The organism is Metabacillus dongyingensis, from assembly GCF_019933155.2.
In the GTDB taxonomy this organism is placed as follows: domain Bacteria; phylum Bacillota; class Bacilli; order Bacillales; family Bacillaceae; genus Bacillus_P; species Bacillus_P dongyingensis.
In genome coordinates this window covers 262,501-320,171 of sequence record NZ_CP082944.1, presented here as the reverse complement: position 1 = coordinate 320,171, position 57,671 = coordinate 262,501, and the positions used below count along the sequence as shown (strand labels likewise).

At 44.1% G+C, this 57,671-nt stretch carries 37 protein-coding genes, 9 rRNA genes, 1 pseudogene and 2 riboswitches (1 of these 49 running past the window's edge); of the genes and pseudogenes, 14 read left to right on the top strand and 33 right to left on the bottom strand.

Annotated elements, in window-relative coordinates; genetic code table 11:
* Positions 1-392: 392 nt before the first annotated feature.
* The 16 genes and pseudogenes from rrf (K8L98_RS01750) to K8L98_RS01675 all read right to left on the bottom strand — a co-directional run bounded on the left by rrf (K8L98_RS01750) (position 393) and on the right by K8L98_RS01675 (position 25,630).
* Positions 393-508 (bottom strand): 5S ribosomal RNA (rrf, locus tag K8L98_RS01750).
* A gap of 90 nt (positions 509-598) precedes the next feature.
* Positions 599-3,529 (bottom strand): 23S ribosomal RNA (locus K8L98_RS01745).
* Positions 3,530-3,763: 234 nt separating this feature from the next.
* Positions 3,764-5,301 (bottom strand): 16S ribosomal RNA (locus K8L98_RS01740).
* A 213-nt stretch (positions 5,302-5,514) separates the two neighbouring features.
* Positions 5,515-5,630, bottom strand: a 5S ribosomal RNA gene (rrf, locus tag K8L98_RS01735).
* Positions 5,631-5,722: 92 nt separating this feature from the next.
* Positions 5,723-8,653 (bottom strand): 23S ribosomal RNA (locus K8L98_RS01730).
* Between the two features lie 234 nt (positions 8,654-8,887).
* Positions 8,888-10,425: ribosomal RNA gene (locus K8L98_RS01725) — 16S ribosomal RNA — on the bottom strand.
* 214 nt (positions 10,426-10,639) lie between these two features.
* Positions 10,640-10,755 (bottom strand): 5S ribosomal RNA (gene rrf / locus K8L98_RS01720).
* Positions 10,756-10,847: 92 nt separating this feature from the next.
* A 23S ribosomal RNA gene (locus tag K8L98_RS01715) occupies positions 10,848-13,778 on the bottom strand.
* 234 nt (positions 13,779-14,012) lie between these two features.
* Positions 14,013-15,550 (bottom strand): 16S ribosomal RNA (locus K8L98_RS01710).
* Together the 16S, 23S and 5S rRNA genes form the textbook arrangement of a ribosomal RNA operon.
* 343 nt (positions 15,551-15,893) lie before the next feature.
* A complete protein-coding gene (locus tag K8L98_RS01705) occupies positions 15,894-17,219 on the bottom strand; it encodes an NCS2 family permease (protein ID WP_223439065.1) in 1,326 nt (441 codons plus the stop codon).
* 154 nt (positions 17,220-17,373) lie between these two features.
* Positions 17,374-17,475, bottom strand: a riboswitch (purine riboswitch).
* 80 nt (positions 17,476-17,555) lie between these two features.
* The gene (guaA, locus tag K8L98_RS01700; protein WP_420828850.1) at positions 17,556-19,088 is read right to left on the bottom strand and encodes a glutamine-hydrolyzing GMP synthase; all 1,533 of its coding nucleotides are present in this window, start codon (positions 19,086-19,088) and stop codon (positions 17,556-17,558) included.
* Positions 19,089-19,247: 159 nt separating this feature from the next.
* A riboswitch (purine riboswitch) is annotated at positions 19,248-19,349 on the bottom strand.
* A 30-nt stretch (positions 19,350-19,379) separates the two neighbouring features.
* On the bottom strand, positions 19,380-21,563 hold the full coding sequence (locus tag K8L98_RS01695) for a transglutaminase TgpA family protein (protein WP_223439063.1): 2,184 nt from the start codon (positions 21,561-21,563) through the stop codon (positions 19,380-19,382).
* Positions 21,560-22,780 carry a DUF58 domain-containing protein gene (locus K8L98_RS01690; protein ID WP_223439062.1) on the bottom strand — a complete coding sequence of 407 codons (1,221 nt, stop codon included), beginning with the start codon at positions 22,778-22,780 and terminating at the stop codon, positions 21,560-21,562. Before K8L98_RS01690 ends, K8L98_RS01695 begins: the two co-directional genes overlap by 4 nt.
* Complete coding sequence (locus K8L98_RS01685; protein WP_223439061.1) at positions 22,780-23,742, bottom strand: AAA family ATPase; 963 nt, start codon at positions 23,740-23,742, stop codon at positions 22,780-22,782. Before K8L98_RS01685 ends, K8L98_RS01690 begins: the two co-directional genes overlap by 1 nt.
* Positions 23,743-23,952: 210 nt before the next feature.
* Positions 23,953-24,201 (bottom strand): annotated as a pseudogene (locus tag K8L98_RS01680) (SA1320 family protein); the annotation flags it as partial.
* Between the two features lie 382 nt (positions 24,202-24,583).
* Positions 24,584-25,630 carry an NAD(P)/FAD-dependent oxidoreductase gene (locus K8L98_RS01675; RefSeq protein ID WP_420828814.1) on the bottom strand — a complete coding sequence of 349 codons (1,047 nt, stop codon included), beginning with the start codon at positions 25,628-25,630 and terminating at the stop codon, positions 24,584-24,586.
* Positions 25,631-25,853: 223 nt separating this feature from the next.
* On the opposite strand from K8L98_RS01675, the gene K8L98_RS01670 reads away from it, so the two are divergent.
* From K8L98_RS01670 to K8L98_RS01640, 7 genes are all read left to right on the top strand, one after another.
* Positions 25,854-26,699, top strand: coding sequence for an ABC transporter ATP-binding protein (locus tag K8L98_RS01670; RefSeq protein WP_223439058.1), 846 nt, complete (start codon positions 25,854-25,856; stop codon positions 26,697-26,699).
* On the top strand, positions 26,650-27,564 hold the full coding sequence (locus tag K8L98_RS01665) for an iron-hydroxamate ABC transporter substrate-binding protein (protein ID WP_223439057.1): 915 nt from the start codon (positions 26,650-26,652) through the stop codon (positions 27,562-27,564). The genes K8L98_RS01670 and K8L98_RS01665 overlap by 50 nt, the downstream gene beginning before the upstream one ends.
* A 67-nt stretch (positions 27,565-27,631) precedes the next feature.
* Positions 27,632-28,630, top strand: a complete 999-nt coding sequence (locus K8L98_RS01660; RefSeq protein ID WP_223439056.1) for a FecCD family ABC transporter permease — start codon at positions 27,632-27,634, stop codon at positions 28,628-28,630.
* Entirely contained in the window at positions 28,627-29,634 is a 1,008-nt protein-coding gene (locus tag K8L98_RS01655) for a FecCD family ABC transporter permease (protein ID WP_223439055.1), read from the top strand. Before K8L98_RS01660 ends, K8L98_RS01655 begins: the two co-directional genes overlap by 4 nt.
* A gap of 230 nt (positions 29,635-29,864) precedes the next feature.
* Positions 29,865-31,640, top strand: coding sequence for a cache domain-containing sensor histidine kinase (locus tag K8L98_RS01650; protein ID WP_223439054.1), 1,776 nt, complete (start codon positions 29,865-29,867; stop codon positions 31,638-31,640).
* Between the two features lie 25 nt (positions 31,641-31,665).
* Positions 31,666-32,808: a response regulator gene (locus K8L98_RS01645; protein ID WP_223439053.1), complete on the top strand. Its 1,143-nt coding sequence runs from the start codon at positions 31,666-31,668 to the stop codon at positions 32,806-32,808.
* Complete coding sequence (locus tag K8L98_RS01640) at positions 32,805-34,076, top strand: ABC transporter substrate-binding protein (RefSeq protein WP_223439052.1); 1,272 nt, start codon at positions 32,805-32,807, stop codon at positions 34,074-34,076. The genes K8L98_RS01645 and K8L98_RS01640 overlap by 4 nt, the downstream gene beginning before the upstream one ends.
* A gap of 1,095 nt (positions 34,077-35,171) precedes the next feature.
* On the opposite strand, the gene K8L98_RS01630 is transcribed toward K8L98_RS01640, so the two are convergent.
* Positions 35,172-35,405: a cyclase gene (locus K8L98_RS01630; RefSeq protein WP_223439051.1), complete on the bottom strand. Its 234-nt coding sequence runs from the start codon at positions 35,403-35,405 to the stop codon at positions 35,172-35,174.
* Positions 35,406-35,598: 193 nt separating this feature from the next.
* Here K8L98_RS01630 and K8L98_RS01625 point away from each other — a divergent pair, with 193 nt between their 5' ends.
* Entirely contained in the window at positions 35,599-37,062 is a 1,464-nt protein-coding gene (locus tag K8L98_RS01625; RefSeq protein WP_223439050.1) for a glycoside hydrolase family 68 protein, read from the top strand.
* Positions 37,063-37,135: 73 nt separating this feature from the next.
* Positions 37,136-38,707 (top strand): glycoside hydrolase family 32 protein, encoded by a 1,572-nt coding sequence (locus K8L98_RS01620; RefSeq protein WP_420828813.1) that lies wholly within the window; start codon positions 37,136-37,138, stop codon positions 38,705-38,707.
* A gap of 1,373 nt (positions 38,708-40,080) precedes the next feature.
* Here the strand turns inward: K8L98_RS01620 and K8L98_RS01615 are convergent.
* The 3 genes from K8L98_RS01615 to K8L98_RS01605 form a co-directional block, all read right to left on the bottom strand.
* Positions 40,081-40,788 carry a hypothetical protein gene (locus tag K8L98_RS01615; RefSeq protein WP_223439049.1) on the bottom strand — a complete coding sequence of 236 codons (708 nt, stop codon included), beginning with the start codon at positions 40,786-40,788 and terminating at the stop codon, positions 40,081-40,083.
* Between the two features lie 273 nt (positions 40,789-41,061).
* Positions 41,062-41,967, bottom strand: a complete 906-nt coding sequence (locus K8L98_RS01610) for an NAD(P)/FAD-dependent oxidoreductase (RefSeq protein ID WP_223439048.1) — start codon at positions 41,965-41,967, stop codon at positions 41,062-41,064.
* A 77-nt stretch (positions 41,968-42,044) separates the two neighbouring features.
* Positions 42,045-42,485 carry an RrF2 family transcriptional regulator gene (locus K8L98_RS01605; protein ID WP_223439047.1) on the bottom strand — a complete coding sequence of 147 codons (441 nt, stop codon included), beginning with the start codon at positions 42,483-42,485 and terminating at the stop codon, positions 42,045-42,047.
* 176 nt (positions 42,486-42,661) lie between these two features.
* On the opposite strand from K8L98_RS01605, the gene K8L98_RS01600 reads away from it, so the two are divergent.
* Positions 42,662-43,147 (top strand): hypothetical protein, encoded by a 486-nt coding sequence (locus K8L98_RS01600; protein ID WP_223439046.1) that lies wholly within the window; start codon positions 42,662-42,664, stop codon positions 43,145-43,147.
* A 168-nt stretch (positions 43,148-43,315) separates the two neighbouring features.
* Here K8L98_RS01600 and K8L98_RS01595 read toward each other — a convergent pair whose 3' ends face one another.
* From K8L98_RS01595 to K8L98_RS01585, 3 genes are all read right to left on the bottom strand, one after another.
* The gene (locus tag K8L98_RS01595; RefSeq protein ID WP_223439045.1) at positions 43,316-43,801 is read right to left on the bottom strand and encodes a hypothetical protein; all 486 of its coding nucleotides are present in this window, start codon (positions 43,799-43,801) and stop codon (positions 43,316-43,318) included.
* Between the two features lie 76 nt (positions 43,802-43,877).
* Entirely contained in the window at positions 43,878-44,210 is a 333-nt protein-coding gene (locus K8L98_RS01590; RefSeq protein ID WP_223439044.1) for a nuclear transport factor 2 family protein, read from the bottom strand.
* A 560-nt stretch (positions 44,211-44,770) separates the two neighbouring features.
* The gene (locus K8L98_RS01585) at positions 44,771-45,436 is read right to left on the bottom strand and encodes a YybS family protein (protein WP_223439043.1); all 666 of its coding nucleotides are present in this window, start codon (positions 45,434-45,436) and stop codon (positions 44,771-44,773) included.
* Between the two features lie 254 nt (positions 45,437-45,690).
* Between K8L98_RS01585 and K8L98_RS01580 the strand changes: the two genes are divergently transcribed.
* The gene (locus K8L98_RS01580; RefSeq protein ID WP_223439042.1) at positions 45,691-47,103 is read left to right on the top strand and encodes a PQQ-dependent sugar dehydrogenase; all 1,413 of its coding nucleotides are present in this window, start codon (positions 45,691-45,693) and stop codon (positions 47,101-47,103) included.
* 488 nt (positions 47,104-47,591) lie between these two features.
* Here the strand turns inward: K8L98_RS01580 and groL are convergent, their stop codons facing one another.
* Together groL and groES are read right to left on the bottom strand one after the other, a co-directional pair.
* Positions 47,592-49,220 carry a chaperonin GroEL gene (gene groL, locus K8L98_RS01575; RefSeq protein ID WP_223439041.1) on the bottom strand — a complete coding sequence of 543 codons (1,629 nt, stop codon included), beginning with the start codon at positions 49,218-49,220 and terminating at the stop codon, positions 47,592-47,594.
* Between the two features lie 52 nt (positions 49,221-49,272).
* Positions 49,273-49,557 carry a co-chaperone GroES gene (gene groES / locus K8L98_RS01570; protein WP_223439040.1) on the bottom strand — a complete coding sequence of 95 codons (285 nt, stop codon included), beginning with the start codon at positions 49,555-49,557 and terminating at the stop codon, positions 49,273-49,275.
* 295 nt (positions 49,558-49,852) lie between these two features.
* Here groES and K8L98_RS01565 point away from each other — a divergent pair, with 295 nt between their 5' ends.
* Positions 49,853-50,584, top strand: coding sequence for a CPBP family intramembrane glutamic endopeptidase (locus tag K8L98_RS01565; RefSeq protein WP_223439039.1), 732 nt, complete (start codon positions 49,853-49,855; stop codon positions 50,582-50,584).
* Positions 50,585-50,586: 2 nt separating this feature from the next.
* Positions 50,587-50,784: a YdiK family protein gene (locus tag K8L98_RS01560; protein ID WP_223439038.1), complete on the top strand. Its 198-nt coding sequence runs from the start codon at positions 50,587-50,589 to the stop codon at positions 50,782-50,784.
* Between the two features lie 26 nt (positions 50,785-50,810).
* On the opposite strand, the gene tatC is transcribed toward K8L98_RS01560, so the two are convergent.
* From tatC to moaC, 4 genes are read right to left on the bottom strand one after another with little or no spacing between them, the layout of a single operon-like run.
* Positions 50,811-51,560: a twin-arginine translocase subunit TatC gene (gene tatC, locus K8L98_RS01555; protein ID WP_223439037.1), complete on the bottom strand. Its 750-nt coding sequence runs from the start codon at positions 51,558-51,560 to the stop codon at positions 50,811-50,813.
* Between the two features lie 18 nt (positions 51,561-51,578).
* Positions 51,579-51,755 carry a twin-arginine translocase TatA/TatE family subunit gene (locus K8L98_RS01550; protein ID WP_223439036.1) on the bottom strand — a complete coding sequence of 59 codons (177 nt, stop codon included), beginning with the start codon at positions 51,753-51,755 and terminating at the stop codon, positions 51,579-51,581.
* Between the two features lie 17 nt (positions 51,756-51,772).
* Positions 51,773-52,414, bottom strand: a complete 642-nt coding sequence (locus K8L98_RS01545; RefSeq protein WP_223439035.1) for a redox-sensing transcriptional repressor Rex — start codon at positions 52,412-52,414, stop codon at positions 51,773-51,775.
* A complete protein-coding gene (gene moaC / locus K8L98_RS01540; protein ID WP_223439034.1) occupies positions 52,411-52,926 on the bottom strand; it encodes a cyclic pyranopterin monophosphate synthase MoaC in 516 nt (171 codons plus the stop codon). The genes K8L98_RS01545 and moaC overlap by 4 nt, the downstream gene beginning before the upstream one ends.
* Positions 52,927-53,079: 153 nt before the next feature.
* Between moaC and K8L98_RS01535 the strand changes: the two genes are divergently transcribed.
* A complete protein-coding gene (locus K8L98_RS01535) occupies positions 53,080-54,996 on the top strand; it encodes an ABC-F family ATP-binding cassette domain-containing protein (RefSeq protein ID WP_223439033.1) in 1,917 nt (638 codons plus the stop codon).
* A 234-nt stretch (positions 54,997-55,230) separates the two neighbouring features.
* On the opposite strand, the gene tsaD is transcribed toward K8L98_RS01535, so the two are convergent.
* The 4 genes in view from tsaD to tsaE are tightly spaced (at most 13 nt apart) and all read right to left on the bottom strand, a layout consistent with a single transcriptional unit that may run on beyond the window.
* Entirely contained in the window at positions 55,231-56,250 is a 1,020-nt protein-coding gene (tsaD, locus tag K8L98_RS01530) for a tRNA (adenosine(37)-N6)-threonylcarbamoyltransferase complex transferase subunit TsaD (RefSeq protein ID WP_223439032.1), read from the bottom strand.
* Positions 56,247-56,708, bottom strand: a complete 462-nt coding sequence (gene rimI / locus K8L98_RS01525) for a ribosomal protein S18-alanine N-acetyltransferase (RefSeq protein ID WP_223439031.1) — start codon at positions 56,706-56,708, stop codon at positions 56,247-56,249. Before rimI ends, tsaD begins: the two co-directional genes overlap by 4 nt.
* Positions 56,709-56,721: 13 nt before the next feature.
* Positions 56,722-57,411 (bottom strand): tRNA (adenosine(37)-N6)-threonylcarbamoyltransferase complex dimerization subunit type 1 TsaB, encoded by a 690-nt coding sequence (gene tsaB, locus K8L98_RS01520; RefSeq protein ID WP_223439030.1) that lies wholly within the window; start codon positions 57,409-57,411, stop codon positions 56,722-56,724.
* Positions 57,392-57,671 carry the 3' portion of a tRNA (adenosine(37)-N6)-threonylcarbamoyltransferase complex ATPase subunit type 1 TsaE gene (gene tsaE / locus K8L98_RS01515; RefSeq protein WP_223439029.1) on the bottom strand. 194 nt of this gene lie beyond the right edge of the window, so the window shows 280 of its 474 coding nt (coding positions 195-474); its start codon lies off the right edge, out of view; it ends in the stop codon at positions 57,392-57,394. Before tsaE ends, tsaB begins: the two co-directional genes overlap by 20 nt.

The window sequence follows — 57,671 nt, the reverse complement described above, 5'->3', positions numbered from 1 at the left end:
GAGAATGAGGGTTTTGGCTCGTTAAAGTGCTTCAGCGCATAATAAACTTATTTTACAAAGTAAGATTTCGTGAGCGATTGCCGTGTTGGAGTTGAGCGTTTTTCTGCTTCTCAATTGATTCATTTGCCAAAGGAAGCTAGAATTGGCCATTTCCAGGATTATTTTGATTTTATTGGTGGTCTTCCGCCTATATTTTGAACATTATTTTACCAATACACAGGGTTTAGAACCTGTTATAAGAGCAGCTTTTCTATTCATTCTCACTCATAATCGATGGCGATCTTTCTAAATAGCAAACCTGCTTCCAGCCGCCATCCTTCTAACTATCCTTTAACATTTTATTTTTTACATACAAAAAAGAACAGCATCTCTGCTGTTCTTTTTATTTGCGTGCCTGGCAACGTCCTACTCTCACAGGGGGAAACCCCCAACTACCATCGGCGCTAAAGAGCTTAACTTCCGTGTTCGGCATGGGAACGGGTGTGACCTCTTTGCCATCGTCACCAGACAATATGCAATTGAAGAAAGAATGTTATTCTTTCAAAACTAAATAACGTATGATAACAAGTTTCACTCAGGTTTTACACTTTATTAGACTGTGGTTAAGTCCTCGAACGATTAGTATCTGTCAGCTCCACACGTCACCGTGCTTCCACCTCAGACCTATCAACCTGATCATCTTTCAGGGTTCTTACTCACTTGCGTGATGGGAAATCTCATCTTGAGGGGGGCTTCATGCTTAGATGCTTTCAGCACTTATCCCTTCCGCACATAGCTACCCAGCGATGCCTTTGGCAAGACAACTGGTACACCAGCGGTGCGTCCATCCCGGTCCTCTCGTACTAAGGACAGCTCCTCTCAAATTTCCTGCGCCCACGACGGATAGGGACCGAACTGTCTCACGACGTTCTGAACCCAGCTCGCGTACCGCTTTAATGGGCGAACAGCCCAACCCTTGGGACCGACTACAGCCCCAGGATGCGATGAGCCGACATCGAGGTGCCAAACCTCCCCGTCGATGTGGACTCTTGGGGGAGATAAGCCTGTTATCCCCGGGGTAGCTTTTATCCGTTGAGCGATGGCCCTTCCATGCGGAACCACCGGATCACTAAGCCCGACTTTCGTCCCTGCTCGACTTGTAGGTCTCGCAGTCAAGCTCCCTTGTGCCTTTACACTCTGCGAATGATTTCCAACCATTCTGAGGGAACCTTTGGGCGCCTCCGTTACATTTTAGGAGGCGACCGCCCCAGTCAAACTGCCCACCTGACACTGTCTCCCAGCCCGATCAGGGCTGTGGGTTAGAATTTCAATACAGCAAGGGTAGTATCCCACCAATGCCTCCACCGAAGCTGGCGCTCCGGCTTCCAAGGCTCCTACCTATCCTGTACAAGCTGTACCAAAATTCAATATCAGGCTACAGTAAAGCTCCACGGGGTCTTTCCGTCCTGTCGCGGGTAACCTGCATCTTCACAGGTACTATAATTTCACCGAGTCTCTCGTTGAGACAGTGCCCAGATCGTTACGCCTTTCGTGCGGGTCGGAACTTACCCGACAAGGAATTTCGCTACCTTAGGACCGTTATAGTTACGGCCGCCGTTTACTGGGGCTTCAATTCAAAGCTTCGCTTGCGCTAACCTCTCCTCTTAACCTTCCAGCACCGGGCAGGCGTCAGCCCCTATACTTCGCCTTGCGGCTTCGCAGAGACCTGTGTTTTTGCTAAACAGTCGCCTGGGCCTATTCACTGCGGCTTTTCAGGGCTATGAACCCTAAAAAGCACCCCTTCTCCCGAAGTTACGGGGTCATTTTGCCGAGTTCCTTAACGAGAGTTCTCTCGCTCACCTTAGGATTCTCTCCTCGCCTACCTGTGTCGGTTTGCGGTACGGGCACCTCTCACCTCGCTAGAGGCTTTTCTTGGCAGTGTGGAATCAGGAACTTCGGTACTAAATTTCCCTCGCCATCACAGCTCAGCCTTATATGAGAAGCGGATTTGCCTACTTCTCAGCCTAACTGCTTGGACGCGCATATCCAACAGCGCGCTTGCCCTATCCTCCTGCGTCCCCCCATTGCTCAAATGGTGAGGAGGTGGTACAGGAATATCAACCTGTTGTCCATCGCCTACGCCTTTCGGCCTCGGCTTAGGTCCCGACTAACCCTGAGCGGACGAGCCTTCCTCAGGAAACCTTAGGCATTCGGTGGAGGGGATTCTCACCCCTCTTTCGCTACTCATACCGGCATTCTCACTTCTAAGCGCTCCACCAGTCCTTACGGTCTAGCTTCAACGCCCTTAGAACGCTCTCCTACCACTGTTCGTAAGAACAGTCCACAGCTTCGGTGATACGTTTAGCCCCGGTACATTTTCGGCGCAGAGTCACTCGACCAGTGAGCTATTACGCACTCTTTAAATGGTGGCTGCTTCTAAGCCAACATCCTGGTTGTCTAAGCAACTCCACATCCTTTTCCACTTAACGTATACTTTGGGACCTTAGCTGGTGGTCTGGGCTGTTTCCCTCTTGACTACGGATCTTATCACTCGCAGTCTGACTCCCAAGGAGCAAGTCTTTGGCATTCGGAGTTTGACTGAATTCGGTAACCCGATGAGGGCCCCTAGTCCAATCAGTGCTCTACCTCCAAGACTCTCATACTTGAGGCTAGCCCTAAAGCTATTTCGGAGAGAACCAGCTATCTCCAGGTTCGATTGGAATTTCTCCGCTACCCACACCTCATCCCCGCACTTTTCAACGTGCGTGGGTTCGGGCCTCCATTCAGTGTTACCTGAACTTCACCCTGGACATGGGTAGATCACCTGGTTTCGGGTCTACGACCACGTACTAAAACGCCCTATTCAGACTCGCTTTCGCTGCGGCTCCGTCTCATCAACTTAACCTTGCACGGGATCGTAACTCGCCGGTTCATTCTACAAAAGGCACGCCATCACCCATTAACGGGCTCTGACTACTTGTAAGCACACGGTTTCAGGATCTTTTCACTCCCCTTCCGGGGTGCTTTTCACCTTTCCCTCACGGTACTGGTTCACTATCGGTCACTAGGGAGTATTTAGCCTTGGGAGATGGTCCTCCCTGCTTCCGACGGGATTTCTCGTGTCCCGCCGTACTCAGGATCCACTCTGGAGGGAACGAAGTTTCGACTACAGGGTTATTACCTTCTCTGACGGACCTTTCCAGGTCGCTTCATCTACCCCGTTCCTTTGTAACTCCGTATAGAGTGTCCTACAACCCCAAGAGGCAAGCCTCTTGGTTTGGGCTAATTCCGTTTCGCTCGCCGCTACTTGGGAAATCGCGTTTGCTTTCTCTTCCTCCGGGTACTTAGATGTTTCAGTTCCCCGGGTCTGCCTTCATTATCCTATGTATTCAGATAAAGATACTGTTCCATTACGAACAGTGGGTTTCCCCATTCGGAAATCTCTGGATCAAAGCTTACTTACAGCTCCCCAAAGCATATCGGTGTTAGTCCCGTCCTTCATCGGCTCCTAGTGCCAAGGCATCCACCGTGCGCCCTTCATAACTTAACCTAAATGGTCAACCGCATCATAAGATGCGTTTCGCATTTCGTTGTTTGTTTAGACATAAATGTCTAGAAAATCACTAATTATGGTAAGCGTAAATCTCAGTGAATTACTTGTTATCAATTACGTTATCTAGTTTTCAAAGAACAACCGACAAACCGGATGATTTGTCTTCTATCATAGAGAGAATGATCTCTCAAAACTAAACAAAAACCAAAAGCGTCCTCATATCTTCCTTAGAAAGGAGGTGATCCAGCCGCACCTTCCGATACGGCTACCTTGTTACGACTTCACCCCAATCATCTACCCCACCTTAGGCGGCTGGCTCCTTGCGGTTACCCCACCGACTTCGGGTGTTGCAAACTCTCGTGGTGTGACGGGCGGTGTGTACAAGGCCCGGGAACGTATTCACCGCGGCATGCTGATCCGCGATTACTAGCGATTCCAGCTTCATGCAGGCGAGTTGCAGCCTGCAATCCGAACTGAGAATGGTTTTATGGGATTGGCTAAACCTCGCGGTCTCGCAGCCCTTTGTACCATCCATTGTAGCACGTGTGTAGCCCAGGTCATAAGGGGCATGATGATTTGACGTCATCCCCACCTTCCTCCGGTTTGTCACCGGCAGTCACCTTAGAGTGCCCAACTAAATGCTGGCAACTAAGATCAAGGGTTGCGCTCGTTGCGGGACTTAACCCAACATCTCACGACACGAGCTGACGACAACCATGCACCACCTGTCACTTTGTCCCCCGAAGGGGAACCTTCTATCTCTAGAAGTGGCAAAGGATGTCAAGACCTGGTAAGGTTCTTCGCGTTGCTTCGAATTAAACCACATGCTCCACCGCTTGTGCGGGCCCCCGTCAATTCCTTTGAGTTTCAGTCTTGCGACCGTACTCCCCAGGCGGAGTGCTTAATGCGTTAGCTGCAGCACTAAAGGGCGGAAACCCTCTAACACTTAGCACTCATCGTTTACGGCGTGGACTACCAGGGTATCTAATCCTGTTCGCTCCCCACGCTTTCGCGCCTCAGCGTCAGTTACAGACCAGAGAGTCGCCTTCGCCACTGGTGTTCCTCCACATCTCTACGCATTTCACCGCTACACGTGGAATTCCACTCTCCTCTTCTGCACTCAAGTTTCCCAGTTTCCAATGACCCTCCCCGGTTGAGCCGGGGGCTTTCACATCAGACTTAAGAAACCGCCTGCGCGCGCTTTACGCCCAATAATTCCGGACAACGCTTGCCACCTACGTATTACCGCGGCTGCTGGCACGTAGTTAGCCGTGGCTTTCTGGTTAGGTACCGTCAAGGTGCGAGCAGTTACTCTCGCACTTGTTCTTCCCTAACAACAGAGTTTTACGATCCGAAAACCTTCATCACTCACGCGGCGTTGCTCCGTCAGACTTTCGTCCATTGCGGAAGATTCCCTACTGCTGCCTCCCGTAGGAGTCTGGGCCGTGTCTCAGTCCCAGTGTGGCCGATCACCCTCTCAGGTCGGCTACGCATCGTTGCCTTGGTGAGCCATTACCTCACCAACTAGCTAATGCGCCGCGGGCCCATCTGTAAGTGACAGCCGAAACCGTCTTTCCAACTTGAACCATGCGGTTCAAGATACTATCCGGTATTAGCTCCGGTTTCCCGGAGTTATCCCAGTCTTACAGGCAGGTTGCCCACGTGTTACTCACCCGTCCGCCGCTAACCTCCGAAGAGGTCCGCTCGACTTGCATGTATTAGGCACGCCGCCAGCGTTCGTCCTGAGCCAGGATCAAACTCTCCGAAGAAAATTTGTGACTCAATTTGTTGCTGACTTCAAAAATTTAAAACGTTTGGTACGCTTTTGGTTTTGTTTAGTTTTCAAAGATCATTTGCTTCAAGTGCAACTTTTCAATCATAATATACTAGATTGATAAAGTCAACAACTTTTTTTAAAAAATAGCTTAGCGGATTGAACCGCAGATCACTTACAGCAGAGGCTGCTCACAATCATTGCTACAGCCTGGCAACGTCCTACTCTCACAGGGGGAAACCCCCAACTACCATCGGCGCTAAAGAGCTTAACTTCCGTGTTCGGCATGGGAACGGGTGTGACCTCTTTGCCATCATCACCAGACAATATGCAATTGATAAGAAAGAATGTTATTCTTTCAAAACTAAATAACGTATGATAACAAGTTTCACTCAGGTTTTACACTTTATTAGACTGTGGTTAAGTCCTCGAACGATTAGTATCTGTCAGCTCCACACGTCACCGCGCTTCCACCTCAGACCTATCAACCTGATCATCTTTCAGGGTTCTTACTCACTAATGTGATGGGAAATCTCATCTTGAGGGGGGCTTCATGCTTAGATGCTTTCAGCACTTATCCCTTCCGCACATAGCTACCCAGCGATGCCTTTGGCAAGACAACTGGTACACCAGCGGTGCGTCCATCCCGGTCCTCTCGTACTAAGGACAGCTCCTCTCAAATTTCCTGCGCCCACGACGGATAGGGACCGAACTGTCTCACGACGTTCTGAACCCAGCTCGCGTACCGCTTTAATGGGCGAACAGCCCAACCCTTGGGACCGACTACAGCCCCAGGATGCGATGAGCCGACATCGAGGTGCCAAACCTCCCCGTCGATGTGGACTCTTGGGGGAGATAAGCCTGTTATCCCCGGGGTAGCTTTTATCCGTTGAGCGATGGCCCTTCCATGCGGAACCACCGGATCACTAAGCCCGACTTTCGTCCCTGCTCGACTTGTAGGTCTCGCAGTCAAGCTCCCTTGTGCCTTTACACTCTGCGAATGATTTCCAACCATTCTGAGGGAACCTTTGGGCGCCTCCGTTACATTTTAGGAGGCGACCGCCCCAGTCAAACTGCCCACCTGACACTGTCTCCCAGCCCGATCAGGGCTGTGGGTTAGAATTTCAATACAGCAAGGGTAGTATCCCACCAATGCCTCCACCGAAGCTGGCGCTCCGGCTTCCAAGGCTCCTACCTATCCTGTACAAGCTGTACCAAAATTCAATATCAGGCTACAGTAAAGCTCCACGGGGTCTTTCCGTCCTGTCGCGGGTAACCTGCATCTTCACAGGTACTATAATTTCACCGAGTCTCTCGTTGAGACAGTGCCCAGATCGTTACGCCTTTCGTGCGGGTCGGAACTTACCCGACAAGGAATTTCGCTACCTTAGGACCGTTATAGTTACGGCCGCCGTTTACTGGGGCTTCAATTCAAAGCTTCGCTTGCGCTAACCTCTCCTCTTAACCTTCCAGCACCGGGCAGGCGTCAGCCCCTATACTTCGCCTTGCGGCTTCGCAGAGACCTGTGTTTTTGCTAAACAGTCGCCTGGGCCTATTCACTGCGGCTTTTCAGGGCTATGAACCCTAAAAAGCACCCCTTCTCCCGAAGTTACGGGGTCATTTTGCCGAGTTCCTTAACGAGAGTTCTCTCGCTCACCTTAGGATTCTCTCCTCGCCTACCTGTGTCGGTTTGCGGTACGGGCACCTCTCACCTCGCTAGAGGCTTTTCTTGGCAGTGTGGAATCAGGAACTTCGGTACTAAATTTCCCTCGCCATCACAGCTCAGCCTTATATGAGAAGCGGATTTGCCTACTTCTCAGCCTAACTGCTTGGACGCGCATATCCAACAGCGCGCTTGCCCTATCCTCCTGCGTCCCCCCATTGCTCAAATGGTGAGGAGGTGGTACAGGAATATCAACCTGTTGTCCATCGCCTACGCCTTTCGGCCTCGGCTTAGGTCCCGACTAACCCTGAGCGGACGAGCCTTCCTCAGGAAACCTTAGGCATTCGGTGGAGGGGATTCTCACCCCTCTTTCGCTACTCATACCGGCATTCTCACTTCTAAGCGCTCCACCAGTCCTTACGGTCTAGCTTCAACGCCCTTAGAACGCTCTCCTACCACTGTTCATAAGAACAGTCCACAGCTTCGGTGATACGTTTAGCCCCGGTACATTTTCGGCGCAGAGTCACTCGACCAGTGAGCTATTACGCACTCTTTAAATGGTGGCTGCTTCTAAGCCAACATCCTGGTTGTCTAAGCAACTCCACATCCTTTTCCACTTAACGTATACTTTGGGACCTTAGCTGGTGGTCTGGGCTGTTTCCCTCTTGACTACGGATCTTATCACTCGCAGTCTGACTCCCAAGGAGCAAGTCTTTGGCATTCGGAGTTTGACTGAATTCGGTAACCCGATGAGGGCCCCTAGTCCAATCAGTGCTCTACCTCCAAGACTCTCATACTTGAGGCTAGCCCTAAAGCTATTTCGGAGAGAACCAGCTATCTCCAGGTTCGATTGGAATTTCTCCGCTACCCACACCTCATCCCCGCACTTTTCAACGTGCGTGGGTTCGGGCCTCCATTCAGTGTTACCTGAACTTCACCCTGGACATGGGTAGATCACCTGGTTTCGGGTCTACGACCACGTACTAAAACGCCCTATTCAGACTCGCTTTCGCTGCGGCTCCGTCTCATCAACTTAACCTTGCACGGGATCGTAACTCGCCGGTTCATTCTACAAAAGGCACGCCATCACCCATTAACGGGCTCTGACTACTTGTAAGCACACGGTTTCAGGATCTTTTCACTCCCCTTCCGGGGTGCTTTTCACCTTTCCCTCACGGTACTGGTTCACTATCGGTCACTAGGGAGTATTTAGCCTTGGGAGATGGTCCTCCCTGCTTCCGACGGGATTTCTCGTGTCCCGCCGTACTCAGGATCCACTCTGGAGGGAACGAAGTTTCGACTACAGGGTTATTACCTTCTCTGACGGACCTTTCCAGGTCGCTTCATCTACCCCGTTCCTTTGTAACTCCGTATAGAGTGTCCTACAACCCCAAGAGGCAAGCCTCTTGGTTTGGGCTAATTCCGTTTCGCTCGCCGCTACTTGGGAAATCGCGTTTGCTTTCTCTTCCTCCGGGTACTTAGATGTTTCAGTTCCCCGGGTCTGCCTTCATTATCCTATGTATTCAGATAAAGATACTGTCCCATTACGAACAGTGGGTTTCCCCATTCGGAAATCTCTGGATCAAAGCTTACTTACAGCTCCCCAAAGCATATCGGTGTTAGTCCCGTCCTTCATCGGCTCCTAGTGCCAAGGCATCCACCGTGCGCCCTTCATAACTTAACCTAAATGGTCAACCGCATCATAAGATGCGTTTCGCATTTCGTTGTTTGTTTAGACATAAATGTCTAGAAAATCACTAATTATGGTAAGCGTAAATCTCAGTGAATTACTTGTTATCAATTACGTTATCTAGTTTTCAAAGAACAACCGACAAATCGGATGATTTGTCTTCTATCATAGAGAGAATGATCTCTCAAAACTAAACAAAAACCAAAAGCGTCCTCATATCTTCCTTAGAAAGGAGGTGATCCAGCCGCACCTTCCGATACGGCTACCTTGTTACGACTTCACCCCAATCATCTACCCCACCTTAGGCGGCTGGCTCCTTGCGGTTACCCCACCGACTTCGGGTGTTGCAAACTCTCGTGGTGTGACGGGCGGTGTGTACAAGGCCCGGGAACGTATTCACCGCGGCATGCTGATCCGCGATTACTAGCGATTCCAGCTTCATGCAGGCGAGTTGCAGCCTGCAATCCGAACTGAGAATGGTTTTATGGGATTGGCTAAACCTCGCGGTCTCGCAGCCCTTTGTACCATCCATTGTAGCACGTGTGTAGCCCAGGTCATAAGGGGCATGATGATTTGACGTCATCCCCACCTTCCTCCGGTTTGTCACCGGCAGTCACCTTAGAGTGCCCAACTAAATGCTGGCAACTAAGATCAAGGGTTGCGCTCGTTGCGGGACTTAACCCAACATCTCACGACACGAGCTGACGACAACCATGCACCACCTGTCACTTTGTCCCCCGAAGGGGAACCTTCTATCTCTAGAAGTGGCAAAGGATGTCAAGACCTGGTAAGGTTCTTCGCGTTGCTTCGAATTAAACCACATGCTCCACCGCTTGTGCGGGCCCCCGTCAATTCCTTTGAGTTTCAGTCTTGCGACCGTACTCCCCAGGCGGAGTGCTTAATGCGTTAGCTGCAGCACTAAAGGGCGGAAACCCTCTAACACTTAGCACTCATCGTTTACGGCGTGGACTACCAGGGTATCTAATCCTGTTCGCTCCCCACGCTTTCGCGCCTCAGCGTCAGTTACAGACCAGAGAGTCGCCTTCGCCACTGGTGTTCCTCCACATCTCTACGCATTTCACCGCTACACGTGGAATTCCACTCTCCTCTTCTGCACTCAAGTTTCCCAGTTTCCAATGACCCTCCCCGGTTGAGCCGGGGGCTTTCACATCAGACTTAAGAAACCGCCTGCGCGCGCTTTACGCCCAATAATTCCGGACAACGCTTGCCACCTACGTATTACCGCGGCTGCTGGCACGTAGTTAGCCGTGGCTTTCTGGTTAGGTACCGTCAAGGTGCGAGCAGTTACTCTCGCACTTGTTCTTCCCTAACAACAGAGTTTTACGATCCGAAAACCTTCATCACTCACGCGGCGTTGCTCCGTCAGACTTTCGTCCATTGCGGAAGATTCCCTACTGCTGCCTCCCGTAGGAGTCTGGGCCGTGTCTCAGTCCCAGTGTGGCCGATCACCCTCTCAGGTCGGCTACGCATCGTTGCCTTGGTGAGCCATTACCTCACCAACTAGCTAATGCGCCGCGGGCCCATCTGTAAGTGACAGCCGAAACCGTCTTTCCAACTTGAACCATGCGGTTCAAGATACTATCCGGTATTAGCTCCGGTTTCCCGGAGTTATCCCAGTCTTACAGGCAGGTTGCCCACGTGTTACTCACCCGTCCGCCGCTAACCTCCGAAGAGGTCCGCTCGACTTGCATGTATTAGGCACGCCGCCAGCGTTCGTCCTGAGCCAGGATCAAACTCTCCGAAGAAAATTTGTGACTCAATTTGTTGCTGACTTCAAAAATTTAAAACGTTTGGTACGCTTTTGGTTTTGTTTAGTTTTCAAAGATCATTTGCTTCAAGTGCAACTTTTCAATCATAATATACTAGATTGATAAAGTCAACAACTTTTTTTAAAAAAATAGCTTAGCGGATTGAACCGCAGATCACTTACAGCAGAGGCTGCTCACAATCATTGCTACAGCCTGGCAACGTCCTACTCTCACAGGGGGAAACCCCCAACTACCATCGGCGCTAAAGAGCTTAACTTCCGTGTTCGGCATGGGAACGGGTGTGACCTCTTTGCCATCATCACCAGACAATATGCAATTGATAAGAAAGAATGTTATTCTTTCAAAACTAAATAACGTTTGATAACAAGTTTCACTCAGGTTTTACACTTTATTAGACTGTGGTTAAGTCCTCGAACGATTAGTATCTGTCAGCTCCACACGTCACCGCGCTTCCACCTCAGACCTATCAACCTGATCATCTTTCAGGGTTCTTACTCACTAATGTGATGGGAAATCTCATCTTGAGGGGGGCTTCATGCTTAGATGCTTTCAGCACTTATCCCTTCCGCACATAGCTACCCAGCGATGCCTTTGGCAAGACAACTGGTACACCAGCGGTGCGTCCATCCCGGTCCTCTCGTACTAAGGACAGCTCCTCTCAAATTTCCTGCGCCCACGACGGATAGGGACCGAACTGTCTCACGACGTTCTGAACCCAGCTCGCGTACCGCTTTAATGGGCGAACAGCCCAACCCTTGGGACCGACTACAGCCCCAGGATGCGATGAGCCGACATCGAGGTGCCAAACCTCCCCGTCGATGTGGACTCTTGGGGGAGATAAGCCTGTTATCCCCGGGGTAGCTTTTATCCGTTGAGCGATGGCCCTTCCATGCGGAACCACCGGATCACTAAGCCCGACTTTCGTCCCTGCTCGACTTGTAGGTCTCGCAGTCAAGCTCCCTTGTGCCTTTACACTCTGCGAATGATTTCCAACCATTCTGAGGGAACCTTTGGGCGCCTCCGTTACATTTTAGGAGGCGACCGCCCCAGTCAAACTGCCCACCTGACACTGTCTCCCAGCCCGATCAGGGCTGTGGGTTAGAATTTCAATACAGCAAGGGTAGTATCCCACCAATGCCTCCACCGAAGCTGGCGCTCCGGTTTCCAAGGCTCCTACCTATCCTGTACAAGCTGTACCAAAATTCAATATCAGGCTACAGTAAAGCTCCACGGGGTCTTTCCGTCCTGTCGCGGGTAACCTGCATCTTCACAGGTACTATAATTTCACCGAGTCTCTCGTTGAGACAGTGCCCAGATCGTTACGCCTTTCGTGCGGGTCGGAACTTACCCGACAAGGAATTTCGCTACCTTAGGACCGTTATAGTTACGGCCGCCGTTTACTGGGGCTTCAATTCAAAGCTTCGCTTGCGCTAACCTCTCCTCTTAACCTTCCAGCACCGGGCAGGCGTCAGCCCCTATACTTCGCCTTGCGGCTTCGCAGAGACCTGTGTTTTTGCTAAACAGTCGCCTGGGCCTATTCACTGCGGCTTTTCAGGGCTATGAACCCTAAAAAGCACCCCTTCTCCCGAAGTTACGGGGTCATTTTGCCGAGTTCCTTAACGAGAGTTCTCTCGCTCACCTTAGGATTCTCTCCTCGCCTACCTGTGTCGGTTTGCGGTACGGGCACCTCTCACCTCGCTAGAGGCTTTTCTTGGCAGTGTGGAATCAGGAACTTCGGTACTAAATTTCCCTCGCCATCACAGCTCAGCCTTATATGAGAAGCGGATTTGCCTACTTCTCAGCCTAACTGCTTGGACGCGCATATCCAACAGCGCGCTTGCCCTATCCTCCTGCGTCCCCCCATTGCTCAAATGGTGAGGAGGTGGTACAGGAATATCAACCTGTTGTCCATCGCCTACGCCTTTCGGCCTCGGCTTAGGTCCCGACTAACCCTGAGCGGACGAGCCTTCCTCAGGAAACCTTAGGCATTCGGTGGAGGGGATTCTCACCCCTCTTTCGCTACTCATACCGGCATTCTCACTTCTAAGCGCTCCACCAGTCCTTACGGTCTAGCTTCAACGCCCTTAGAACGCTCTCCTACCACTGTTCGTAAGAACAGTCCACAGCTTCGGTGATACGTTTAGCCCCGGTACATTTTCGGCGCAGAGTCACTCGACCAGTGAGCTATTACGCACTCTTTAAATGGTGGCTGCTTCTAAGCCAACATCCTGGTTGTCTAAGCAACTCCACATCCTTTTCCACTTAACGTATACTTTGGGACCTTAGCTGGTGGTCTGGGCTGTTTCCCTCTTGACTACGGATCTTATCACTCGCAGTCTGACTCCCAAGGAGCAAGTCTTTGGCATTCGGAGTTTGACTGAATTCGGTAACCCGATGAGGGCCCCTAGTCCAATCAGTGCTCTACCTCCAAGACTCTCATACTTGAGGCTAGCCCTAAAGCTATTTCGGAGAGAACCAGCTATCTCCAGGTTCGATTGGAATTTCTCCGCTACCCACACCTCATCCCCGCACTTTTCAACGTGCGTGGGTTCGGGCCTCCATTCAGTGTTACCTGAACTTCACCCTGGACATGGGTAGATCACCTGGTTTCGGGTCTACGACCACGTACTAAAACGCCCTATTCAGACTCGCTTTCGCTGCGGCTCCGTCTCATCAACTTAACCTTGCACGGGATCGTAACTCGCCGGTTCATTCTACAAAAGGCACGCCATCACCCATTAACGGGCTCTGACTACTTGTAAGCACACGGTTTCAGGATCTTTTCACTCCCCTTCCGGGGTGCTTTTCACCTTTCCCTCACGGTACTGGTTCACTATCGGTCACTAGGGAGTATTTAGCCTTGGGAGATGGTCCTCCCTGCTTCCGACGGGATTTCTCGTGTCCCGCCGTACTCAGGATCCACTCTGGAGGGAACGAAGTTTCGACTACAGGGTTATTACCTTCTCTGACGGACCTTTCCAGGTCGCTTCATCTACCCCGTTCCTTTGTAACTCCGTATAGAGTGTCCTACAACCCCAAGAGGCAAGCCTCTTGGTTTGGGCTAATTCCGTTTCGCTCGCCGCTACTTGGGAAATCGCGTTTGCTTTCTCTTCCTCCGGGTACTTAGATGTTTCAGTTCCCCGGGTCTGCCTTCATTATCCTATGTATTCAGATAAAGATACTGTTCCATTACGAACAGTGGGTTTCCCCATTCGGAAATCTCTGGATCAAAGCTTACTTACAGCTCCCCAAAGCATATCGGTGTTAGTCCCGTCCTTCATCGGCTCCTAGTGCCAAGGCATCCACCGTGCGCCCTTCATAACTTAACCTAAATGGTCAACCGCATCATAAGATGCGTTTCGCATTTCGTTGTTTGTTTAGACATAAATGTCTAGAAAATCACTAATTATGGTAAGCGTAAATCTCAGTGAATTACTTGTTATCAATTACGTTATCTAGTTTTCAAAGAACAACCGACAAATCGGATGATTTGTCTTTTATCATAGAGAGAATGATCTCTCAAAACTAAACAAAAACCAAAAGCGTCCTCATATCTTCCTTAGAAAGGAGGTGATCCAGCCGCACCTTCCGATACGGCTACCTTGTTACGACTTCACCCCAATCATCTACCCCACCTTAGGCGGCTGGCTCCTTGCGGTTACCCCACCGACTTCGGGTGTTGCAAACTCTCGTGGTGTGACGGGCGGTGTGTACAAGGCCCGGGAACGTATTCACCGCGGCATGCTGATCCGCGATTACTAGCGATTCCAGCTTCATGCAGGCGAGTTGCAGCCTGCAATCCGAACTGAGAATGGTTTTATGGGATTGGCTAAACCTCGCGGTCTCGCAGCCCTTTGTACCATCCATTGTAGCACGTGTGTAGCCCAGGTCATAAGGGGCATGATGATTTGACGTCATCCCCACCTTCCTCCGGTTTGTCACCGGCAGTCACCTTAGAGTGCCCAACTGAATGCTGGCAACTAAGATCAAGGGTTGCGCTCGTTGCGGGACTTAACCCAACATCTCACGACACGAGCTGACGACAACCATGCACCACCTGTCACTTTGTCCCCCGAAGGGGAACCTTCTATCTCTAGAAGTGGCAAAGGATGTCAAGACCTGGTAAGGTTCTTCGCGTTGCTTCGAATTAAACCACATGCTCCACCGCTTGTGCGGGCCCCCGTCAATTCCTTTGAGTTTCAGTCTTGCGACCGTACTCCCCAGGCGGAGTGCTTAATGCGTTAGCTGCAGCACTAAAGGGCGGAAACCCTCTAACACTTAGCACTCATCGTTTACGGCGTGGACTACCAGGGTATCTAATCCTGTTCGCTCCCCACGCTTTCGCGCCTCAGCGTCAGTTACAGACCAGAGAGTCGCCTTCGCCACTGGTGTTCCTCCACATCTCTACGCATTTCACCGCTACACGTGGAATTCCACTCTCCTCTTCTGCACTCAAGTTTCCCAGTTTCCAATGACCCTCCCCGGTTGAGCCGGGGGCTTTCACATCAGACTTAAGAAACCGCCTGCGCGCGCTTTACGCCCAATAATTCCGGACAACGCTTGCCACCTACGTATTACCGCGGCTGCTGGCACGTAGTTAGCCGTGGCTTTCTGGTTAGGTACCGTCAAGGTGCGAGCAGTTACTCTCGCACTTGTTCTTCCCTAACAACAGAGTTTTACGATCCGAAAACCTTCATCACTCACGCGGCGTTGCTCCGTCAGACTTTCGTCCATTGCGGAAGATTCCCTACTGCTGCCTCCCGTAGGAGTCTGGGCCGTGTCTCAGTCCCAGTGTGGCCGATCACCCTCTCAGGTCGGCTACGCATCGTTGCCTTGGTGAGCCATTACCTCACCAACTAGCTAATGCGCCGCGGGCCCATCTGTAAGTGACAGCCGAAACCGTCTTTCCAACTTGAACCATGCGGTTCAAGATACTATCCGGTATTAGCTCCGGTTTCCCGGAGTTATCCCAGTCTTACAGGCAGGTTGCCCACGTGTTACTCACCCGTCCGCCGCTAACCTCCGAAGAGGTCCGCTCGACTTGCATGTATTAGGCACGCCGCCAGCGTTCGTCCTGAGCCAGGATCAAACTCTCCGAAGAAAATTTGTGACTCAATTTGTTGCTGACTTCAAAAATTTAAAACGTTTGGTACGCTTTTGGTTTTGTTTAGTTTTCAAAGATCATTTGCATCAAGTGTAACTTTCCAATCATAATATACTAGATTGATAAAGTCAACAACTTTTTTTCATTTCACATTGTCGTTTGTTTGCGACAACAGCTATTAATATACCACGATAACTTAAGAGAGTCAACGTTTTTTTAAAAGGCCATTTATTTATCTGCAAGGCGCTCTTAAAAGGCACAAGAGATAGAATACCAATCTATTAAGCTAAAGTCAACAAAAAAAAAGAGATGCCGGAGCACCTCTTTTTTTTATCTATTATTATCCTGCCAAAAAGACGAAGTAGAGAATGAAGATGACGAACAATCCATACATAATTGGATGAATCTCTTTTGCTTTTCCTTTTACAATCATTGTCACCGGATAGAAGATGAACCCGATAGCAATTCCAGTTGCGATGCTGTACGTTAACGGCATTGCGATTATTGTCAAGAAAGCCGGAACAGCCATTTCAAATCGGTTCCAGTCAATTTTCCCAAGGGAAGAAACCATGAGAATACCTACTATAATTAATGCAGGAGCTGTAACTGGCGCTGTGATGACACTCAGCAGCGGCGAGAAGAACAGAGCAAGCAAGAACAGAGCAGCTGTTACGACAGAAGCAAATCCTGTTCTCGCCCCTGCTGCTACACCCGCAGAAGATTCAATATAAGATGTAGTAGTAGATGTACCTAAGATAGATCCAATTACTGTTGCTGCTGAATCGGCAAATAATGCTTTGCTGGCTCTTGGCAGCTTGTTTTCTTTAATAAGACCAGCCTGATTGGCAACAGCTACAAGAGTTCCAGCGGTGTCAAAGAAATCCGCAAACAGGAATGTCAGAATGACCACAAGCATTTGAAGCGTTAGCAGCTGATCAAGATTTTGGAACGCTGCGCCAAACGTTGGCTCAAGACTTGGAACAGCTCCTACTACTTGAGTCGGCACATCAATTAATTGAAAGATCATGCCCATAATAGCTGTTAGGATCATTCCATAGAAGATTCCGCCATTAATGCGTTTAACCATAAAGATGACTGTGATGAAAACCCCGAAAATAGCAAGAAGTGCATTTCCGTCTTTTAGATTCCCAAGACCCACTAACACCGCATCATTATTTGTGATGATGCCTGCATTTTGAAAGCCGACAAAAGTGATGAATAATCCGATACCCGCTCCAACTGCGTGTTTCAATTCTTCCGGAATGGAGTTGATAATTTTTTCACGAAGACCTGAAGTTGTTAAAACAATGAAGATCAACCCGGAAACAAGCACCCCTGATAGGGCAGTCTGCCAAGGAATACCCATCGTAAGTACAACAGTGAAGGCAAAGAAAGCATTTAATCCCATACCCGGCGCGAGTGCAATCGGATATCTGGCTATCAGCCCCATCAGCAGAGACCCAATTGCAGCTGCAAGAGCTGTAGCTGTAAATACGGCACCTTGATCCATTCTAAGCTCATTAGGGAAATCAGGCACTGACGCAAGGGATAATGTCAGCGGATTGACAAATAAGATATATGCCATGGACAGGAAGGTTGTTAACCCGCCAATAATCTCGCGGCGGTAATTGGTGCCCAGCTCCTCAAATTGAAAATACTTCTTCATCTAAAATCCTCCTAATATCTTAAACGCCGTTTTAAGCATGGGGCATGCCCGCCAAAAATAGAATAAGTTCAAAAAAAGCGCTCCTGCTTGCTGCGGGAGCGCTTGACGACAACGATATTAGATAGGACTGGTTCCAGAACGCATCCCGGAATCCCAATCTTATATAACACCTCGTAGTCAAGCTCTTTACGGCAGCTTGGTAGAAACTTTTGGGCCATATCCCCAACTTTATACGACGTATTTAGACAAATTTTGTGTACCCTCATATTAACAGCGTAGGTATAAAGTCGTCAATAAAAAACGAACATTTAATTAAAAATGTTCGTTTTCGTTCGTCTATTCCCACTCAATGGTTGCTGGCGGCTTGCTCGTGATGTCATAAACAACGCGATTAATATGTTTTACTTCATTCACAATGCGGGTTGAGATGAGCTCAAGCACTTCCCACGGAATGCGCGCCCAGTCAGACGTCATCCCATCGATAGAAGTAACCGCACGGATTCCAATTGTATAATCATATGTTCTTGCATCACCCATAACACCTACACTGCGGATGTCAGGAAGAACAGTGAAGTATTGCCAGATATCTCTTTCAAGTCCTGCTTTAGCAATTTCCTCACGTAAAATTGCATCCGATTCACGAACGATTTCAAGCTTTTCTTCAGAAATCGCTCCTAATACACGGATTCCAAGTCCTGGTCCAGGGAAAGGCTGACGCCAAACGATTTCATCAGGAATTCCAAGCTCAGATCCCAATGCACGAACTTCATCCTTAAAGAGGGTATTCAAAGGCTCAATCAGTTTAAACTGCATGTCCTCTGGAAGTCCGCCTACATTGTGATGAGATTTAATCGTTTGAGCTGTTGCCGTGCCGCTCTCAATAATATCTGTATAAAGAGTTCCTTGAGCAAGGAACTCGATGCCTTTAAGTTTTGTAGCTTCGTCATCAAATACATAAATGAACTCATTGCCGATGATTTTGCGTTTTTGCTCAGGATCAGAGACCCCGCGCAGTTTATCCATGAAACGCTCTTTTGCATCAACTTTAATAACATTCATGTTGAAGCCTTCACTGAATGTTTTCATAACGCCTTCTGCTTCGTCTTTACGAAGAAGACCATGATCAACAAAGATACATGTCAGCTGATCTCCGATAGCTTTATGAATCAGGACTGCTACTACAGAAGAATCAACCCCTCCGCTTAATGCGCAAAGAACTTGCTTTTCGCCGACCTGCTCACGGATTTTCTGAAGTTCCATTTCAATGAAGTTTTCCATTGACCATTCTTCTGAACAGCCGCAAACTCCAAATACAAAGTTTTTCAGCATATCATTCCCGAACTCAGAATGGCGTACTTCCGGATGGAACTGTACCCCATAAAGACGGCGCTCTTCATTGCTGATCGCTGCAAAAGGACATGCAGGGCTTGTCGCGTCGACAATAAAGCCGCTAGGAATGTCAGCCACTAAATCACCGTGACTCATCCACACGATCTGCTGTTTTGGCAGATCCGCAAACAATGCTGTTTCTGTTTGAACGTTCAAAGTCGCTTTTCCATATTCACGATGGTTGGCAGCTTCTACTTTTCCTCCCAAGTAATGAGTCATCAATTGCATTCCGTAACAGATGCCAAGGACAGGGATTCCAAGGTCGAAGATTTTTTCATCACAGCGGAAAGCCTGTTCGCCGTACACACTGTTTGGTCCTCCAGATAGAATGATTCCTTTAGGATTCATCTTCTTGATTTCTTCAGCCGTAAGTGTATGCGGATGAAGCTCACTGTATACACCAAGCTCACGAATCCTGCGGGTGATTAATTGATTATATTGACTTCCAAAATCCAACACTACAACCATTTCATCTTGCATGTTTATCACGGGTGGTCACCTCATTCGAAAGATATCCCCTTTAAGAATAAAGAGGGGTCATGCGTCAGACACTGATGCATCTTTTACTAAAATTAAGAAAAAAAGCTAGAACTATGCCTTCAATCCAAAAAGAAAAGAAGGCAGAATTCTAGCTTTTACACTCGTCTATTCTGCCTTCATAGTCAGATTATTTGCGGCAATCCGGTAGAGACTCTCGAACCATATTTTCGAGGATATATGAAGGATAAGTACTATTAATTTTCCCTATTCTAACAATGTCCTGTCATTCGGTCAAGATGATATCTTTTTAATTAAATTTTCCCACAATTCCTTTGATTTTATCCATTCTTCTTTCGAATTGTCCCCTCGGTAGAGAGACTTTTCATAACTGGCTGTCAGTTTGGTCATATCGCGCACGTCAAAAAAGGAATCAACATACCTTGCATAGTCCCGCAGTGTTTGTCCCTCATGTCGCTTTAATCCATAACGCTCAAGCTGCTTTAACAGTGCGACATATGCATCGCCGTACACTTTTTCGTCTTTGCGGTGCTTATAAGTGTACAAGATTAAATATGGCATCCATCTTAACCTGGTTTTATATAAAGTAAAGGCAATCATCACAGCCGCTATCAGGATAAGATAGAAGGCTGTACTTCCAATTTGTATGGAAAATGGCCATGAACTGCTGTTTGAGCTGCTCGATTGCGGAGTATTGTTTTCCTCAGTGACAGGCTCTTTCTCAGGCTGAGATTGTTCCGGTGTTTCCGTTTCTGCACGTTCCTGAGAATCCAAATTAAAGGTAAAATCATATGGATTTGTAAAGCTTTTGGTCGGTTCAAACGGCACCCAGCCTATCCCGCTGAAGTAAACCTCTACCCATGAATGAGCATTATTGTTCGTAATCTTGTACTCTTTCTGATTCCCGCCAAGGTTTTGGATAAACGCTCCGTCTGAATACCCTTTTACCCATCGTGCCGGAATATCTGCAGCACGAAGCAAAACAATCATCGAGGTCGAAAAGTTATCACAATACCCCTTGAAGGTTTCAAAAAGAAATTGATCCACGTAATCCTCTTCACCTCTTGGTACAGCAACGTCTGTCGTTTCATACGTAAACTGCGACCCTCCGAGGTAGGTTTCAATAGATTTCGCCTTATCATAATAATTATCGTTACCAGACGTTAATTCCAAAGCCAAATCCCGCACCCGCTGCGGAAGCTCCTCAGGCAGCTGGGTAAAACGCGCACGGATATCCTCCGGTACACCATTATTTGATGAAACCTTGCGGAGCTCATCAATTTTAAAGTCCGGAAACTCATAGGCTGCCACGTAGGATCCAGGTGAAAAGTTCCCTCTGTTCTCTGCCAGACGCGGTGTCATCAGTTCCGTTAGTGGATTCACGTCTAATGCTGAATCCCGCGGAAGCGTGACAGACTTAATTCCGGCAGGATATATGACATGGTCATACCGGTATTGATCATCAATCTCTACACTTGCTGTAAGCGGAACAGTGTCTACCCCCTCTTCCGTCGATGAAATAGTGATGTTTTCAGGATCCATTTGAACAGATTCGGCTTCAGAATCTGAAACATCCCATCCTTTACCCGTGTATAAATCCTTTGTTTCCACTCTCCAGTAATGTCGGTCTTCGGCAACCGCAGTAAAAACAGGGGTATCATCAGCGACAAAAGCTCCGCCCAGCTGTTCATCATTTGGACCGTAGCCAATCTTATTAACAGTGCCGTTTGGCCCTTCCTCCGAGCCCCCATATGCCGTCAAATACGGAACAGGATCAGGCCATTGCGGTTCGGCTTTTGGAGAAAGAATACCGACTAGCACGGCGCAGCCTATTAAAGCGGAAAGCGGCAGCACCCACTTTATCGTCATATAGCGCTCTCTTTTAATTCTTTCAAGGATTTTGATCCTTTCCAGATAAAGCAGACCGATTAAAACAAAACCAATGACGACAATTCTTACAATGGCAAAGCTTGCATCATATTCTGTAAACGTATCAAGCACAGTCACATAGACAATCGTGATGATAAAAAAGAACATGATGCGTTTTTGAAAGATGATCCAGTAATTAATCAGATAAACAAGCAGCCATAAAAGAACAAAGAACAGCAGTGTACGAAAAGGAGAGGAAATCTCCATCCAATTTGCTTCCATCATTAAGGCTGCATTATTACTAATATCTCCTATAAATAATCCAATCCATGCAGGACTGAAAAAAGATCCTTCAAAAAACAAAAGATGCTGGACAAATAAAATGTAAAAGATTTTAACTAGAGCTCCTATATACCAGCGAGCCTTAACCGAAATAAACAAGAAGCTGAGTCCAATAAAAAGGACAAACACCACGGTATTCCCTGTTTCCGTGAAGTCCTGCAGCGGCCTTAGCCATTCCCACAGCAGCAGGAATGCAAATCCGTAGTAGATGTAGGCGGATGTCAGTTTATCAAAGTTTTCGCTCACAGCGTACTCACCTCTTTGAATGCATCTTCAAATCTGCCTGCACTAACTGCTTTTATCATAATCCTTCGTTTCATCAGCCGTTCTATCATCACTTTTTCTTCGCTTGTAATCCTTTCTCCTTCTCTCTTAATGAGGAACACGAACGTAGAGTGATTCCGGCTTCCAATAAGTTCAAGTTTTCTGACTAAATCGAGTGACAGGCTTGCAGTTACGAGCAATGGCGTCACATTTTTTGATTGCCAAACCGGCAGTTCGCTTTCAGTTACATCCGCAAAAGAACGCCCGCTGTCACAATCCACTTTTGCCAGGTGATAGTAAATCTGCTGCAGGTGCTGTTCTGTTTCCTTCAGGGAGAACACTGTTTTTTCCCTTCCAAATGAAACAAACCCCATTTTGGCCCCGCTTTTTATAATCGCCCTAGCAAGCGAGGCAGAAAACGTGACGATTTCTTCAAAAGCATCAGACTTTACCCTGTCCATCATGAGCACGACATCATGACTTTGCATTTGTTCGAACTCTTTCGTCATAATGCGGTCTCTTCTTGCTGTTGCCTTCCAGTCAATCCACGAAAAACGGTCTCCAGGCTGATATTCCCTTATCCCGATTGCCATTGTGGTATCCTGCCAGAATTTCGCTTTAGAATTTGTTGCTCCCTGTTCAAACTGCTTCTCATGTTGACGATAGGTCAAGTCTACAGAATGGGGATAAACGAGGAAGTAATTTTCCGACTTAAATATCATCTCTTTATCGATGAGGCCAAACAGATCTCCCGTTCGGACCCGGACTTCTGTAAAGCGGTGCTCGCCCCTCGGCATACGCTTCAATTCATATTGCATGGTGATTGTCTTCTTAAACCATGGGAACAAAAGCTTTTTCGGTTCACTCATTAATTTCTGCGCGGACAGTTTCTCTGGCAGAATGTCTTCTACTATTAAATAGAACAATGGAAAAGGAACGTTCCTTTTGATTGTGATTGTCCCAATTAACTTTTCCCCTACTAAAAATTGCTCCTGATTGATGGATCGTGTGACTTGAAAGGTTCTGATTGGATATATGGCAATCAAAAGCGAATAAATGGAGATCGGCAGAAAGCTGTAAAACAAAAACCAGCTCACAAATCCTCCCTGAAACATGGCATATGCAAATGTGACAGCCGTAAAAAACAAAAGACTCACAAGCTTCCAGACATAGCGGATTTTAAGAAAAAAGGATTTCATTAATTGCTCATCGACCTTTGTACCGGCACAGAAGTTCTTGAAATAATTTCAGAAAGCAGCTGTTCAGACGATTTCCCTTCATATTTCGCTTCTGATTTTAAGATCATCCGGTGAGGAAGCGTATAAGGGGCCAGATATTGGATATCATCCGGAATGACATAGTCACGGCCATACAGAAAAGCAAAGGCTTGTGCGGATTTCATAAGTGCGATGGATCCGCGGGGACTTGCACCTAAGTAGACGGAAGGATGTTTGCGCGTCTTTGTGACAACCTCGACTATATATCGTTTCACTGTCTCATCTACATAGATTGACTGTATTTCTTTTTGAAGCTCTACTAGTTCTTCTTTTGTGATGACAGCCTGTATATGGTGAATCGGTCTTTCTTTTTCAGCAAGGTTCAGAATTTCAAGTTCTTCCCCTGGAGTTGGATAGCCCATTCTGATTTTGAAAAGAAAACGGTCAAGCTGGGCCTCAGGGAGCGGATAAGTGCCTTCGTATTCAATCGGGTTCTGTGTTGCCATGACAAAGAATGGACGCCCAAGGGATTTCGTTACACCATCAACCGTAACATTCGCTTCTTCCATTCCTTCTAATAACGCGGATTGTGTTTTAGGCGACGTGCGGTTAATTTCATCGGCAAGGACGATATTTCCCATAATAGGACCCGGGCGGTATTCAAATTCCAGCGTTTTCGGATTATAAATAGAAACTCCTGTTACATCAGACGGCAATAAATCAGGAGTGAATTGAATTCGTTTAAAATCTGCTCCTACCGATTTGGCAAGAGATCTGACCATCATGGTTTTCCCGACACCAGGGACATCTTCAAGCAAAACGTGGCCTTCAGCCAATATGGCAACCAGGCTGAGCACTGCTACATCGCGTTTTCCGACCATGACACGTTCTATATTTTCAATCACTTTACCTAGTTTAGGATGCATCGTTTCATTTTGAGCCATACTATTCCTCCTAGAACCATTTATCGATAAGTTGCTTAACTTTAATATAGTTCGGAACGAAGCGACAAATTCCTGTTTCTTTTTACATATTTAATCTTTTCTTAACAATAACACGAAACCTTTTGCATAATACAAATCTAAGAACTTTTTGAGCTGATTCAGGGAAAAAAGCCGCTTAACTTGCTATAAGCGGCTTTCATATCTTTGCTTTTAATTCATTGTCCCGCGGTCGACCTGCTCACCCAATTGACCCATATTGGAAGTCACCTTTTGAGAAACGTCGCAAAGAGCCTCGATGGCGTTTGCTTTGTTTTGTCCAAGCTGTGTAACTACATCAGTAAACGTCATTTCCTTTTCTCTGAGAATAGCGAACGCCGCAAGATTATATAATTGGACATTCGCATAACTTGTTGCATTGAAAATGGCTTGATCAAGGTATGGGCGGAAATCGCTCATCAGTTGGAGATCTGTCAGGAGATCCTGTTTTTGACTCGGGTTCGTGCCGACGTAGACGACGGTATATCCTCCAGTTTCATAGTTTTGAACTGTTAAAGCGTCCAAACCGCTTTATTGATTATATTTAGTGTTAACAACTGTATAGTTTCTTCCGTGATCGTCTCATCCACATCAAAGCTTCTATAGTTGGACTGAATAGAGGAAATAAGTCTATGCTCACAGCCGTAAGTGAGAGCAGCCAATACTTTCTAACAAGTAAAGCTTAAGATATCCGCACTATTCAATTGTATAAATACCCCATATTTGGAATTTTCAAGCATGTCAGTTGAGCTTTTGCTTAAAGAAAAAGGACTTCCCCAAACGGAAAGCCCTTTCTACTATTCCTCTATTTCATCATTTCTTTTACAAGTTCCCTGTTCCGCTCTTTAAACACTTCATTGTGGGAGGACACCATTGCTGATTTGTGTGCATCCGGCTGTATGTACTGCTTTGCTTTGTTTACGGCATTTGCCGCATCCTGAAAAGCTCCTGCGATTAAATGCAGCTTCCCGCTGTGCATGAGGATGTCGCCAGCAGCATAAAGACCTTCAACAGATGATTCGCTCGACTCATTGCCGGCAATATAGAACTCTTCTGCAAGCGCAATGTTCAGCTGGCTGTTTTGAAGCAGCGCCGCATCACGTTCATACCCATGATTAATGATGACTTCATCAATAGATAAATAAGAACTTTCTCCAGTTTCATGATTCGTCAGTTTCACACGCTCAATTCTTTCATGATCTTCAGAGGCCATCAGCTTTGTAATGGATGTGTGAAATAAACACAAAGCTGTACTGTTCATCAGCTGCGTCACCTGTGCTTCATGTCCTTTTAATGCATCCTTCCGGTAGACGACATATACTTTTTTGGCAACTGGCTCTAATTCAAGCGCCCAATCAATGGCTGAATTCCCCCCGCCTGATATGATGACGGTTTTATCCTTAAAACGCTTTAATGATTTTATAGTATAGTTCAAGTTTGAGACTTCAAATCTCTCTGCCCCTTCAATTTCGAGCTTCTGAGGATTCAAGATCCCCCCGCCCACTGCTGCAATAACGGTTTTAGAATAATGTGCGCGTCCGGATGCAGCCTTCAGCACGAAAATGCCTTCTTCATTTTTTGAGATGGATTCTACTTTTTCATTCAGCACTACTTCAGGATGAAACGTTAACCCCTGTTTAACGAGCTGCTCAATTAATTGTGCTCCGGAAATGGGAGTAAGGCCTCCTATATCCCAGATCATTTTCTCAGGATACACATGAACTTTTCCGCCGAGCTGCGGCTGATATTCAATTATCTTTGTTTTCATTTCTCTCAGTCCGCTGTAAAAAGCCGAATAAAGCCCCGCAGGACCGCCCCCTATAACTGTCACATCAAATATTTCATTCCCCACCACACTCAACACTCCCTTAGCGTAAGACTCTATATAATAGGATGCCACTTCCACCCAATCATCATTGATTATCATTCTCAATTAAATATATCGTGTTTTCTTGGTTTTGACAAGACAAACAGCTATTGACAATAGTTAAAAAGAATTATAGACTTTTCTTGTTCGATATTGATAATCATTATCAGTAATTATTTCCAATTTTTCAGCAAATGGAGGGGGAAAAATGGTTCGCCTACTTACCGAGTCAGTAAACATTGGCTATGGTGAACGTCTAATAGTAAAAGATCTTAGCGTCTGTATTCCTGATAAAAAGATCACAACCATCATCGGTCCAAATGGCTGCGGAAAATCCACCTTGTTGAAAGCGATTACCCGCATTATTTCTCTTCAGTCTGGAGAAGTCGTGCTCGACGGTAAATCCATTTCTAAAGAACAAACAAAAAAACTTGCAAAAAAAATGGCGATTCTGCCCCAAACACCTGAAAGCGCCGCCGGCCTTACAGTTGGCGAGCTTGTCTCATATGGCCGATTCCCCCACCAAAAGGGCTTCGGCAGATTAACTAAGAAGGATTATGAGATCATTCAATGGGCTCTTGAGGTGACGGGTACAGCCGACTATAAATTCCGTCCTGTCGATTCGCTGTCAGGCGGTCAGCGCCAGCGCGTATGGATTGCTATGGCCCTCGCACAGGAAACGGAAATTATCTTTCTTGACGAGCCTACTACATATCTTGATATGGCTCACCAGCTTGAAGTGCTTGAGCTTCTGCAAACATTAAATGCTGAGCAGGAACGAACCATTGTCATGGTTCTTCACGATCTAAATCAGGCGGCCCGCTTTGCAGACTATATCATTGCTCTAAAAGACGGGGAAATTGTCAAAGCCGGAACATGTGAAGAAGTCATTTCCCGCGATGTGCTAAAAGAAGTTTTTCATATTGATGCGGTGATTGGAAATGATCCGCGCACAAATAAACCAATGTGCATGACCTATAACTTAATAAAGGGAGAAAAAGAAAATGAAGAAATTAATGATTCCATTTCTGCTGTTGCTCTTAGTCCTGCTTAGTGCATGCGGCAATGAAGCAGCAGAAGAAAAAGGTGCGGATAAAAAAGAAGAAAAAAGCACCATCACTTATGAATCAGAATCTGGTCCAGTTGAAGTGCCGGCAGATCCCAAGCGCGTTATTGTCCTTTCCTCTTTCGCAGGAAATGTCATGGCGTTAGATACAAAGCTTGTCGGAGTTGATTCATGGTCAAAAATGAATCCCCGCTATGAAGGTTTAGAAGGTGTTGAAGAAGTGACAGATGATAATCTGGAGAAAATCATTGAACTTAATCCGGATTTGATTATCGGCCTTTCAAACATCAAAAATATTGATAAGTTAAAAGAAATCGCTCCAACTGTTACGTATACTTACGGAAAAGTTGATTACTTAACACAGCACCTTGAAATCGGAAAACTTTTAAACAAAGAAAAAGAAGCTCAAGCCTGGATTGATGACTTCAAAAACCGCGCACAAACTGCAGGTGAAGACATTAAAGCAAAAATCGGCGAAGATGCAACGGTATCAGTTATTGAAAACTTTGATAAACAGCTCTACGTATTCGGCGACAACTGGGCTCGCGGCACAGAAATTCTTTATCAGGAAATGAAATTGAAAATGCCTGAAAAAGTGACCGAAATGGCATTGAAAGACGGATTTTATGCCATCTCTGCAGAGGTTCTCCCTGAATATGCAGGAGATTATATGATTTTCAGCAAAAACTCAGACGGGGATACTTCCTTCCAGGAGACAGAAACATACAAAAACATTCCTGCAGTCAAAAACAATCAAGTATTCGAAGCAAACGCAAAGGAATTCTATTTCAACGATCCAATTTCATTGGACTACCAGCTTGAATTCTTTAAGAAAAGCTTCCTTGAAAACTAATATTCAGAAGAGGGATTCTTACTTTAAGAATTCCTTTTCCTTTATTCCAAAAAGAAGAGAATGATGGATGATGAAAACGTACATGTTTATATTGAAAATGGCTGCAGGAATTCTCGTGTTTCTTGGTGCTTTCGCTGCAGCGATGATCTTCGGAGCAGCAGATACAACGTTAAATGATGTATGGCTCGCCATGACGGGAGCAGAACTTAGCGATAAAGCCACCATGATCCGTGAAATCCGCCTTCCGCGGGAGGTTGCAGCTATTGCTGTCGGGGCAGCTCTTGCCGTATCTGGCGCCATCATGCAGGGGCTGACGAGAAACCCTCTGGCTGATCCTGGATTAATCGGGCTCACAGCCGGCGGTACAGCTGCGCTTGCCATTACCCTTGCTTTCATTCCAGGCGTGAACTACTTCGGCATTATGATTGCCTGTTTTATTGGCTGTGCCGTTGGAGCGGCGATGGTTTTAGGCATAGGCTCTATGAAAAAGGGCGGTTTCTCTCCTATGCGGATTGTTCTGGCCGGAGCAGCCGTGTCTGCTTTTCTCTTTGCGGTTTCTGAGGGAGTCGGGATTACCTTTAAGCTTTCAAAGGATGTGTCCATGTGGACTTCCGGCGGTATGGCTGGAACATCCTGGAGCCAGCTGCAGTTCATTATTCCGTTTATTGCAGGCGGCATCCTCATTTCCCTGATGCTTTCCAGACAGCTGACCATTCTTAGTTTAAGTGAAGAGGTAGCCGTCGGACTAGGGCAAAAAACGGTTGCCATTAAGGGGATTTTGTTTGTTGTTATCGTCTTGCTTGCAGGTGCAGGCGTTGCCCTTGCCGGCAATTTAGCCTTTGTCGGACTGATGGTTCCTCATATCGTGCGGGCAATCGTCGGGACGGACTACCGGTACATCATCCCGATGTCCGTCATCATGGGCGCTTCATTCATGCTGCTTGCAGATACTGTCGGCCGTACCGTCAATGCCCCGTATGAAACACCAGTCGCTGCGGTGGTTGCCGTTCTTGGTCTGCCTTTCTTTCTCTTCATTGTCCGTAAAGGAGGCCGTCATTTCACATGATTCATACTGCACTAATTAAAAAACAGCGCATTATTATATTCATCCTGCTTGTCCTGCTTTTAACAACAATCGCTGCGGGAATGGGGCTCGGCTATGCCTCTCTCTCTTATGACAGGCTGCTTCCGGTGCTATTCGGGCAAGGGACATTTAAAGAAGACTTTATTCTCTATTCCATTCGCCTGCCGCGGATCATCATCACGATTCTTGCAGGAATGGCACTTGCTCTCTCAGGTGCCATTTTACAGGGTATCACAAGAAATGACCTCGCAGATCCAGGCATTATCGGCATAAATTCTGGAGCAGGAGCTGCGATTGCAGTCTTCTTCTTATATTTTCCGATTGATGCTGGGTCATTTGTCTATATGCTTCCTTTAGTTGCATTTGCAGGAGCTTTACTGACTGCCGTGCTTATCTATGCTTTTTCGTATAGCCGTTCTGAGGGCATGCAGCCTGTTAAGCTTGTTCTGACCGGTGTGGGATTTTCTATGGCACTCTCAGGATTAATGATCGTCCTTATTTCATCTGCGGAACGTCAAAAAGTTGATTTTATTGCCAAGTGGCTTGCGGGAAATATATGGGGCGCAGACTGGCCATTTATTTGGGCCACTTTGCCGTGGGCAGCCATCCTCATTCCCTTTGCCCTGTACAAAGCAAACAGGCTGAACCTTCTCGGCATGAGTGAAGCTGTGCCAATCGGCCTCGGTGTATCCATTGAAAAAGAAAGAATCATCCTGATGCTGACAGCAATTGCATTGGCAGCATCAGCCGTCTCGGTTACAGGCGGCATCGCTTTCGTCGGGCTCATGGCTCCGCATATTGCAAGGGCTCTTGTCGGACCTCGAAATCAGCTCTTTCTGCCTGTGGCCATTCTGATTGGTGCCTTTCTCCTGCTATTAGCGGATACGATTGGACGGAACATTATCGAACCCGAGGGTATACCTGCGGGGATTATGATTGCGCTTATCGGCGCACCCTATTTTATGTATTTGCTTATGAAAAAGTAGGATAAATAGCATAACAACATGTAAAAGCTGAAGATCTCTTCAGCTTTTTTGTTTGCGTCTCATACAGGGATAGGAACATAATATTGGCCCTCTCTGCGAAAAATAAAAGGATAATTATCCTTTTACAAATCCTACTTGTGCAGGATTGACTTGGTTTTTTGGTTTGATATAGTTTTAGGATGCTAAAGAGAGAAAGCAGAATTTGAGTATCTGCCAAAGGAGTGACTCCTGTGAAAAGCATACAAAGCCGCCTGTTGATTATGCTTCTGATTTTCATCATTCTGCCGTATTTCCTATCTGTTTTTTTCATCTATACCTACACAAAAAATAGTGTAGAGCAGCATGAACTTGAAAACAGCCGGGATCAGCTTCAGAAGAATGCGGAGGAGCTGGAGCAGTATTTTGACGGCATGATTGATTTCCCTTATATCCTTTACCGGGATCCTGATCTGTTCCGGATTTTTAACAACGGCTTTGAAGACTCCATTTATTTCAGCCCCAAGACAATGGAAAAGAGTCTCGAAACCTTTTATCTGATGAGAAACGAAATCCGGCAAATCCGGTTCTATATTGATAAAAACAAAGAATCGTTCACGCTGTACAATGCGATGATCAGCACACGCAGACACCAGCCGGATTTTCTTGATCAGAGTACGATCAAAGAGCTGTATACTTCTGACTTGAACTATTTGATTGAACCGCCCCGCCCTCTTATCAATTACAACAACGCAGCGATTGTTCCAAAGTCAGATAAAACGATGGTGATGACGTTTCATCATAAAATTACAGACGTTCTCTCTAAGAGATTCCTCGGTATTATCACCATCGACATTGATTTAGGGGGCTATGCCCGCATTTGCAATAACCTTGTCCAAGGTGATGCATCTTCTGTTTTGCTGATAGATTCACAAGATCGAGTCCTATATGCAAATAAACGTTCCTTGATTGGAAAGCCCCTTCCTGAAGGTGAAAAGCAGCGCCTGGACGGAAACAGGAGCAGGCAGGATGACGATATTCTGCTTTCTAAGGAGCTATCAGGCTCATTAAACGGCTGGAAGCTGATTAAAATTACGTCAAGTCAGTCCTTATATGAAGATGTCCGGAAAACCGCATACACCAATATTCTTGTCGGCATTGGCGTTGGATTGCTTGGTCTTCTGATGATAGGTATTATCTCAAACCGAATTACCCGCCCGATCGCAAAGCTGAGCAGCAAAGTCCGCTCCATTGAAGGCGGAAATATGAATGTTCCGTTTGACGATGCCAGAGAAGATGAAATCGGTCATCTGGAGTCGCACATGAAAGATATGATGAACCGGATCAATTCCCACATTGACCGTGAATATAAGCTTGAAATTGAAAACAGGAAAAACCAGTTCAGAGCGTTAAAATCACAAATTAATCCGCATTTCTTATTCAATGCTCTGCAATCGATCGGTGCAGTTGCCTTAAGGTCGAATGCTCCAAAGGTGTACCAATTGCTGACCTCCCTGTCCAAAATGATGCGCTACTCTCTGCAGGCGGATCAATGGGTGCGGATCAGGGATGAAGCAGATTACACAAAAGCGTATCTCTCCCTTCAAACCGAACGTTTTGGCAAAGACGTCAGCTATTCGGTCGAGATGGATGAATCTATTCTGGATATGACTATACCAAGCATGATTCTGCAGCCGCTCGCTGAGAATTTCTTTAAACACACGTATGAGGAAGGCTACAGCAGCGCTCATTTGTCCATTACCGGGAAGAAACATGAAGAATATCTTTACTTTACTGTTGAGAACGATGGCCCTGGTCTCACAGCAGAGGAGCTGCAAACTCTGCGGAACCATATTTATACACCGCCTTACGAAGGAACCTATTCACACGAGCATATCGGCCTTAAGAATATCCGCGACAGACTGCTCCTGCGGTATGGGCAAAGTGCCGAAATGATGGTTGATTCAATAAACGGAAAAGGTTTTTCCGTCAGCATGAAAATTCCGATAGAGGTCTCCCCAATATCATGAAGACTTAGGCAAGGAGTTGAACACGGTGAAAGCACTGATTGTCGACGATGAATTCAATGTGCGGGACGTCCTCCGCCATTTAGGCCAGTGGGAACAATACGGAATCACCAAGCTGCTCGAGGCAAGCAACGGCAAGGAAGCGAAAAAATGGATTGAAAAAGAGCAGCCTGAACTGATCTTTACAGATATAAAAATGCCCGGTATGACCGGTATGGAACTGATTGAGTGGCTTGATTCGATTTCCTATCCGGGAAAAGTGATTTTTATCACTGGATATAATGATTATTCCTATATGCGCAAGGCCATCCAGCACAGCAGCTTCGATTATTTGCTGAAACCGATTGAGTATGAAGCGTTCAATCACACGCTGAAAAAATCCGTACAAGCATGGAAAGACGACTTCGAGCATGCAGAAGTGCTGGAAGATGCAAAAAAACTGCGGAGAAATCAGCTGGCGACTGCAATCTGCCTTGGTGACCGTTCAGATGCCGACAGCCTGGCCGAGTTTCTTCCTGAATCAGCAGGCTATGAGCTGTCACTGCTTTCTTTTTACCAGATGCACAATCCGGATTCTTATATAGAAAACCTTTCAGATGAGCTGATGGACCGCAGAGTGGGAAATGCCTTTTCCCTTCAGACAGATCTTAACCTCTGCCTTGTGATCACGATCTGCGACCAGTGGCTGTCTGTTGAAGAATATATCAGCCGGGAGTTCGACCTACCTGTAAGGCTTGTAACAGGAGAACCGATTGAGTCTTTATCACAAATCAGGGCGGCTTTTCAGACCTTGGAGAAAAAGCTTGAGGAACAAAATTTCAGATCAATCCACCGTTTGGATGAAATCGATGCTGCCCGGCGCATGGAGGACATCGTTTCTTATGTTAAAACCTATTATATGGAGGATTTGAGTCTGGAAAAACTGTCGAATGTCTTCTTTTTAAGCCGCGAGCATATCTCACGGAAGTTTAAGCAGGAAACTGGAATGACCCTTTCCAAATACATTACAGAGCTTAGAATCTGCCAGGCAAAATCTTGGCTGCAGGAAACGGACAAAAGCATCTACTCGATCTCAACCATGCTCGGCTATCAGGATGAAATCTACTTTTCAAAACTGTTTAAAAAGGTTGTCGGCATGACGCCGTTTGAGTTCAGGAAGGAAACGACATGATTAAAAACACGTTCTTATCCCTCTTTTTAATGGTCAGTCTGCTTCTTTCGGCATGCCAAAATGAAGCCCAGCCAGAAAAAATAGAAAAGAAAGACCCGGAAATCATACTTGATCTTAGGAATCCCAAAATAGAGGTCTCCACTCAATTTGAGGAAATGACGCGTGCTTATGAGCGGGAGAATCCCAATGTCAATATCCGAGTGCATACCGTTGGGGGCGCGATGGATGACCTGGCCGATTTGAAGGCGGAAATGGCGACTGGCACCGGGCCGGATATTTTCACAAACACCGGCTTTGAAAATACCATCCTGTGGCAGAACTTTCTAGAGGATCTCTCCGGTGAGCCCTGGGTGGATCAGGCCTACCAGGAAGCACTGACCCCGGTGACATTGAACGGTAAGGTTTTCGGAATGCCGATTAACCTTGAAGGCTATGGGTTTATTTATAATAAGGATCTGTTTAAAAAAGCCGGCATTGCAGAACCGCCTGACACTCTAACTAAGCTGACAGCAGCTGCAGAAAAACTGCAGAAGGCTGGCATCACTCCGTTTGCAACAGGCTACTATGAAGACTGGAAGCTTGGTGATCACCTGATGAATGTCGCATTCGCCCAGCAGGAAAATACAGAGGAGTTTATCCAAAACCTGAATAAAGGAACGGAAAAAATTACGACCAATCAAAATTTTAACGATTTGCTTAACTTGCTCGACCTCACCTTAAAGTTCGGAAATGATAACCCGCTGACTACAGACTACACGATGGAAGTAAATCTTTTCACTTCCGGTAAAGCAGCGATCATTCAGCAGGGCAACTGGATTCAGCCGATGATCGATCAGGCTGCGCCGGACATGAACATCGGCTTTATGCCGATCCCAATTAATGACCGGCCTGTAAAGGAAGCACTTGTCGTCAGCGTTCCAAACTATTGGGCCGTGAACAAGCAGGCCAGCCCTGAAAAGAAAAAAGAAGCCAAAAAATTTTTAAACTGGATGGTGTCTTCCGAGCAGGGCAAACGGTACATGACGGAAGAATTCAAATTCATTCCCGCCTTCCATCACATCAACTCGGATGATCTTGGTCCACTTGCAGAAGAAACGATTCAAAACTACAAAAAAGGCAACACCGTCCCTTCTAACTGGTTCGACTTTCCCGTCGGAATCCGGGAAGAATTCGGCGCTGCCACACAGCTCTACGTCGGAAAACAGCTGAACCGCACGCAGCTGCTCAATGAATATCAGAAGTCCTGGGAGAGATTTTCGAAGGAATAGGCATACCATGTTGCGGGTGGTATGCTTTTTCCTGGGGAAGATAAAGTTGTTTCACAAATGCTGAAAAAGGTGCTGCAAAATCAGGTTTGGCGCACTTTTCTTTGGTATTTCCGGTGAAGATAGTGTTTCAAAAGCGCATTTGGCGCACTTTCTTCTGCAGCTCAGGTGAAAATAGTGTTTCAATACGCAGTTTAGCGCACTTTCTTCTGCATTTCCGATGAAGATAGTGTTTCATAACCGCGTTTGGCGCACTTTCTTCCACATTTCCGATGAAGATAGTGTTTCTAAACCGCGTTTGGCGCACTTTCTTCTGCATTTCCGATGAAGATAGTGTTTCAAATCCGCGTTTGGCGCACTTTCTTCCACATCTCCGATGAAGATAGTGTTTCAAAACCGCGTTTGACGCACTTTCTTCCACATTTCCGGTGAAGATAGTGTTTCAAATCCGCTTTTGGCTCACTTTCTTCCACATTTCCGATGAAGATAGTGTTTCAAAACCGCGTTTAGCGCACTTTCTTCTGCAGCTCAGGTGAAGATATTGTTTCATAACCGCGTTTGGCGCACTTTCTTCTGCAGCTCAGGTGAAAATAGTGTTTCAATACCCAGTTTGGCGCACTTTCTTCTGCAGCTCAGGTGAAAATAGTGTTTCAAATCCGCTTTTGGCGCACTTTCTTCTGCGTCTCAGGTGAAAAAGTGTTTCAAAACCCTGTTTGGCGCACTTTCTTCCACATTTCCGATGAAGATAGTGTTTCAAAACCGCGTTTGGCGCACTTTCTTCCACATCTCCGATAAAGATAGTGTTTCAAAACCGCGTTTAGCGCACTTTCTTCCACATCTCCGATAAAGATAGTGTTTCATAACCGCGTTTGGCGCACTTTCTTCCGCGCATTCGCTGTAAAACCAATACGGCGATCAACGTACTTTTTCTGATCAGCCGCTGATAAAAGCGCTACACTATCACATCCCCAAAAAAATCTGCCTTTCCACTTTGCACACCCTTAGAGAAAACGATTTGTACCATTCCGCTTTTCCTCGATCCTGGGCTGCCATATGGGCTCCGCCATTTTTTCCCTTTTCATCACCGATCGAGAATATTTACTGAACGGCATTATCTTCAACAGAATTTCGTTTGTGTTTTTCCGTAATGATTTTTTTGTTAAAAATCCTCACTTCGCCAACCATAAGCAGCCTCATATCTTCTACGATATATTTGGCCAGATTCTCATCAGAGATGTCATCTCCTTCAATATCTAGCCGGAATTCCTGCCCCTGAAGTCCTCCCCCGTTAGAAAACTCGATTTCAAAGTCGAATTGAACTTTTTTATCCATTTGATGCCTCCTTAAACGTTTGGTTAAAACTCACTGTCATTGTACATTCAACAAAAAGATCATTAGCCCTTCTCCTGAGCCAATATCAATATACGACTAAATTCCAATCAATATGTGCCATACCTCTCCTCTCAGGACTCCCCTATAATTCTATTTGTACAAGCAATCAAACATAAAACGAGGAGGAAGACTTATGAACTTTAGCAAGCTTGCCAAACAGGCAACAGTAGTAACACTCAGTACTGGCATTCTATTAAGCGGTACTGTTACCCAATCATTTGCGGCTCCAAAGGATCCGGCAGATTACAAAGAAACGTACGGTACTTCACAAATCACTCGTTCCGCTATGAAAGACATGATCAAACAGCACGGTGATGCAAGGTATACCATCCCTAAGTTTGACGAAACCACGATTAAAAATATCCCTTCTGCAAAAAAAGTAACCGAATCAGGCGAAACGATTGATATGGATGTGTGGGATACATGGCCATTGCAAAACGCTGATGGAACTGTTGCAGAATATAAAGGCTATCATATCGTTTTTGGATTAGCCGGTGATCCTAAAAATCCAGGTGACACGTTCATCTACTTGTTCTATAAAAAAGTCGGCGACAACTCTATTGATGCTTGGAAAAATGCCGGACGCGTATTCGATAACAACGACAAAAACGTTCCGAACGATCCGTACTTAAAGCATCAAGCAGAAGAATGGTCCGGTTCTGCAACATTCACTGAAGATGGTGAAGTCCGCTTATTCTACACAAACCGCGAACCATTTACACCTGAATCAGGACATTACGGAAAACAAACGTTAACGACTGCACAAGTAAACCTATCGCAGCCTGACACAAAAACGCTGAAAGTTGACGGCGTTGAGGATTACAAATCCATTTATGAAGGCAAAGACAGCAAGTACTATCAAACGGTGGACAAGTTTGTAGAGGACGGAGCTCCTTCTGATAATCATACATTCAGAGACCCTCACTACATTGAAGAAGATGGCCGCAAGTATCTTGTATTTGAAGCCAATACAGGCACTGAGTATGGCTACCAAGGGGAAGATTCTCTTTACAACCAAGCCTACTACGGCAGCAGCAATAAATTCTTCCAGGATGAAAAAAGCAAGCTTCTGAACAGCGATAAAAAAGGACTGGCTGAAGTTGCAAACGGTGCAATGGGAATTATTGAAATAAATGATGATTATACTCTTAAAAAAGAAATGAAGCCGCTGCTTGTATCAAACACGGTAACAGATGAAATTGAGCGTCCGAACATCTTCAAAAAGGACGGAAAATGGTACCTGTTCACAAGCTCACGCGGTTCAAAAATGACAATTGACGGCATTGATAATCAAGACATCTACTTGTTAGGTTATGTGTCCAACTCACTGACTGGCCCATATAAGCCGTTAAATAAAACTGGTATGGTGCTGCATCAGGACCTTGATCCATACGATATCACATGGAACTATGCTCACTATGCCATTCCTCAAGAAGGCAGTGACAATACAGTTGTTACAAGCTATATGACGAACAGAGGGTACTTTGAAGACCACAAATCAACGTTTGCTCCAAGCTTCAAGCTGAACATCAAAGGAGACAAAACATCGGTCGTTAAAAACAGCATTCTTGAACAAGGTCAAATTACGGAAAAGTAAGAACCAAAAAAAAAAGAAAAAGAAAATGTCAATTGGCATTTTCTTTTTCTTTTTTAAAAAGTGGTGAATTTAAATGAAGAAAAAAAGAATTTTCAAGAAAGGATACAAGATTGCCGGAATTATTATGATTGGATTGTGGATGGTGATCAGCACTGGCTTTTTAATTCAAACATTCTTTAAAACAAAAGAAGTGCCGCCAGAGGAAAAAGAAGAGCACTCCTACCAGGCAGCCTATCATTTTACGGCACCTGATCATTGGAAAAACGATCCGCAGAAGCCTGTATACTATAAAGGAACTTATCATTATTACTACCTGTATAACGGGGACTATCCGGATGGCAACGGAACAGAGTGGCGCCACGCCACCTCAAATGACCTTATGCACTGGAAAGACGAAGGCGTCGCCATCCCAAAATACACGAATGAAAACGGAGATCCATGGTCTGGATCTGTTGTCATAGATAAAGAAAACACAGCCGGGTTTGGAAAAGACGCTTTTATCGCCGTCGTAACCCAGCCATCAAAAAACGGCCAGAAGCAGGAACAGTTCCTCTGGTACAGTACAGATAAAGGCAAGTCGTTTAAGCCATACAGCGAAGAACCAGTCATGAAGAACCCAGGCCCAAAGGATTTCAGAGATCCAAAAATCATCTGGGATGACACCCGCCGTAAATGGGTCATGACCATGGCAGAAGGCAGCAAAATCGGCTTTTATGAGTCTGATAACTTGAAAGATTGGCGTTACACAAGCAGCTTTTCCACCGAAAACCTCGGTGTGCTCGAATGCCCGGATCTCTACCGGATGCGCGCCGATGACGGCACTGAAAAGTGGGTACTGGGCTTCAGCGCAAACGGAAAAGCAGCAGGCAAGCCAAACACGTATGCCTACTGGGTCGGAACCTTTAACGGAAAAGAGTTTATCCCGGATCAGCAAGAACCGGAATGGTTAGACTATGGCTTCGATTGGTATGGAGGAGTAACATTCGAAGATGGTCAGGAAAGAGATAAATTAGACAAACGCTATGGTCTTGCCTGGATGAATAACTGGGCTTATGCAGACAATGCACCGACAATGGAAGAAGGCTTCAATGGCTTGGATTCCATCGTCCGTGAAATCGAACTGAAGCACGAAGGAGAAAATCAGTATTATCTTTCTTCCCAGCCCATAGAAGCATTAGATGAATTGTCAAAAGTATCGAATGCTTATGACCAAATCAAAGTGAATGGCTCAAAAACACTTGAATTGAAGGCAGATGCCTATCAATTGGACGCAGACATTTCATGGTCCGATCTTCAGCATGCAGGCTTTAGGCTGAGAGAATCAGCAGACAAGAAACGGCACATTGACGTAGGGATATCATCAGAAGGAAATTACTCGTTTGTTAATCGGTCATTTACAGAGCATCCTGATAAATCAAATCAGTACGTTGAAAGTATTGCACCATTTGATGCTTATAAGAAGAAGGTTCATTTAAAAATTCTCGTTGATAAAACTAGCATTGAACTTTTTGTGGATGATGGAAAGGTTGCTCATTCAAATTTGGTATTCCCTCAACCTGATGATAAAGGGATTACTCTCTTTTCTGAAGGCGGGAAAGCAGTTTTTGAGAATGTGAGGGTTAAGCATTTTGATTCGATCAATTGAACACCTCATCTGCAAAGAAATAATTCATATTGCATTTTTAAAAAAATACAGAAAATAAAAAAGCGCCAAACCCTTACAAATCAGGGTTTGGCGCTTTTTCAGGAGATAAAATTACATCCTAAAGCTTCTTTCCTTTAATGAGATATTTCTTAAGAAACAATGAATAGTTTATCAGCAAAACAAATGGCAATTTGAAGCTTCTAATTCTGTCGATATCTACTCAGAATTTGTAGATATTTCCCGGGAATTAGTGAAATATGAAAAATAGTGAATCTGGAATATTCAGACCAAAGGATTTTTCTGCTTATATTTAGTTACCTTAGGTTTAAAAAGATCTCTATTTATTGATTGGGATAAAATTTTGACATGTATCATGTATCGCTCTTTGTTTCATTGATTGCTTCTAATCTTTCTGTTTATACACACGGTTTCTAGCTTTACCGTCTAGAGGCTTGTCCATATCGCGTAACGCTATAAGCGCTTCGATGGCGGACTGGAAATGATATGTCATTCGCCATTAAAAACTCATAAAGGATCTGGGGGTTTATTTGGAGGTTGTATCGCCCAGCGATACGAAACATAAAAAAGAACTCATCAATCCCTTTATTGAGGAACACTATTAAGGACATGATGATCTTACTGAAGTCGGGAAACCTTTGTTTTAAAGCTGTGGCATATCGTTTATCAGTTGAACGTTCATTTCACGCCAGCGCGAGTTCATGCGTTAAAACATTAAGATCTCTTTTAATTGATTGGGATTAAATTATCATATGTATCATGTATCGCAATCTCTGTTTCCTTGATTCCTTATAATCTTTCATTTTGATGATACACAATGTCTTCACCTTTATCGTCTAGGGGCTTGTCCATATCGCATAACGCTATAAGTGTTTCGATGTCAGATTGGACAGATACGCCAATCACAACTCATATCCCCTTCGCTCTAAGTTTTGACCATACTTTAGAAAAAGGGTGTCACATTCCAACTTCTTACACTTGATGCATATCGAACGCATCTCTATTAAATATTAAGGTTTTGAATGTATTTAAAAGTTATATCGCCAAGCGATACGAAACCAAAAAAAGAGCCGATCAGCCTCTTTCTGGAGTAAATCTATTAAGGAAGACTCTTGTTTTTGAATGAGGTTTTCAACCGCCTCAACTCCTATTTTAACGAGCATGATTTTTCACTTGCTTCAAGGTGTGTATTTTGTTTGGATGCATATCGCTTAAACAAATCTCCAATGAATTTTAATTGTGCCTTCGTTCCAAATCCTGTTAAGTGTAAAATGATGATTTATCAAATGTTGCAACATCAAAAATTTACTTCCTCAAATCTTTACACAGTTAATCAAAAAAACTTAACAGGCATCTTATTTTCGGAATATGGAGAAAAGCCACTCCCATTTTTCTTGAGGTTTTTGTATCGCTTCTTCTAAACGTTTATTAAAGTCATTTTGTGAACTCCATTCTTTTTTCTGTTCGTCCCTCATATTTTGTATTTCTTTTTGTAAGAGTTCACTTTTTTGTTTTTCTTGCTGCAGCAATGTTTCATAATAGGTATTTTGTTGTTCAGTTAATCTTTCAATTTTAACATTCGTTTTATGCGCTGAATTTCCAATAGTAGAACTAATAACATGATGATCTTGCTGAAGTTGGGAAACCTTTGTTTTAAGCTGTGACATATCGTTTGTCAGTTGGACATTCATTTCCCGTGTAGCAGCGAGTTCATTAGCTAAAAACATTAAGACCTCTTTTAATTGATTGGGGTCATGGGGTAAATTTTCATATGTATCGGGTATCGCAATCTCTGTTTCATTGGATCCTTCTAGTCTTTCTTTTTGTTGATACACAAGGTCTTTAGCTGTATCGTCCAGGGGCTTGTCCGTATCGCGTAACGCTATAAGCGCTCCGATGTCAGATTGAACAAAGATACGCCGTTCGCCATCTTTCAAAAACTCATATCCATTCCGCTCTAAGATTTGCCCATACTTACGGACAGTGGGAGTTGCAATCCCTACTTCTTCTGCAGCTTCCTTGGAAGAGAAAGCTCGTTCATTCGGTTGTATATCACGTCGCATATCGGACCTCCTTTTCTATTAAATATGAAGGTTTTTAAACTTATTTGCAAGTTATATCGCCAAGCGATACGAAACAAAAAAGAGGCGATTAGCCGCTTCTTGAGGAAATTTTTTTGAAAACGCTGGTTTTTGATCAAGGTTCTCCACTGACTAAACTCCCACCCTCGTTATGGCAGAGCAAGTGGGGATTTTGTTGGAGAGAAACCTGTAAACGAAATTAAAAATGCGCCAAACCTTTATACATCAAGGTTTGGCGCATTTTTCGGCTGAAGTTTATTTAAATTCTTCCATTGTCAAATCGCTATTTACCCCCATTGCGGCACGGGTCCCTTCACTCGCAGCAATGATTAACTGTGAAGGACCCGCTACAGATACATCTCCTGCTGCATATACACCTTCTACATTCGTTCTGCCTAAAGCGTCAGCAATGATTCCGCCCTGTTTATTCATTTCACACCCAAGTGAATGAGCAAGATCGTTGGGCTGCTCAAGTTCAGTCGTAACAAATCCGCCTGCCCGGTCCAATTCTGTACCGTCAGCAAACACTACCTTTTCTAAGTTCCCATCTGAACCCCTTAAATTTACTATGGGCTCTTCCTTAATACGAATTCCTTTTCTCTTAAATAACTGCTCCTCTGTTTCTGTCATGATTTTGTTGCCGTTCGTACAGACAACTAAGTCTTTACTCCATTGATAAATCATCTTTGCCATATGAATAGCATTTTTGCTTTCAGAAATGAGCGCCAGAGGCTGTTCTCTTAATTCCCAGCCATCGCAATAAGGACAACTGAATATACTTTTCCCATAATAATTCCTAATCCCTTTCACATTCGGCAAGCTTTCTTTAAGGCCGGTTGCGACGATGATTTTCCTGCTTAAATAGGACATGCCTTCTTGAGTTATGAGTTTAAATATAGAACTGCTTTCCCTCTGTATTTCTGCAATTTCAACTTTTTTTGTTTGCACTGATGGATATTTCCTAATATCCTGATGTGCCAAATCTCTGAACTCTCTTGGCGAAACTCCGTCTCTAGTAATAAATCCATGTGACTCATGTGTAACGGCATTTCTCGGCTGATCATTGTCAAAGAGGATAACGCTTCTTCTGGCTCTTCCTAATACAAGTGCAGCATTTAAGCCTGCTGGGCCGCCGCCTATGATTGCGCAATCTAATATCATTTTCCCACCTCTTATATTTATTAATTTTCTTTTAAAGATATTAAAGATACTTATAATCTATAATTAAACGAAAAAAATTATTTTGCTGCAGAAGTTATATAATGAATGATATTTTTATCAACCTTTTGCAAGACATGTTCAATCGTTTGAGATCTCAGATACTCTTCCTTTTTTTGTTCAGCTTCATTCATTACTTTTCCAATGTAGCAATTTTGCCGATCGTGTACATGATTATCCAAACTGCAAGTAAACGATGACGTTGTCCCCTCAATGGCATTTATGATATCTGAGAACGTTATACTTCTTACATCCTTAATTAGTTTATATCCGCCATTAACTCCTGTACTTGATTCGATAAAACCAGCTTTAACTAAATTCGTTAATACTTTAGAAAGATACGTAGTCGACACTTTCTGAACCTCGGCCAAAGGCTTTACCCCAATTGTTTTTTCAGTCGGTAAAAGTGCCAGATAAACAATCGTGTGAAGCGCATAATTCGTTGCCTTGGAGTATTTCATTTTCTCACCTTCTAATTATAGACTTAATATATCTATAATATCTTTTGAGGAGAGAATCAGTCAAGTTTTATGTTTATGGGCATTCGCACAGTCGTATAGGTATTAACCTACATATAGTACATAGGTGTATCAGCTCCTATTTTGTAAGTGTTCTTATGTTCAATGGAGGTATAGGTATGACAAATTTTTATTCTTTTCAAGGGATCGTTACGATGATCAGTGATTTTAATACAGGACAAAATGGTGAAGGCTGTAATAAATTAATTTCTGTAGAAAACGGATCAGGCGCTTCAGTAAATTTTGCTATCTCACCTTCCACATACTTTGTGGACCATGCAATGATAGCAAAAGGAGACCTGGTAACTGGATATTACGATGGAAATGCACCTGTACCCCTAATATACCCTCCTCAATACCAAGCACTGGTTATGGTAAAAGAAAGCCCCAATCAGAATGTAAAAGTAGATTATTTTAATAGCCAGCTGGTGAGCAGCGATGGACGATTGCAACTAAAATTATCTCCATACACTCAATTATTATTAACGAATGGGCAATCATTTACACGAAATCCTGCGAACCGGGATCTTATTGTTATTTATGGACCTGCCACCAAAAGTATTCCAGCTCAAACTGCACCTTATAGAATAATCGTTTTGTGTTAGAGACTAGTTTAGGAAATAACAAATCAGTTTGCACTATCATTGGTATCTTAAAACGCAAAAAACTCGTCCCTTTTGGCGAGTTTTTCATTTCATTATGTGATTCCAGCTCTCAGTAAACTGATGAAATACTCAAACTTTTATAATCCTAGAAATCAATAAAAACTTTGTTCAATTAGGATTAAGATAAGAAGTTGCTGCCGCCATTTGATCAATCCATCTCTGCCGCAGTTGTTGATCCACGGGACTGTTATTATTTTTTAAATAGCGAATCATAAAAAAACCGTCAGGTGCCAATATGCTTAGTACTAGCTCATGCTGCAAACGAGAATTACTAATAAATTTCGTTTCGATAATAGAATAATTCCCTTCTATTTCTATGACATCGCTATATTCCAAGCTATTCTCCCGTATGTATATTTCCGTATGCTCTTCCACGGAAGCCGCATCCATCTCTATAAAATAATCAATCGTAAATTTTTCTGTTGTTTTATATGAAAAACGTTCTAGTTCGGGATAATACCCTATAAATTCACTATCATTATAAAGAAGATACGTCGCCGGTTTGAAACCATCTAGCTGAAACGACTCAATAAACCGTTTCATATTCTCAAAAAATTGTGCACTGGATGGTACTACTGCCTTCTCATGCGGCAAGATTTCTCCTTCGTTGTCCAAAAATAATTCGCTGTATTTTGAGAATCTTGTAATCCAGATTGAGTTAGTCTCTCTATTAGTTTGGATATAATAACTTGTGGCTTGGATTTTCTCCATTTTCTTCGTTTTGATTTACGCACGTGTATATGTGTTTTCTAGTGTAGGTAAATGTCGCTTCGTCATCTGATAGATTTAATATTTCAATCTTCATAATTTCAGATTGAATGTTGTAAATTTGAAAATTCATCATCAAAGTAAAATGGTTTAAAAAGGAGATATCGCGATAATCTGGATGGAACAATTTCTTCAATTTCTCTATATCCTTTTCTGTGTAGGCAGCTTCTAACCGCTGAATGAGTTCTCTCACTTTTTGCTCCGAAATTTGCGTTTTCTTTTTGAAAAAAAACATAGAATGCCTCCTAACAACTTAAGCATGGAACAAATGCACTATCCCGCTATAACTATAAAGCTAGTTTAATTGTACACATTCGAGGAGTGTATTTCCATCTTTTCACATTTGGGAAAACTTATAGGATTTCAATATTGGATTTAAAATAAAACGTCCACATCAAAAAAACCACTTCTCAAATTTATAGAGAAGTGGTTTTTGTTATAGGTATAAATTAGTTATATTACTACTTCCCAGAAGGAAGTGAACATTGGGTGAGAAATAGGCTAATTATTTCTCAAGAATGTTTTTCTTAATCTGAGGTGTAACATCTTTAACGAGAATTTTCCGTTTTTCATGGGATTGCGTTAGCAAAATGTTAGCATGCATACGACAAACTATTAGCTGGTATAGTTAAACAAGAATACAGATTGCTGTCCCCATTCTCTATGAAAAGAAGCTGAATCAACTGGTGCTCCAGGAGTATATATGATCGAACAACTCCTATTTCGATTCTTTATAACCAACCATTTAACTTATAGTATCAAAGGAAATAGAGCCCAAGCAGATCCGCTTCGGCTCTATTTCTTCGCTTCGACATTTTCTTTCTTAGCTGAACCATCCTTAAGATGGTTCAATTCCTGCTGGTCAGATGTCGACTTGATTACTCTATCCGGCAGGGTGTGAGCCAATCGTTTCAGAGTAAACGAACAAGCTTCTGCTGCTATCCATGCATATGGAATACTGAATATCGCTACGAGCAATAAAGAATGAAAATGAAAAGACGCACCAACACCTGGTCCTAACACAGGAAAACGGAAAATAAAAAGAATCGTAATGATTCCCATAAATAAGGCAGCTCCCGCCAAGAAAACAACCAAAAATCTTGTTTTCGACTTATAGAAGGAAGCACCAAGTACCAATCCGAGAATACCCGTTGTGAAGGAAAAAATAATTAGTTCGCTAGGCTGGATAAACAATAAAAGGAGGATCGTAACAAAATAGGAAAGGATTCCGTGCCTGACGGATACAATCGTTGCTAAAAATATTGGTAAAGTCGTCATGGCACTTACAAAAAAACCGATGCCGGGCATATATCCCCCTGCTGACTGGAATATGGCTGCAAACGAGCTTATTATCGCGGTAAGTATTAGTTTGGTGGTAGGCAACAATTCCATAAAATCGTGTTTGATTCCAAAGAAAGGCTGCTGCCAATACTGTACGGCTTTCCTTTTTATCCTTTTCATGAATCCCACCTCCAACAATACTAAACTAACCTTATGCTATTCACTGTTTTATGTAAAAATCACTGTATGTTTATCAACTATTTAGATAATTGATTTATGAAATTATAGTCCTTTTTATGGCCGCCTCGATTCCTCCAACGCTGTTGTGAAAAATGGTCTATTCCTTGTTAGATTCATCGGCCCTAATTCGGTATTAATAAAACAGCTCTAATCATATTCTTATAAAAGAAAACTTAGAAGGAGTGTAAAATTTATTGATAAAAGTTAAGGTTAGTTTACGGCCTATTGTAAGCAAGGTGAATTTACCGACTGTTTTGAAAACAGCGATACTTCCGGGTGACTCAAAAGAAACATTATTTATTGCAACCCAGGTAGGAGAGATTTTTTACGTAAGAGACGGAGTTATACGGACTTTTTTAGATATTCGCCCGCGAATCGTAAAACTAGGTGCTTCTGGTGGTGGATATGATGAACGGGGGTTGCTAGGGCTAGCGTTTCATCCAGAATTTTATTATAACGGTCTGTTTTATCTTCATTATTCAGTAGCTGGAACACAAGGTCCAGGTGCTCTTCCTGAATCTTTTAAGCCTAACCCGCGTGATCCTAAAACTTTAAACCTAAGGTGGATAAATAGAGAAACTCAATATGATCATATTGATACAATTGAAGAATGGATTTTACAATCGAATGGTCAACCCCAAAAACGCCGGACATTACTGAACTTAAAAAGACCATTTTCAACTCATAATGGGTTCAATAGTTTAAACTTTTCACCTGAAACAAGAAAACTTGTTTTAACAACCGGAGATGGAGGATCTGCCTATGATCCATTTAACTTAAGCCAGGACGATCTAGAAATTGCAGGTAAAATAATTGAAATTGATGTAGGCAAGAATACATACATCAATAACCCACCCATTGTCACACGTTTTAATGAACTTCCCACAACTATTCAGGAAACACTCATGGTGATGGCCAAAGGGGTTCGCAATATACCAGGCATTTCATTTCAAAAATTTAATAATCAGTATATTAAATATGCAGGAAATGTCGGCCAGGCTTTGGTCGAGTCAATTTTTTCATTCGTTCATTATAAACCAATACCGGTTACTCAGCTTATTCAAGCTTCTTTCATGAATTCTGAACCTGAAAAAAAAGGAATTATTAACTTTGGCTGGCGAGGTTGGGAAGGTGCTTTTCCTGCTTCAATTATGAGAGGCTGCACTATAAATCCAACTTTGGATGAGAAAACAATCGCTTATTACAATGAAGCAATAACACTTTCAGGGAGTCGTCTTCAGCCTTTAACTAGTTATTTTCATAAAGATGCCAGACCCGATAAGTTTGCGGGAACCGCACTTACAGGTGTCCAGCCATATATGGGGAACAGAATCCCTGGTTTAACAGGAAGAGTTGTGTTTACCGATCTTGCCCAGAAAGAATCTCAACCTCAGGTTAGAGGGGGTTTAGCTTATACCTTCGTAAGACCAAATGGTAAACAAAATGATTTTAGTGTGATACAAACCGATTATGATTTTGGGTCTCAATCAGCCTATTATGTTAGTTTAGGAACGAATCTGAATCAAACCAGATTATATTTAGGGGTATATGGCGCTATGAAAGTGACTGATTTTAACCAAGGCACTGTTTTTGAAATTATTCCGTGATTCAAAACAATAAATTCGACTTAATACCTACGATGCATTACTACCAAAAGAACTTATCAAAACAAAAACACGCTGAAGGCATTGAAGATTTATGAGATAGTTTGGATAAGCAATTGGACCCCCAATTTGTTGGACAAATTTATCGAGATGATTTCGGAAGACTAAATCGTGCATTTTAATAAATGCACGACCGTTTTTTAAAAGCTGGTATTTTTTCTTCCTTCTAAACTCCCTCAGTTTGGTACGAATATCTCTCGAATTCTCACTTATTCACAAGATTTCATAACCCTTGTAATTGGATTTCCGGGTAATTGAAATGAGATCAGATCTGATATGTAAATTTTAACAACACAAAAAACCACTCCCTAATTTTAATAGGAAGTGGTTATTGCTATTGATATAAGTTTTTCACATCTACTTCACAATTTAAGTGAAATTGGTCGAAAAATAGGATTAACTATTTCTCAGATGTTCGGCTCAGGAAAGCCTTACATCATGCCGCCCATACCGCCCATGCCGCCCATATCAGGCATTGCAGGAGCATTTTCTTCAGGCTTGTCAGCAACAACTGCTTCAGTTGTTAAGAACATAGCCGCTACAGATGCAGCGTTTTGAAGAGCTGAACGCGTTACTTTAGTTGGGTCAACGATACCAGCTTCGATCATATTTACCCAAGCTCCAGTTGCAGCGTTGAAGCCAGTTCCTACTTCAGCATGCTTTAGACGCTCAACGATAACTGAGCCTTCAAGACCAGCGTTGTGTGCGATTTGGCGTACTGGCTCTTCAAGAGCACGCAATACGATGTTTACGCCTGTTGCGAAATCGCCTTCGCCTTCTACTGATGCAACTTTGTTGTATACATTTACAAGGGCAGTACCACCGCCTGATACGATGCCTTCTTCTACTGCAGCGCGAGTAGAGTTCAATGCATCTTCAATGCGAAGTTTGCGCTCTTTTAATTCTGTTTCAGTTGCAGCACCAACTTTGATGACTGCTACACCGCCAGCTAATTTCGCTAGACGCTCTTGTAATTTTTCTTTATCGAACTCAGAAGTTGTTTCTTCTAATTGAGCACGGATTTGTTTTACGCGGCCTGCAATTTTGTCAGACTCTCCAGCACCTTCAACAATTGTTGTGTTTTCTTTTGTTACAACAACTTTAGAAGCGCGGCCAAGTTGAGTGATGTTCGCAGATTTAAGATCTAAGCCTAAATCTTCAGTGATCACTTCTCCGCCAGTAAGAACTGAAATATCTTCAAGCATTGCTTTGCGGCGGTCGCCGAATCCAGGAGCTTTAACAGCTACTGCATTGAATGTTCCGCGAAGTTTATTTACTACTAGAGTAGCAAGTGCTTCACCTTCAACATCTTCAGCAATCAATAATAGAGGCTTGCCTTGTTGAACAACTTGTTCTAATACAGGCAGGATCTCTTGGATGTTAGTGATTTTTTTGTCTGTGATTAAGATGTATGGGTTGTCAAGGACAGCTTCCATTTTATCTGAATCAGTTACCATGTAAGGAGATGCATATCCGCGGTCGAATTGCATACCTTCAACTACTTCAAGCTCAGTAGTGAAGCCTTTTGATTCTTCGATTGTGATAACGCCGTCGTTTCCAACGCGCTCCATAGCTTCAGCAATCAATTGGCCAACTTCATCATCAGCAGCAGAAATCGCAGCTACTTGAGCAATGGATTCTTTGCTTTCGATTGGTTTAGAAATAGCTTTTAATTCTTCCGTTGCAACAATAACAGCTTTTTCAATACCTTTGCGGATACCCATTGGGTTAGCACCAGCTGTTACGTTTTTAAGACCTTCGCGGATCATTGCCTGAGCAAGAACCGTTGCAGTTGTTGTTCCGTCACCGGCAACATCGTTTGTTTTGCTTGCAACTTCAGCAACAAGCTTTGCACCCATGTTTTCGAATGCATCTTCAAGCTCGATTTCTTTTGCAATTGTCACACCGTCATTTGTAATAAGCGGAGAACCGAATTTCTTTTCAAGAACCACGTTGCGTCCTTTTGGTCCAAGCGTAACTTTAACTGCATTAGCGAGTGCATCAACCCCGCGCAGCATTGCGCGGCGAGCGTCTTCACTGAATTTAATGTCTTTAGCCATGTTCCATTACCTCCTAAGAATGATGTTCTATGATATTGGAAATTTTTATAAATTAGCCGATAACTGCTAAAATGTCGCTTTCGCGTAAGATTAAGTATTCAGAACCCTCATACTTCACTTCTGTACCAGAGTATTTTGAGAAGATGATGCGATCGCCTTCTGCAACTTCAAGAGCAATACGCTCACCGTTGTCAAGCACACGGCCAGTACCTACTGCCACTACTTTACCTTCTTGCGGTTTTTCTTTGGCACTATCCGGCAGTACGATCCCACTAGCAGTTTTTTCTTCAGATTGTACAAGCTCAATTACGACACGATCACCTAATGGCTTTAACAAGTGAAACAACCTCCTCAAGATTTCATTAATTTAAATTTTCATTTTATTAGCACTCATATGTCTTGAGTGCTAACACAAGTATTATATTATATAATCTCTCGTGCAAATTCAAGTAATATGTTAAAAAAAATTGAAATCCTTTTCCTTATGCCGATTTCACATGTTTATAGCCATTCCTGCATACCCTATATGCGTTATCTTCCTACATCTTGCCTGATTTATGGTACAATTATGCCTAGCTGAAATTTTGCTTATATTGACTTAAATCATCCGGCAAGTTAAAGGAGTCGTTCAATTGAAGAAAGAATACTGGCTTATTATTTTGACATATATAGTCATGCAGTTTTCAGGCATTCTCGGCATTCCGCTTCTGCTTAAACTTGGCGTCGGAGAGGATCAATCGCTCCGCATGGCCCAGATTACAGCATCAGGCTATTGGACGGTTTTCAGCTTTGCAGCTGCCTTTGTAATCGTACTTCTTCTGCTCCGCAGCCATTTTAAAAGCAATGACCTCAGGGGCGATGCAGCTCCCGCTGGTCCATCCGTCTTATGGGCTGTCGGCGGCGTGTTTATGGCACTTTCAGTTCAGGTGATCGCGGCCAATATTGAGATTCAGGTATTTGGCATTGAAGGTGAATCTGAAAATACGAAAGTCATCATGGAAGTATTGAAGGTTACGCCTTTGCTCATAGTCGTGACTTCCATCATAGGTCCTATCCTGGAAGAGATTATTTTCAGAAAAATTTTATTCGGCGCTTTGTATCAGCGCATCAATTTCTTTTTATCGGCACTGATCAGTTCGATTGTATTCGCACTAGTTCACGGTGAACCTCAGCATCTTCTTCTTTATGGATCAATGGGGTTTGTGTTTGCTTTTCTATATGTAAAAACAAAGCGTCTCCTGGTTCCTATTTTTGCCCATGTTGCGATGAATACGTTTGTTGTCATTCTGCAATCGAACCGGGAACAGCTTGAGGAAATGCTGAAACAGGCAGAACAAATGCAATTTATTTTTGGAGGCATGTAAGCATGAGAACAAGCCCAATTTCAATGGGGATCTTTTACTTGGCGATGGGTATTCTGTTTACCTATCTCGCCGTAAACAGTTCAGAAAGCGGGATTTGGTCGTTTCCGACAATCCTGCTGATGTTAATCGCGACGTTTGATCTTGGAGTCGCATTTAGAATGTTCAATCTCTCTTTCAAAGTCAAAGCGAAGAAAAAATAAAAAAAAGGGTGGTCCTGCAGACAGGATCACCCTTCTTTATTTGCTTCTTCAAACTGAGTCCGCTGCGCCTTGCGGTAAGCAAACCTTGAGACAACAATGCTTATTTCATACAGGATAAACAGCGGTACGGAAACCATTAGATGCGAGACAAGCTCCGGCGGTGTAATTAACGCTGCAATAACAAGCAGAATGAAGTACGCATATTTTCGGATTTTCACGAGGAACATCGGTGTGACAATGCCGAGCCTCGTTAAGAACATAATAACAACCGGAAGCTGAAACAGCAGTCCAAATGGCACTGTCAGCTGAATTAAAAACTGAAAGTATTCGTTGATTCCAATGACTTGATTAATCTCTAAATCATTGGACATACGCTCCATGAAATCCACGACAAATGGAAAGAGCAAAAAATACGAAAAGCTGATGCCTGCGAGAAACAGTCCAATAGAAATTGGAATATAGCTCAGTGTGACCCTTCTTTCCTTTTCGTAGAGGCCAGGGCTTACAAATGCCCATAGCTGATAGAGGATGATCGGCGATGTAATAATAAAGGCAATGATAAACGCGAATTGCATATAGACCATAAGCGGATCGGTCATTCGGAATGAATTCAGCGTTAAACTCTGAGCTTCATTCGTATGCTGTAAATAGATGATAATCGGCTTTGCTAATAAAAAGCCGGCAATCACAGAGAGGAAAAGGAAAAAGACTGTAATGATCAGCCTTTTCCGAAGCTCAGCAATGTGATCGATAACCGACATTTCGTTTTGTTTCATGACAGCTTTCATCCTATCTTACTTCTCTTCTTTCTTTTTATCTTCATCGTCGTCCGCCAGACCCTTCGTTGCATGCTTAAATTCACGCAATGAGTTGCCAATTGCTTTACCAAGCTCAGGCAGCTTCTTTGGCCCAAAGATTAATAGTGCTGCAAAGACGATCAGCAGCAAACTTCCAAAACCGATATTAGGCATATCATTCACCTCAATTCTTAAGCGTTAGGATAGTGCTTCAAAAAGTACACGAGCGATTGCAGCTCTACTGCTAAATCAATATGATGAATTCTGATTTCCTCCGGTACATTTAATCTCGCAGGAGTAAAATTAAGAATTCCTTTAATTCCCTTTGCAATCAGCCTGTCCGTAATGGGCTGGGCAGCTTGTGCCGGAACCGTTAAAATAGCCACGGTCACATCCTCAGGCAGGTGTTCTTCAAGATCAGCCAAATTATAAATAGGAACATCGCCGATTTCAGTGCCGATTTTTTTCTCGTCGACATCAAAGGCAAGTGAGATTAACGTATTATTGTTCTTCGTAAAATTATAATGCAAAAAGGCAGTGCCGAGATTACCGACACCAATTAAGGTAACCTTCGTCACCTCATCCTGATCGAGCGTTTTTCTGAAAAAAGAAAGAAGATAATTAACATTATACCCATATCCTTTTTTCCCAAGGGCTCCAAAGTAGGAAAAATCCCTGCGGATCGTGGCAGAATCCACTTTCACAGCATCACTCAGCTCCGCAGAAGAAACACGCTGCTTGCCTGATGCATGCAGATTCTTTAAAAAACGATAGTATAAAGGCAAGCGCTTAGCAGTAGCTTGCGGAATTTTCGATTGTTCGATGTTGTTCACGTTCTATCCCCCACATTCAAAGCTACAGGTTCATCTCGTGTATAATCCCCGCTTTTTCCGCCTGTTTTTACAGACAGATAGGCAGGTCCGATGATTAACCCTTTATCAAGTGCTTTACACATATCATATACGGTCAGGGCGCAGACAGAAGCGGAAGTTAGCGCTTCCATTTCCACACCTGTACTTCCTGTTGTTTTCACAGCTGCAGCTATCATCAGATGGAAAAGGCCGTTTTCTTTTTTCCATTCAAACTCAATATCGATTCCCTTGAGCGGAATCGGATGACACATTGGAATAATATTCCATGTGTTTTTAGCAGCCATAATGCCGGCCACCTGTGCGACCGCCAGCACGTCCCCTTTTTGAAGCTTGTGATTCACGATTTGTTCATAGACATGTTCCTTCATAACAACGCTTGAAACTGCAACAGCGGTGCGCACAGAATCATGTTTGTTCGATATATCAACCATTTTGGCTCTGCCCTGCTGGTTAAAATGAGTAAAATTTGACATCTTTTAACGCCCCTCATACTAGACTATACACTATTTTTACTAATCTGTCTTTTTACTTATTGTGACAAATGTTCGCACCAGGAAAGGTACAATCATTGCGGCTCACTCTTCTATAAGCTACACTTAAATTATCATAGCCTGAGGTGAAAATACATGATTTTGCTACAAATAAACCAGCTGACGAAATATTTTGCAGCTGATCTTATATTATCGAATATCAAACTTGAAGTTCAAACACGGGATAAAATTGCCCTTGTCGGACGGAACGGGGCCGGTAAATCAACCCTGCTCAAAATTATTGCGGGTCAGCTTTCTTACGAATCCGGAGAGATTATCAAGCCAAAAGATGTGACGATTGGGTACCTTGCGCAGGATACAGGTCTCGAATCTAATCTATCTATTTGGGATGAAATGGTTTCTGTGTTTCAATTTTTAAAAGATATGGAGCAATCCATGCGTGATCTTGAACAAAAAATGGCCAATACAGATCCCGCAAAGCGGGAATTTGAACAATATTTAAAAGAATACGACCGTCTGCAAATTGAGTTTAAAGAAAAAGGCGGCTATCAATATGAGGCAGATATTCGTTCTGTTCTTCATGGTCTGGGATTCGCGGATTTCGATGTCTCTTCTCCTATCCAGCGTTTGAGCGGAGGCCAGAAAACGCGCCTTGCCCTTGGAAAGCTGCTTTTGACGAGTCCTGACTTATTAGTTCTGGATGAGCCGACAAACCACCTGGATATTGAAACGCTGTCCTGGCTTGAGCAATATCTTCAAGGCTACAGCGGAGCGATTTTAATCGTTTCCCATGACCGCTATTTTCTTGATAAAGTAGTGAACCAGGTCTACGAAATCTCCAGGAGTACAAGCATCAAATACATCGGCAACTACAGCCGCTACCTTGAGCAAAGCGCTGAAAACTTTGAGCGCGAATTAAAGCTGTACGAAAAACAGCAGGATGAAGTGGCCAAATTAAAAGATTTCATTCAGAAAAATATGGCCAGAGCGTCAACTACAAAACGCGCTCAAAGCCGGAGAAAAAAACTGGACCGCATGGAATTGATGGACAGGCCGCAGGGCGACGAGAAATCAGCTCATTTCCGCTTTGATATTGAAAGGCAAAGCGGCAACGATGTACTGAAAGCGAAGGATATTGCTGTTTCCTATAATGGCTCTGACCCAATCATTTCAAACGTTTCTTTTTCCATATCAAGAGGTGACAGCATTGCTCTTGTCGGACCAAATGGAGTCGGCAAATCGACGCTTCTAAAAACAATCATTGATAAGATGGCTCCATTAAAAGGATCATTCGAAATAGGTTCAGGCGTGAAGATTGGATACTACGATCAGGAGCAGGCGAATTTAACTTCGAATAAACGTGTGCTTGATGAATTGTGGAATGAATACCCGATGCTGAATGAAAAAGAAATCCGGACTGTGCTCGGCAATTTCCTTTTTTCTGGTGATGATGTTTTAAAGAATGTTTCTACTTTAAGCGGCGGGCAAAAGGCAAGATTGGCTCTTGCTAAGCTAATGCTTCAAAAGGCAAATCTGCTTATCCTTGATGAGCCGACAAACCATCTAGATCTGGACAGCAAAGAAGTGCTGGAAAATGCCCTGATTGATTACCCTGGCACAATACTATTTGTATCCCACGATAGATACTTCATTAATCGCATTGCTACAAAAGTATACGAACTTTCAGCAAGCGGCGTTAATGAATACCTGGGGGACTATGATTACTATCAATCTAAAAAGGCAGAACAGCTGGAGCTTGCAGCTCTTGATGCAGTCCCTGATCTAAAGCCGAAAGAAAATCAAAATAAGCTATCCTATGAACAAGATAAAGAAGCGAAAAAATTGGCAAGACAAAAACAAAGAAGACTGCAGGAAGTAGAAGAGCGAATCTCGTTCGTTGAACAGCAGATCGAGAAGAATGAAGAGCTGTTATGTGATCCAGAGATTTATCAAAATCATACAAAGGTACAGGAAATAAACACAGAAAACGACGGTTATCACGAAGAACTCGAAAATCTAATGAATGAATGGGAACAGCTTCAGGAGGATTAACAGCTTTGTACACAAATTAAAAAACTCAGTGCCTATTATGGCACTGAGTTTTTTAGTTATCCACACTAAAAAATCTTATTTTATAAGGTTTCCACTCTTTTATTCACATTATCCACAAAATAGAGCTTTTTTATCCACATTGTCCACAGGTTATTCAATGCTTATTCAACAAGCTTTTCTAAAATCTGAAAAAGGTTATTAGACAGCATGTGGATAACATGTTAATACACCATATTAACTCGGTAATTCCAGTCCAGGATTTGCATTCATTCTCAAATTGCCTCTATGGCCCTTTTTATAAAGTACACTTCCTGCTGCAGCAATCATAGCAGCATTGTCTGTACATAGAGATAATGGAGGAATCAGTAATTCTACGTCCTTAAATTCTTTAAACTTTTCTTCTAAAGCTGCTCTTAAACCGCGATTTGCTGCTACCCCTCCAGCAAGAAGAACCTGCTTTACTTGGTATTTCTCAGCTGCAGATGCTGTTTTAGTGACAAGAACATCGATGACGCTTGCCTGAAAGCTTGCGGCTAAATCATGAGGATCAATCACTTCACCTCGCTGCTCTGCATTATGAAGAGTATTGATGACAGCTGATTTTAAACCGCTGAAGCTAAAGTTGTAAGAATCAGGCTCTAGCCAGGCTCTAGGTAAATTGATGACTGGAGATCCTTCCGCTGCCATCCGGTCTATATGAGGACCTCCCGGATAAGGCAGATGGAGAGTTCTTGCCACTTTGTCATACGCTTCTCCTGCAGCATCATCAAGCGTTTCTCCTATTACTTCAAACAATCCATGTTCTTTCATATAAACTAGTTCAGTATGTCCACCGGATACCACAAGCGACAGCAAAGGAAACTGCAATTCGGAGATCAGCTGATTTGCGTAGATATGCCCTGCAATATGGTGAACGCCTATTAATGGAAGCTGATGGGCAAATGCAAGTGCTTTTGCTGCATTGACTCCAATTAAAAGTGCTCCAACAAGACCCGGTCCCTCAGTAACGGCGATGGCATCCAGGTCTTTAAATGTCATTTCCGCCTGTTCCATCGCTTCTTCAAGCACAAGTGTAAGCTGTTCAACATGATGTCTCGATGCGATCTCAGGTACAACACCGCCAAAACGTTTATGGCTTTCAATTTGAGAAGCGACAACATTCGAAATGATTTCCCGCCCGTTTTTTACAATAGATACGGCCGTTTCATCACAGCTTGTCTCTATTCCTAATATATATTGATCTTTTTCTGTCATTTTAGATTCACCCACATTACTAAAGCATCTTCCCCGTTATCTGTATAATACCGTTTTCTAATCCCGCCGGGCTGAAAACCGAGCTTGGTGTACAAAGATTGCGCTACATGATTTGAGACTCTTACTTCAAGAGAAATTTTTCCTGCACCATACTCCTTTGCCATTCCGATTGCCTGTTTCAGCAAAGTCTCACCAATCTTATTCCCTCTGAAACCAGGCAAAACGGCGATATTCGTTACTTGGGCCTCATCCATAATGATCCAAAGTCCGCAATACCCGATAATCTTTTGATCAAATTCTACAACAAGATATTTAGCAAAATGATTTTGAGTTAATTCATTGTGAAAGGATTCCTTCAGCCAAGGTGTTGCAAAGGATTGCGTTTCTATTTCATAAACATCATCAATATCATCTACATTCATAAGCCGAATCTTGATTGTATCCTGTTCCTGCTTCAACCTTCTCACCCACTTACTTCTGTTGTTCGAGCCACTTTACTTCTGCCTCTGCTAAACGGATATAGTTCGGCACGAAAGTATGTACATCCTCAGGCTCTTTCATCAGACCGATTTTACCAAGCATTGCCGGTCTTGGATTATGCTCGGTCATACTTGCAATCACAGCCTGATCCCCCAGGACTTCAACGATTAACTCCTGATGCAAGCTAACATCATTCCCGATGAAAAGAATTTGCTTCTTTTCCTTTTTTAATTCTGAAAGCCAATCAGACAGCAGGAGATTTTGATCGTTTCTTCTATTAATAAGCTCCCCATCTGCATACTCATACAACCCTGTATACACCTGACCGCGCCGTGCATCAAAAATTGGGCAGATATAGCCATTAAAATAGCTTCCGCCAGCTGCAAGGACCTCAAGACTTGAAACACTGGCAAGCGGTATATTCAACGTCCATGCAAGCGTTTTAGCTATGCTGACACCAATTCGGAGGCCGGTATAAGATCCAGGCCCGCAAGCAACAATGACACGATCCAGCTCTTCAGGCCTGATCCCGCATTCCTGCATAAGCCATTCAACAGCCGGCATCGCCCGGACCGAATGATTCTGCTTAATGTTTGTTATATATTCTCCAATCACTTTGATGTCATCCACTATGGCAACACCAAGCGTCAAATTGGACGTATCAATCGCTATTGCTTTCATCTATAAGCTCCTTACATATACCTAAATAGTGATCCCCGATAGGTTCAAAGATAATTTCACGGGATTCATCTTCCACACGAAGGATACGAATACCAAGACGATCGGGAGGAAGCTGCTCCTGAATAAGATGTGCCCATTCAACAACAGTGACACCCTCTCCTTCAAAAAACTCATCAAAACCTAAGTCCTCATCACTGTCATCCATCCTGTATACGTCCATATGATAAAGTGGCAGTCTCCCGTCCCGGTACTCCTTCATA

Coding starts and splice junctions, on each gene's coding strand:
- K8L98_RS01705 (WP_223439065.1), bottom strand. CDS start 17,219: ATGAAGAAGTATTTTCAATTTGAGGAGCTGGGCACCAATTACCGCCGC.
- tsaD (WP_223439032.1), bottom strand. CDS start 56,250: ATGACAGAAAAAGATCAATATATATTAGGAATAGAGACAAGCTGTGAT.
- K8L98_RS01620 (WP_420828813.1), top strand. CDS start 37,136: ATGAAGAAAAAAAGAATTTTCAAGAAAGGATACAAGATTGCCGGAATT.
- K8L98_RS01600 (WP_223439046.1), top strand. CDS start 42,662: ATGACAAATTTTTATTCTTTTCAAGGGATCGTTACGATGATCAGTGAT.
- K8L98_RS01660 (WP_223439056.1), top strand. CDS start 27,632: ATGATGAAAACGTACATGTTTATATTGAAAATGGCTGCAGGAATTCTC.
- K8L98_RS01590 (WP_223439044.1), bottom strand. CDS start 44,210: ATGTTTTTTTTCAAAAAGAAAACGCAAATTTCGGAGCAAAAAGTGAGA.
- tatC (WP_223439037.1), bottom strand. CDS start 51,560: ATGAAACAAAACGAAATGTCGGTTATCGATCACATTGCTGAGCTTCGG.
- K8L98_RS01640 (WP_223439052.1), top strand. CDS start 32,805: ATGATTAAAAACACGTTCTTATCCCTCTTTTTAATGGTCAGTCTGCTT.
- tsaB (WP_223439030.1), bottom strand. CDS start 57,411: ATGAAAGCAATAGCGATTGATACGTCCAATTTGACGCTTGGTGTTGCC.
- K8L98_RS01685 (WP_223439061.1), bottom strand. CDS start 23,742: ATGGCTCAAAATGAAACGATGCATCCTAAACTAGGTAAAGTGATTGAA.
- K8L98_RS01615 (WP_223439049.1), bottom strand. CDS start 40,788: ATGCGACGTGATATACAACCGAATGAACGAGCTTTCTCTTCCAAGGAA.
- guaA (WP_420828850.1), bottom strand. CDS start 19,088: ATGCAAGATGAAATGGTTGTAGTGTTGGATTTTGGAAGTCAATATAAT.
- K8L98_RS01535 (WP_223439033.1), top strand. CDS start 53,080: ATGATTTTGCTACAAATAAACCAGCTGACGAAATATTTTGCAGCTGAT.
- K8L98_RS01585 (WP_223439043.1), bottom strand. CDS start 45,436: ATGAAAAGGATAAAAAGGAAAGCCGTACAGTATTGGCAGCAGCCTTTC.
- K8L98_RS01610 (WP_223439048.1), bottom strand. CDS start 41,967: ATGATATTAGATTGCGCAATCATAGGCGGCGGCCCAGCAGGCTTAAAT.
- K8L98_RS01665 (WP_223439057.1), top strand. CDS start 26,650: ATGAAGAAATTAATGATTCCATTTCTGCTGTTGCTCTTAGTCCTGCTT.
- moaC (WP_223439034.1), bottom strand. CDS start 52,926: ATGTCAAATTTTACTCATTTTAACCAGCAGGGCAGAGCCAAAATGGTT.
- K8L98_RS01560 (WP_223439038.1), top strand. CDS start 50,587: ATGAGAACAAGCCCAATTTCAATGGGGATCTTTTACTTGGCGATGGGT.
- K8L98_RS01655 (WP_223439055.1), top strand. CDS start 28,627: ATGATTCATACTGCACTAATTAAAAAACAGCGCATTATTATATTCATC.
- groL (WP_223439041.1), bottom strand. CDS start 49,220: ATGGCTAAAGACATTAAATTCAGTGAAGACGCTCGCCGCGCAATGCTG.
- K8L98_RS01630 (WP_223439051.1), bottom strand. CDS start 35,405: ATGGATAAAAAAGTTCAATTCGACTTTGAAATCGAGTTTTCTAACGGG.
- K8L98_RS01605 (WP_223439047.1), bottom strand. CDS start 42,485: ATGAAATACTCCAAGGCAACGAATTATGCGCTTCACACGATTGTTTAT.
- K8L98_RS01625 (WP_223439050.1), top strand. CDS start 35,599: ATGAACTTTAGCAAGCTTGCCAAACAGGCAACAGTAGTAACACTCAGT.
- K8L98_RS01690 (WP_223439062.1), bottom strand. CDS start 22,780: ATGAAATCCTTTTTTCTTAAAATCCGCTATGTCTGGAAGCTTGTGAGT.
- K8L98_RS01550 (WP_223439036.1), bottom strand. CDS start 51,755: ATGCCTAATATCGGTTTTGGAAGTTTGCTGCTGATCGTCTTTGCAGCA.
- K8L98_RS01670 (WP_223439058.1), top strand. CDS start 25,854: ATGGTTCGCCTACTTACCGAGTCAGTAAACATTGGCTATGGTGAACGT.